The organism is Ruegeria sp. CE9 (assembly GCF_056537425.1).
Window position 1 is genome coordinate 1 of record NZ_JBQFRO010000015.1, and the last position, 57671, is coordinate 57671.

Annotated in this window: 46 protein-coding genes (1 of these 46 running past the window's edge); 33 read left to right on the plus strand and 13 right to left on the minus strand. The window is 55.0% G+C overall.

Annotated features, from left to right (window positions below; genetic code table 11):
- From glyA to ACR0B3_RS21375, 5 genes are all read right to left on the minus strand, one after another.
- The coding region (glyA, locus tag ACR0B3_RS21355; protein ID WP_480810815.1) for a serine hydroxymethyltransferase at positions 1 to 958 on the minus strand (958 nt) is incomplete at its 3' end.
- 81 nt (positions 959 to 1039) lie between these two features.
- The gene (locus ACR0B3_RS21360) at positions 1040 to 2011 is read right to left on the minus strand and encodes a 2-hydroxyacid dehydrogenase (RefSeq protein ID WP_480810925.1); all 972 of its coding nucleotides are present in this window, start codon (positions 2009 to 2011) and stop codon (positions 1040 to 1042) included.
- Complete coding sequence (gene sucD, locus ACR0B3_RS21365) at positions 2011 to 2901, minus strand: succinate--CoA ligase subunit alpha (RefSeq protein WP_480810816.1); 891 nt, start codon at positions 2899 to 2901, stop codon at positions 2011 to 2013. The genes ACR0B3_RS21360 and sucD overlap by 1 nt, the downstream gene beginning before the upstream one ends.
- Positions 2898 to 4097, minus strand: coding sequence for a malate--CoA ligase subunit beta (locus ACR0B3_RS21370; protein WP_480810817.1), 1200 nt, complete (start codon positions 4095 to 4097; stop codon positions 2898 to 2900). Before ACR0B3_RS21370 ends, sucD begins: the two co-directional genes overlap by 4 nt.
- A gap of 28 nt (positions 4098 to 4125) precedes the next feature.
- Positions 4126 to 5367, minus strand: a complete 1242-nt coding sequence (locus tag ACR0B3_RS21375) for a pyridoxal-phosphate-dependent aminotransferase family protein (RefSeq protein WP_480810818.1) — start codon at positions 5365 to 5367, stop codon at positions 4126 to 4128.
- 217 nt (positions 5368 to 5584) lie between these two features.
- Between ACR0B3_RS21375 and ACR0B3_RS21380 the strand changes: the two genes are divergently transcribed.
- On the plus strand, positions 5585 to 6214 hold the full coding sequence (locus ACR0B3_RS21380; protein ID WP_480810819.1) for a LuxR C-terminal-related transcriptional regulator: 630 nt from the start codon (positions 5585 to 5587) through the stop codon (positions 6212 to 6214).
- Between the two features lie 227 nt (positions 6215 to 6441).
- Here the strand turns inward: ACR0B3_RS21380 and ACR0B3_RS21385 are convergent, their stop codons facing one another.
- A complete protein-coding gene (locus tag ACR0B3_RS21385) occupies positions 6442 to 6729 on the minus strand; it encodes an HlyU family transcriptional regulator (protein WP_480810820.1) in 288 nt (95 codons plus the stop codon).
- Positions 6730 to 6852: 123 nt separating this feature from the next.
- A complete protein-coding gene (locus ACR0B3_RS21390; RefSeq protein WP_480810821.1) occupies positions 6853 to 7767 on the minus strand; it encodes a LysR family transcriptional regulator in 915 nt (304 codons plus the stop codon).
- 145 nt (positions 7768 to 7912) lie between these two features.
- Between ACR0B3_RS21390 and ACR0B3_RS21395 the strand changes: the two genes are divergently transcribed.
- From ACR0B3_RS21395 to ACR0B3_RS21475, 17 genes are all read left to right on the plus strand, one after another.
- Positions 7913 to 8407 (plus strand): TRAP transporter small permease, encoded by a 495-nt coding sequence (locus tag ACR0B3_RS21395; RefSeq protein ID WP_480810822.1) that lies wholly within the window; start codon positions 7913 to 7915, stop codon positions 8405 to 8407.
- A complete protein-coding gene (locus ACR0B3_RS21400) occupies positions 8404 to 9702 on the plus strand; it encodes a TRAP transporter large permease (protein ID WP_480810823.1) in 1299 nt (432 codons plus the stop codon). The genes ACR0B3_RS21395 and ACR0B3_RS21400 overlap by 4 nt, the downstream gene beginning before the upstream one ends.
- Before the next feature lie 36 nt (positions 9703 to 9738).
- Positions 9739 to 10731 (plus strand): TRAP transporter substrate-binding protein DctP, encoded by a 993-nt coding sequence (dctP, locus tag ACR0B3_RS21405; RefSeq protein ID WP_480810824.1) that lies wholly within the window; start codon positions 9739 to 9741, stop codon positions 10729 to 10731.
- Positions 10732 to 10800: 69 nt separating this feature from the next.
- Positions 10801 to 11115, plus strand: coding sequence for a (2Fe-2S)-binding protein (locus ACR0B3_RS21410; RefSeq protein WP_480810825.1), 315 nt, complete (start codon positions 10801 to 10803; stop codon positions 11113 to 11115).
- Positions 11102 to 12499, plus strand: a complete 1398-nt coding sequence (locus ACR0B3_RS21415; RefSeq protein WP_480810826.1) for an FAD-dependent oxidoreductase — start codon at positions 11102 to 11104, stop codon at positions 12497 to 12499. Before ACR0B3_RS21410 ends, ACR0B3_RS21415 begins: the two co-directional genes overlap by 14 nt.
- Positions 12496 to 13611, plus strand: a complete 1116-nt coding sequence (locus ACR0B3_RS21420; RefSeq protein ID WP_480810827.1) for an NAD(P)/FAD-dependent oxidoreductase — start codon at positions 12496 to 12498, stop codon at positions 13609 to 13611. The genes ACR0B3_RS21415 and ACR0B3_RS21420 overlap by 4 nt, the downstream gene beginning before the upstream one ends.
- A 14-nt stretch (positions 13612 to 13625) precedes the next feature.
- Positions 13626 to 13970: a RidA family protein gene (locus tag ACR0B3_RS21425; RefSeq protein ID WP_480810828.1), complete on the plus strand. Its 345-nt coding sequence runs from the start codon at positions 13626 to 13628 to the stop codon at positions 13968 to 13970.
- A 447-nt stretch (positions 13971 to 14417) separates the two neighbouring features.
- The gene (gene bhcA / locus ACR0B3_RS21430; RefSeq protein ID WP_480810829.1) at positions 14418 to 15608 is read left to right on the plus strand and encodes an L-aspartate--glyoxylate aminotransferase BhcA; all 1191 of its coding nucleotides are present in this window, start codon (positions 14418 to 14420) and stop codon (positions 15606 to 15608) included.
- 10 nt (positions 15609 to 15618) lie between these two features.
- Positions 15619 to 16593 carry a beta-hydroxyaspartate dehydratase BhcB gene (gene bhcB, locus ACR0B3_RS21435; RefSeq protein WP_480810830.1) on the plus strand — a complete coding sequence of 325 codons (975 nt, stop codon included), beginning with the start codon at positions 15619 to 15621 and terminating at the stop codon, positions 16591 to 16593.
- Between the two features lie 12 nt (positions 16594 to 16605).
- On the plus strand, positions 16606 to 17769 hold the full coding sequence (bhcC, locus tag ACR0B3_RS21440) for a 3-hydroxy-D-aspartate aldolase BhcC (RefSeq protein ID WP_480810831.1): 1164 nt from the start codon (positions 16606 to 16608) through the stop codon (positions 17767 to 17769).
- 103 nt (positions 17770 to 17872) lie between these two features.
- Complete coding sequence (gene bhcD / locus ACR0B3_RS21445; RefSeq protein ID WP_480810926.1) at positions 17873 to 18838, plus strand: iminosuccinate reductase BhcD; 966 nt, start codon at positions 17873 to 17875, stop codon at positions 18836 to 18838.
- Between the two features lie 30 nt (positions 18839 to 18868).
- On the plus strand, positions 18869 to 20308 hold the full coding sequence (locus ACR0B3_RS21450; protein WP_480810927.1) for an FAD-linked oxidase C-terminal domain-containing protein: 1440 nt from the start codon (positions 18869 to 18871) through the stop codon (positions 20306 to 20308).
- Positions 20309 to 20354: 46 nt separating this feature from the next.
- Positions 20355 to 21506 (plus strand): glycolate oxidase subunit GlcE, encoded by a 1152-nt coding sequence (glcE, locus tag ACR0B3_RS21455; RefSeq protein WP_480810832.1) that lies wholly within the window; start codon positions 20355 to 20357, stop codon positions 21504 to 21506.
- 13 nt (positions 21507 to 21519) lie between these two features.
- The gene (gene glcF, locus ACR0B3_RS21460) at positions 21520 to 22884 is read left to right on the plus strand and encodes a glycolate oxidase subunit GlcF (protein ID WP_480810833.1); all 1365 of its coding nucleotides are present in this window, start codon (positions 21520 to 21522) and stop codon (positions 22882 to 22884) included.
- Between the two features lie 52 nt (positions 22885 to 22936).
- Complete coding sequence (locus tag ACR0B3_RS21465; RefSeq protein ID WP_480810834.1) at positions 22937 to 23983, plus strand: TRAP transporter substrate-binding protein; 1047 nt, start codon at positions 22937 to 22939, stop codon at positions 23981 to 23983.
- Positions 23984 to 24067: 84 nt separating this feature from the next.
- On the plus strand, positions 24068 to 26134 hold the full coding sequence (locus ACR0B3_RS21470; RefSeq protein WP_480810835.1) for a TRAP transporter large permease subunit: 2067 nt from the start codon (positions 24068 to 24070) through the stop codon (positions 26132 to 26134).
- A 52-nt stretch (positions 26135 to 26186) separates the two neighbouring features.
- Positions 26187 to 28451, plus strand: coding sequence for an NADP-dependent malic enzyme (locus ACR0B3_RS21475; protein WP_480810836.1), 2265 nt, complete (start codon positions 26187 to 26189; stop codon positions 28449 to 28451).
- A 470-nt stretch (positions 28452 to 28921) separates the two neighbouring features.
- Here ACR0B3_RS21475 and ACR0B3_RS21480 read toward each other — a convergent pair whose 3' ends face one another.
- Entirely contained in the window at positions 28922 to 29728 is an 807-nt protein-coding gene (locus ACR0B3_RS21480) for an MBL fold metallo-hydrolase (protein WP_480810837.1), read from the minus strand.
- A gap of 170 nt (positions 29729 to 29898) precedes the next feature.
- Between ACR0B3_RS21480 and ACR0B3_RS21485 the strand changes: the two genes are divergently transcribed.
- Positions 29899 to 30720: a GlxA family transcriptional regulator gene (locus ACR0B3_RS21485; RefSeq protein WP_480810838.1), complete on the plus strand. Its 822-nt coding sequence runs from the start codon at positions 29899 to 29901 to the stop codon at positions 30718 to 30720.
- A gap of 415 nt (positions 30721 to 31135) precedes the next feature.
- Here the strand turns inward: ACR0B3_RS21485 and ACR0B3_RS21490 are convergent, their stop codons facing one another.
- Entirely contained in the window at positions 31136 to 33322 is a 2187-nt protein-coding gene (locus ACR0B3_RS21490; protein ID WP_480810839.1) for a M10 family metallopeptidase C-terminal domain-containing protein, read from the minus strand.
- A gap of 468 nt (positions 33323 to 33790) precedes the next feature.
- On the opposite strand from ACR0B3_RS21490, the gene wecB reads away from it, so the two are divergent.
- From wecB to ACR0B3_RS21520, 6 genes are all read left to right on the plus strand, one after another.
- On the plus strand, positions 33791 to 34963 hold the full coding sequence (wecB, locus tag ACR0B3_RS21495; protein WP_480810840.1) for a non-hydrolyzing UDP-N-acetylglucosamine 2-epimerase: 1173 nt from the start codon (positions 33791 to 33793) through the stop codon (positions 34961 to 34963).
- A gap of 27 nt (positions 34964 to 34990) precedes the next feature.
- Positions 34991 to 35785: a YaiO family outer membrane beta-barrel protein gene (locus tag ACR0B3_RS21500; protein ID WP_480810841.1), complete on the plus strand. Its 795-nt coding sequence runs from the start codon at positions 34991 to 34993 to the stop codon at positions 35783 to 35785.
- 16 nt (positions 35786 to 35801) lie between these two features.
- On the plus strand, positions 35802 to 37058 hold the full coding sequence (locus ACR0B3_RS21505) for a glycosyltransferase family 2 protein (RefSeq protein ID WP_480810842.1): 1257 nt from the start codon (positions 35802 to 35804) through the stop codon (positions 37056 to 37058).
- On the plus strand, positions 37055 to 37852 hold the full coding sequence (locus tag ACR0B3_RS21510) for a hypothetical protein (protein WP_480810843.1): 798 nt from the start codon (positions 37055 to 37057) through the stop codon (positions 37850 to 37852). The genes ACR0B3_RS21505 and ACR0B3_RS21510 overlap by 4 nt, the downstream gene beginning before the upstream one ends.
- Positions 37853 to 38190: 338 nt before the next feature.
- Positions 38191 to 41061 (plus strand): calcium-binding protein, encoded by a 2871-nt coding sequence (locus tag ACR0B3_RS21515; RefSeq protein WP_480810844.1) that lies wholly within the window; start codon positions 38191 to 38193, stop codon positions 41059 to 41061.
- 749 nt (positions 41062 to 41810) lie between these two features.
- Positions 41811 to 44657 (plus strand): autotransporter outer membrane beta-barrel domain-containing protein, encoded by a 2847-nt coding sequence (locus tag ACR0B3_RS21520; RefSeq protein ID WP_480810845.1) that lies wholly within the window; start codon positions 41811 to 41813, stop codon positions 44655 to 44657.
- A 9-nt stretch (positions 44658 to 44666) separates the two neighbouring features.
- Here the strand turns inward: ACR0B3_RS21520 and ACR0B3_RS21525 are convergent, their stop codons facing one another.
- From ACR0B3_RS21525 to ACR0B3_RS21535, 3 genes are read right to left on the minus strand one after another with little or no spacing between them, the layout of a single operon-like run.
- Positions 44667 to 45884, minus strand: a complete 1218-nt coding sequence (locus ACR0B3_RS21525) for an FGGY family carbohydrate kinase (protein WP_480810846.1) — start codon at positions 45882 to 45884, stop codon at positions 44667 to 44669.
- Between the two features lie 10 nt (positions 45885 to 45894).
- On the minus strand, positions 45895 to 46209 hold the full coding sequence (gene rhaM, locus ACR0B3_RS21530) for an L-rhamnose mutarotase (RefSeq protein WP_480810847.1): 315 nt from the start codon (positions 46207 to 46209) through the stop codon (positions 45895 to 45897).
- A 14-nt stretch (positions 46210 to 46223) separates the two neighbouring features.
- Positions 46224 to 47006 (minus strand): DeoR/GlpR family DNA-binding transcription regulator, encoded by a 783-nt coding sequence (locus tag ACR0B3_RS21535; protein WP_480810848.1) that lies wholly within the window; start codon positions 47004 to 47006, stop codon positions 46224 to 46226.
- A 193-nt stretch (positions 47007 to 47199) separates the two neighbouring features.
- Between ACR0B3_RS21535 and ACR0B3_RS21540 the strand changes: the two genes are divergently transcribed.
- Together ACR0B3_RS21540 and rhaI are read left to right on the plus strand one after the other, a co-directional pair.
- Positions 47200 to 49293, plus strand: a complete 2094-nt coding sequence (locus tag ACR0B3_RS21540) for a bifunctional rhamnulose-1-phosphate aldolase/short-chain dehydrogenase (RefSeq protein ID WP_480810849.1) — start codon at positions 47200 to 47202, stop codon at positions 49291 to 49293.
- A gap of 4 nt (positions 49294 to 49297) precedes the next feature.
- Positions 49298 to 50572 (plus strand): L-rhamnose catabolism isomerase, encoded by a 1275-nt coding sequence (gene rhaI / locus ACR0B3_RS21545; RefSeq protein WP_480810850.1) that lies wholly within the window; start codon positions 49298 to 49300, stop codon positions 50570 to 50572.
- On the opposite strand, the gene ACR0B3_RS21550 is transcribed toward rhaI, so the two are convergent.
- Positions 50569 to 51456, minus strand: a complete 888-nt coding sequence (locus ACR0B3_RS21550; RefSeq protein ID WP_480810851.1) for an AraC family transcriptional regulator — start codon at positions 51454 to 51456, stop codon at positions 50569 to 50571. The genes rhaI and ACR0B3_RS21550 overlap by 4 nt on opposite strands.
- 204 nt (positions 51457 to 51660) lie before the next feature.
- On the opposite strand from ACR0B3_RS21550, the gene ACR0B3_RS21555 reads away from it, so the two are divergent.
- From ACR0B3_RS21555 to ACR0B3_RS21580, 6 genes are all read left to right on the plus strand, one after another.
- Positions 51661 to 53265 (plus strand): peptide ABC transporter substrate-binding protein, encoded by a 1605-nt coding sequence (locus ACR0B3_RS21555; RefSeq protein WP_480810852.1) that lies wholly within the window; start codon positions 51661 to 51663, stop codon positions 53263 to 53265.
- A 65-nt stretch (positions 53266 to 53330) separates the two neighbouring features.
- A complete protein-coding gene (locus ACR0B3_RS21560) occupies positions 53331 to 54296 on the plus strand; it encodes an ABC transporter ATP-binding protein (protein ID WP_480810853.1) in 966 nt (321 codons plus the stop codon).
- Complete coding sequence (locus ACR0B3_RS21565; RefSeq protein ID WP_480810854.1) at positions 54275 to 55225, plus strand: ATP-binding cassette domain-containing protein; 951 nt, start codon at positions 54275 to 54277, stop codon at positions 55223 to 55225. The genes ACR0B3_RS21560 and ACR0B3_RS21565 overlap by 22 nt, the downstream gene beginning before the upstream one ends.
- A gap of 1 nt (position 55226) precedes the next feature.
- Entirely contained in the window at positions 55227 to 56159 is a 933-nt protein-coding gene (locus tag ACR0B3_RS21570; RefSeq protein WP_480810855.1) for an ABC transporter permease, read from the plus strand.
- Positions 56156 to 57058 (plus strand): ABC transporter permease, encoded by a 903-nt coding sequence (locus tag ACR0B3_RS21575; RefSeq protein ID WP_480810856.1) that lies wholly within the window; start codon positions 56156 to 56158, stop codon positions 57056 to 57058. The genes ACR0B3_RS21570 and ACR0B3_RS21575 overlap by 4 nt, the downstream gene beginning before the upstream one ends.
- 1 nt (position 57059) lies before the next feature.
- Positions 57060 to 57671, plus strand: partial view of an aminotransferase class V-fold PLP-dependent enzyme gene (locus ACR0B3_RS21580; RefSeq protein WP_480810857.1) — the 5' portion only. It continues 573 nt past the right edge of the window; the window shows 612 of its 1185 coding nt (coding positions 1-612); it begins with the start codon at positions 57060 to 57062; the stop codon falls past the right edge of the window.

Here is a 57671-nt window from a genome sequence, read left to right on the forward strand (position 1 = left end):
TGCCGTGGGTCACCGTGTCGAGCCCGCCCTTGATCAACTGATCCGACAGCGCCTGCGCGTTGGCCACGACCTGCTGGATGTAGCTTTTGAACTCGGGACGCAGCGCCTCGCCGAAGGCCACGGCCTTGCCTGCGATCACATGCATCAGCGGACCGCCCTGAATGCCGGGGAAGATCGCCGAGTTCACTTTTTTAGCGATATCTTCATCATTGGTCAGGATCATGCCGCCACGTGGGCCGCGCAAGGTTTTGTGCGTCGTGGTCGTCGCTACTTGCGCATGCGGGAAGGGCGAGGGGTGCTCGCCTGCCGCGACTAGACCTGCGAAATGCGCCATATCCACGTGCAGATAAGCGCCGACCATATCTGCGATCTCGCGCATGCGGGCAAAATCGATCTGACGCGGGATGGCCGAGCCACCGGCGATGATCAGCTTGGGCTGATGCTCTTTCGCCAGCGCTTCGACCTGATCATAGTCCAGCATATTGTCTTCCTTGCGGACACCGTACTGAACCGCGTTGAACCACTTGCCCGACTGGTTTGGTCGCGCACCGTGGGTCAGGTGCCCACCGGCGTCCAGCGACATGCCCAGAATGGTGTCACCCGGTTTGATCAGCGCCTGAAACACGCCCTGGTTCGCCTGCGACCCCGAGTTCGGCTGAACGTTGGCAAAGCCGCAGCCAAACAGCTCTTTCGCGCGGTCGATGGCAAGGTTTTCAGCGATGTCGACGAACTGGCAACCACCGTAATAGCGCCGTCCGGGATAGCCTTCGGCGTATTTGTTGGTCATCACCGAGCCCTGCGCCTCCATCACGGCGGCCGAGACGATGTTTTCTGACGCGATCAACTCGATCTCATCGCGTTGGCGACCCAGTTCGGGCGTGATCGAGCCGAACAGCTCGGGGTCACGATCAGCAAGCGATTGGGTGAAGAAACCGGTATCACGAAGCGGGGCATTCACGGTTGATATCTCCTTTTCAAGGCAGACTGGCGCGCTTGCTCTGGCGCATTGGAAATCAATGTTTGGCGGTGCAGGTTGCGCTCAGATCACCCGATCGCGGGGTTCACGGCCCTCGAAAAAATCGCTCAGATTCTCGAGTACGCGAAATCCCATGGCCTCGCGTGCCTCGCGCGTTGCGCTGCCAAGATGTGGAAGCATGACAAGGTTATCGCATTGAAGCAGATCTGGGCTGATCCTTGGTTCGCCATCAAACACATCCAGAGCAACGCCACCAATCACGTCGAACATCAATGCCTGTATCAATGCGAACTCGTCTATCACCTCACCACGGGCGGTGTTGATCAAAAAAGCACCGGGTTTCATCAGATCGAGGCGACGCGAATTGATTAGATGCCGATTAGCGGTTCCACCTGGGCAATGCAACGAAACGAAATCACATTGCGGCAGCAGGTCGTCAATCGTTTCAACCTGGCGGGCGTTACATTGCTTCAGCACGTCGGGGGCAACGGCGCTGCGGTTTTGCACGAGGATATCCATACCAAAACCATAATGCGCGCGTCGGGCCATCTCTTGCCCGATCCTTCCGAAACCAATGATGCCAAGCGTTTTCCCTGAAACCTTGGTACCGACCAGATGAGTGGGCCGCCAGCCGGTCCAACCCCCTGCTCGAAGTTCGCGCTCGCCTTCTCCAGCGCGGCGCGCCACCATCAGAAGTAACGTCATCGCAAGATCGGCAGTACATTCCGACAATACATCCGGGGTGTTGGTGACGGTCATGCCTAGATCTCGCGCGACGGGTTCGCAGATATGGTTGTAGCCGACCCCGTAATTGGCGAGGATTTTGGTCTGGGCTGAGGGCACATCCAATGCCTCGGCATTCAGCGTGTCGGTCACTGTTGGCAGCACAGCATCATAGTGCTTGAGCGCATCACGGATTTCTGCCGGTGACAGAGGCTTGTCGCCGGTGTTCAGCACCGCATCATAGGACTCGGCCAACTGGGCCTCGACAGCAGCAGGCCAACGGCGCGTGACAAGGACCGAAGGTTTAACCATCACGCAGCCTTTCCCATGACACGCGCAATCGTCTCACCGATCACCGCTGGGTTTTCGGCAACGGTCACGCCAGCGGCTGACAGGATTTCAACTTTCTCGGACGCGCTTTCCCCAAAAGCGGAGATAATTGCACCTGCATGGCCCATTGTCCTGCCCTTGGGCGCGGTCAGACCGGCGACATAGGCGATTACCGGCTTGGTGAGGTGATCGCGAATATACTCCGCAGCCTCGGCCTCCTGCGGGCCGCCGATCTCACCGATCATGGCGATGACTTCGGTGTCTTCATCCGATTCAAAACGTTCAAGGATGTCACGGAAGGATGATCCATTGATTGGGTCGCCACCAATGCCGACGCTGGTCGAAACACCGATGCCGCGCTCTTTGAGCTGAGCGGCCGCCTCATAACCCAATGTGCCAGAGCGTCCGATGATTCCGACATTCCCAGGCAGATAGATATGGCCAGGCATAATGCCCAATAAGGCCTTGCCGGGTGAGATCGTTCCCGCACAGTTCGGGCCCGTCAATACCATGCGTTTGTCTTTGGGATAGCGATACATGTAGCGCTTGACCCGGATCATGTCTTGCGCGGGGATGCCATCGGTGATGCAGACGCAATAACGTATACCAGCATCTGCGGCCTCCATGATCGAGTCAGCAGCAAACGGCGGTGGAACAAAAACCAGACTGGCATCAGCGCCGGTGGCATCGACCGCCTGCTTTACCGTGTCAAAGACCGGTACGCCCTCGACAGTTTCACCGCCTTTGCCGGGGACAACACCGCCTACGACATTAGTGCCATACGTCAACATGTCCTTGGTGTGAAAACGCGCCATCCGTCCGGTGATGCCTTGAACGATCACACGGCTGTCGCGGTCTAGAAGAATGCTCATTGCACGGCCCTCATCTTGGTGTTTTGGGACAGGTCATTGCGCCATGCGCCAACTGCGCGCTCGGCAGCTTCGATCAAGGTTGTTGCGCGGATGATTGGAAGGCCGGATTTGGCAAGTATCTTTTGGCCTTCTTCGACATTGGTGCCAGCAAGCCGCACGATAACCGGCAAATCGACCTCTAGCTCTCGTAACGCTTGGACAACACCCTCGGCTACCCAGTCGCACCGGTTGATCCCAGCAAAGATATTGACCAGAACGGCCTGCACATTCTTGTCTGACAGCACAAGGCGAAACGCCTTAGCGACACGTTCGGGTGAAGCGCCACCGCCAATATCCAGAAAGTTCGCGGGCTCGCCTCCGGCCAGTTTGATCGTGTCCATGGTTGCCATCGCCAATCCGGCGCCATTTACGATGCAGCCGATATTGCCCTCAAGCCCGACATAAGAAAGACCCCGGTCAGCTGCACGGCTTTCGCGCGGATCCTCCTGGCTTTTGTCACGCAATTCCGCAATCTGGGGATGCCGGAACAACGCATTGTCGTCAAAACTCATCTTGGCATCGAGTGCCAGCACCCGATCATCGCTTGCAATCACAAGAGGGTTGATCTCAACCATGGTGGCATCAAGCTCTTTGAAGGCGGCATAGCAGCCCTGCAAGGTGCGTACCATATGCTGCACCAAACGGGGCTCTATCCCGAGGCTGAAGGCAATCTCGCGCGCTTGGAATTCCTGCAGACCAACAGCGGGTTCGACGATAGAGCGGACGATGCTGTCCGGTCGCTCGGCCGAGATCTCCTCAATCTCCATGCCACCCTCAGAAGACGCTACGATCATCACACGCTGGCTCGAACGATCCAAGACGAGACCCAGGTAAATTTCGCGATCGATCTGAACTGCAGATTCAACATATACTCGGTAGATGCCCTTGCCCTCAGGGCCGGTTTGATGTGTGATCAGTTTGCGACCGAACATGGCATCGCAGGCATCGTAAATTTCGCTCTCTGAATTGCACAGTTTGACGCCGCCCACTTTGCCACGACCGCCGGAATGGACTTGTGCCTTGACGATCCACTTGTCGCCCCCGAGCTCGCGAGCACGATAGGCTGCCTGCTCGGGGCTATAGGCCAACCCCCCCAAAGGCGTTTCAACACCAAAATTCGAAAGAAGTTCTTTCGCTTGATACTCATGAATATCCATCTGCAATCCTCCCGTTCATGCAGTGCGTTCAGGCCGCAATTGATGTGCCGTACCGGCTTTCCAGCAGCGCCTCGATCACATCCGCATCCACGATGCCCCCTATCTCTCGGATCGCTTCGCCAAACAGACGCACAATGTGGCTCACCGCATCACGGTTTAGCTGATTTAGAATGCCGATACGTACTTGGACCGGAGCGCTGAGTGTTGGCCAGATGCCAAAACCGCGGGCCCGGCAATTCTGCACCAGCTCAAGCTCGCGACCTGCCAGCTCGGGCGGCAGGTTCAGCACCACGAGGCTTGGCATGTCTGATGTGACCTCACAGCCCATAGCGGTAACCGCATCGCGCAGAACGGCCTCATGCGTTCGGTAGGAATGCGCCCGCTTGGCCAGCCCGTCCCGCAATGTAAGGCGCAAGGATTCGTGAAAGGCCGCCACTGCATAGCCCGAATGCGTTCGGTGATAGGTTCCTCTGTCCACATCCTGCCCATCGACAATGCCCCAGTGGCGGGCTTCGAAGATAGGGTTGTGGACATAGCTGTAAGCTCCTGTAGATTTCAGGCTTTCGATATAAGCGTTGGCAAAGCTGACCGGCGCATAGGTCAGCGGCAGAGAGCACAAGCCTTTCTGAGGGCAGGACGCCCAGCCGACTATGCCGGGGAAATCGTCGATCCTGAATTCGGCCACGCCCAGCGATGAGACCGCATCGATCAGACCCATAGCGCCGTTGCGGACACACGCGTCTGAGAAGCCGCGCAGATCGTTGATCCGGCCTGAACCGGTTTCCCAATGCGCCATGAAAGCCCATTTCGGCTGATACTGCGCCAAGGCGTCTTCAACCATCTGGGCAGTAACGGATAGGCCGTGTGGAACGTCGATTACTGTTACACTTGCTGCTTGCGGGTCCAGAGGGTTTGCTGCGTGCTCCTCAGGCGTGGCCGCTTTGATACGCAGCGTCAGCGCGTCAATCCCCGAAAAAGTGCCGTTGTTGAAGGCAACAACTTTATCGCCGGGCATCACCGCAGAGAACATGGCGTCCAGACCGCTCCAGCCAGTGCCTGCAATCGCAAATGTATAGGTGTTGGTCGTCCCCCAGATCTCGCGCAGCATGTGTTTACACTCGATCATGCCGCGCAGAACGTCGCCTTGCATGTGATCGGCTGTCCCGGCGTTCGCAAACGCTTGAAGAACTCGAGCGTCGGTGTTTCCCGGCCCGGGCCCTGCCGCCAGAGTCGCTGGAATCTCAAGCGTCGGGTAGATTTGAACAGTCATTGCGATCCTCCTCGGCGACGGGAGCGCAGAGCGCACCAATTGTCGCATTCTTGTGAAGAGAAACCGATCCTTGCGCCAAGACGCAACGTAACTTACTACTGCTTTAGCATATCTATTTAGGCGGGAAATTACCTACCTAAACAGGTAAATATACGGATGTATACCGAGTTAGCACCTACCCATTTGGGTTGTTTTTGGAAATTAAGGTGAAAAATCAATGTCTGAGGCAACGCGTCCACCGATCGACATAATGCTCGCGAACAACAACCCCCTAGTTCTGTCCGCAATGTCTGAGATTTTTGAACGTGATTCGCGATTTTCACTTGTCGCGACATCCGCAACTGCCGAAGGGTTTCTGGGCGCAGTCATGCGAGTCCCCGTTAAGGTCTGCGTAGTATCCTGGGAATTGCCTGCGCTGGGCGCCGCGAAGCTAATTGAAGTATTGCGCGAACAAGAAAGCGCGCCGCGGTTTGTGGTCTACGGCGATGAGGCTGGTGATGTTGCCCGATTGGCTATGCAAGCCGGTGCGGCAGGATTTGCGCCTCGTTCCGGCGAGATAGATAGCTTGTTGGATACCTGCATTGATGTCGCCGAAGGTAAGATGGTGTTTCCATATATTGATGTCCGTACTGTGCAACACAGTCCGCTTCAAACGCTTTCGCGCAAGGAGCTCGCCATTTTGGAGGCATTGGCAAAAGGACTTTCCAATCGGGAACTTTCAAAAGAACTGCAGATATCAACTAACACTGTGAAGTTTCATCTTTCAAATATTTACGAGAAGCTAGCTGTCCGCAACCGGGCCCAAGCGATTGCTTTCTTCTATTCATCAGGAGCTGCGTCAGAGTAGTTGTCTTGATTTGTAGGAAGCGATCTGGGCTGAGTGCTAATAGGATGTTTAGGAGCTTCGTTAATGGGCCTCATATCAACTCTTTGCTGCCCAGCCCCCTCAGGGACCTTGAGACTACCAGTGTCGCAAGGCCTCTCAGAGCTTGCTAGTTAATTTGCATGCTAGAGCCTGATCTTAGGCGTCTCGCGTACGCCGATTATTTGGCATTCACCGATCCCAGCACGGACTTAGGATGGCTGGGTTTTTGCATCGAAAATATTGTCGCCCTGTTCGTCAATCACTTGCTTTGCCTTGGCGATGCTGAAGCTTTCCGCTTGATCACGGTTTTCAAAGACATCCGCTCGGATCACCACATGGTGCTTGCGATCTCCGTCGATGGTCTTTTCGATACGGGCTGACAGGCGATACTTGCCACCCTCGGCTATCAGGTCTGGGAAGATTTCGAATCCTTTGTATGCGACCGGCTCTGGCTCTGACATTTCAGCGCCACCGAATAGTTTTGAGAACAGGGACATGGCGCGGCTCCTTTCAGGGTTGCTTGGATGGCAGATTACAGGCGCAGCCAGCCGGGGTGAAGTGCGTTTTGTGGTCAAGCAATGGCTTCTTTGCTCCGATTACGCTCTTCGTTTGAGCGCTATTCAATACTGTTCATTGATCTCTTTCAAAGCCGACTCCAATTGTTGAACAAAGTCCCTCGCCAATGCGGATGGTGGCCGATGTGCTGGGCGCATTATCGAAACGTTCAAGACAACATGGGGTCGGAAGGCTTTGAACATGACTAGACTCGGGGCGCGTCTCATATTGATGTAGCCAGCTGCAGTGATCGGATCACAGATACAGTAGCAAAGGCCACGCTCCACCAAAGTCAATGCCGGTTGAAAGGTTCTAAGTTCGAACCGGTGTTCGAACCTGGCCTTTTGGCTTTTGAAGGCTCGTTGCGTTGCGATCAGGTTTGGATGACCTTCTTGCAGTCCTGCCATTGGTTGGCCTGACAGGTGCTGCGACTCAATGACGTCCAGTTCTGTCAACGGATCGTCTGCCGGGACGGCGCAGACACATCGCATTTGAAAGTCAATTGTCTCGATGGCCGCTGTCGGTTTTGGCGTTTCACCCAGCCCGATGTCATATTGCTGCGAGGCGACCCATTCTTCGATTACGGGCGAGGCGCGCATCATTAGTGAGGCGCTGACATCCGGTTTATCTTTTAGAAAATCCCCCAGCAGTTGTGGCATCAGCATACTGGCTGCCGCAGGCATGCAGGCGATGTTCAGGCGGCCTTTGGTCAATGCGCCGATCTCGCGCATTGTTCGGGTGGAAAGCGCCAGCCGGTCGAGGATCGCCTCGGCCTCGGTCACGAAGTATTGCGCCTCGGGTGTTGGAACCATCTTGCCGCGTTGACGACGGAACAATGCGATTTCCAGTTCGGCTTCCAGATTTGCGATCAAAGCACTCACAGCTGGCTGGGTCCGCCCAAGGATTCGCGCCGCGTCCGAGACCGATCCGGTGCGCATGACCTCACGAAAGGCCTGTAATTGTCGAATGCTAAGGTTCATGAGGTGTTGTTAACTTTACTGTTTTCACCACCATATAAAGTAACTTTATTTGATGATCAATTTTATCGCTTTGACTTAATGATGGTCACTCGCAAGGTTTCCCTTCACGAATATGCGACCTGTATTCGCAAAGACGGAGGGGGAAATGACACGCTTCGCAAGCGTCCTGCTGACAGTGCTGATCTGCCTTGTAGCCCTGGGCCAATTTGTTCAGGTGATCACGCGCTATGTGCTGGAAATCCCGGTCATGGGTCTGGAAGAAAGCCTGCTGTACCCGACCCTCTGGCTGTACATGCTGGGTGCGGTCAACGCATCGCGCGAGAACACGCATATTCGGGCAAATGTGCTCGAGATCTTTCTGTCGACCGAGCGCCAGCATCAAGTGCTGGCGGTCATTGGTGAAGTTATCAGTTTGGTTGTTGGTATCTGGCTGACCACGTGGGCGTGGGACTTCACCAAATACTCGATCCGCGTCTGGCGTGAGAGTCCGACGCTGTACCTGCCAACCTTCTATGTCGATGTCGCACTGTTTGCCGGAATGGTTCTGATGATGGTCTTTACCGCCATGCATCTGCTGATGCACCTGCGCGCATTGTTTTTCCCCACAAGCGGCCCGGTTGCCGAAGGAGACGCGAAATGATCGAGATTGCGCTATTTGCCGTACTGGTTCTGGTCATTCTGCTGACCCTGGGAGTCCCGCTGCCCTACTGTTTTGGCGCGGGTCTGATGGTGATGTATTTCGCCGGGGACGTTGTGATGAAAGGCAACATGCTGTGGGGTTTCCAGCAACTGGGCAATCCTGTGTTGCTGGCCATTCCGCTGTTTGTTCTGGCCGGCACGATCATGTCGGTCTCGGGAATTGCGGCCAGCCTTCTGAACTTTGTCAACATCTTCATCGGGCATCTGCGTGGTGGCCTGGGCGTCGTGGCCACCGTATCCTGTGCGCTGATCGGTGCGATCTCGGGCTCGGGACTGACGGGTGTGGCTGCGATTGGTCCGCTGTTGATCCCAGAGATGGAAAAGCAAGGCTATCCTCGCGAATACGCCACGGCACTGATCGCAAATGCGTCCTTGTTGGGGCTGTTGATCCCGCCATCTGTCACGATGATCGTTTATGGCTGGGTGACGGACACCTCAATCCTGGCTTGTTTCCTCGCGACACTCGGCCCTGGCTTGTTGATCATGGCTAGCTTCTCGGTCGTCAACATCCGCATGGCGCGCAAGTTCCCGCTTAAACTGGACGAGCCGTTGAAAGGTGGGGCCTTTGTCTCTGAGGCAACGTCGCGCGGGTTAAAAGCAACGCCTGCCTTGCTGATGCCAGTGATTATTCTGGGTGGCATCTATGGGGGCATCATGACCCCGACCGAGGCCGCTGCCGTTGCGGTGATCTACGCGATCCCTGTTGGCTTTCTAATCTACAAGGGTTTGGACATGCGCACCTTCTTTGGTGCAGGCAAAGAGGCCGCCACATCCGTGGGTGCGATCATGCTGATGATCCTATTCTCGATGATCCTGAGCCAGATGTTCGTTTTGGAAAGTATTCCACAAGCGATTGTCGAGGCGATCTTTTCAGTGACCGAAAACAAGGTTCTGCTGCTGATCCTGATCAATATCCTGCTGTTTCTGGTTGGCATGGTTGTGAATGATGTCACCGCCATCATTCTGATCGCGCCGCTGCTTCTGCCGCTGATGCAGGCGATCGGTGTCAGCCCGATCCAGTTTGCCGCAATCATGGGTGTGAATACCGCGATGGGCGGGGTGACACCACCTTATGCCTCAATCCTGTATCTCGGCGCGCGCATCGGTCAGGTGCCGGTTACCAAAGTAATCCGCCCGGCCATGACCCTCATCCTGCTGGGCTATCTGCCAGTTGTGTTTCTGACCAGTTTCTGGCCGGACCTGTCGATGTGGCTGCCCCGCTTCTTTGGCTACTAAGCCACCCACTTCATCACTTACGGAGGAGACTTATCCATGATGAACTTTCTGAAATCCACCTGCCTTGCCGCCACTCTTGCGACAACCGCCGGTGTTGCCACAGCGGACAGCCTGAAGGTCAGCCACATCCGCCCGCAGGGTGCGACCATTGATAACGAACTGCGCGTCTTTGCCGAAGGATTGTCTGCGGCAACTGACGGCTCGCTGGAGTTGAACCTGTTTCCCGCATCGGCACTTGGTGATTACACCTCAGTGCAAGAGCGCATCTCGGTCGGTGCGATCGACATGGCCGTTCAGCCCGCAGCCACGGCCGTAGATCGCCGTATGCAGATCTCGGCCTTTCCATATGTTGCGGCAAACTGGGACGAAGCGAAAAAGATCTATGGCACAGGCGGTGCGATCCACGGTGCGATGAAGGACCTTTATGCCAAGCAGGACATCACCATGCTGGCCGCTTATCCGGTTTATTTCGGTGGTGTTGCGCTAAACACGGATGCTGTGAACCCGGGCGATCCGACCTCGGCCAAAGGCATCAAGGTGCGGGTGCCCGGCATCAAGAGCTTTCAGCTGACTGCCGACGCTCTGGGTTACATCTCGTCCCCGATCCCGTTCTCGGAAGCATTCACTGCTGTGCAAACCGGCGTGGTTGACGGCGTCGTTGGATCGGGTGCGGAAGGCTACTATGCCTCTTTCCGTGATGTGACCACATCTTACGTCCCGGTGAATACACATTTCGAAGTTTGGTACATGATCATAAACTCGGGCACCTTGGCCGAGCTGAGCAACGATGACCGCGCTGCACTGGAAGAAGCGGCGCTGGAGTTCGAAGCACAGCGCTGGGAAACAGCCGAAGCAGATCAGGGCGCGTTCGAGCAGAAGCTGGTCGAGAACGGTGCCACCATCGTTTCACTGACAGATGAAGAACTGGCCGCGACCGCTGCGCATGTGCGGCAACAGGTCTGGCCGCAGGTTCTGGAAGATGTTGGTCAAGATTGGGGGCAATCAATCCTCGATCAGATCGGCAACTGATCATGAACCAAGGGCAGGGCGCCTTACTCCCTCGGCGCCTCGCCCTGAACCTATTATGGAGGCTGCCAAGTGTTCAGATCCTTGCAAGACACCTCGGACCAAGATCAAGTGACGCTCATCATCAACGGACAGGCTGTCAACGCCTGCCGGGGACAATCTGTCTGGTCCGCCATGGTCGTCGCCGGCCAATCCGAAACGCGGAAGGCGGCTTTGTCGGGTGAAGCGCGCAGCGCTTATTGCGCCATGGGTGTCTGCTTTGAATGTCTGATGGAAATTGATGGTCTTCCAAACCAGCAGGCCTGTTTGCGCCGCGTGGCGGACGGAATGACGGTTGCCACCCAAAGCATTACCGAACGGTCCGAGGCTGATAATGCAGGCGTTTGACTGCGCAATTGTAGGCGCGGGCCCTGCGGGCATGTCTGCTGCCATCACCCTGTCGAAGGGTGGCGCACGCGTCGCCGTTCTGGACCGCGCCGAGCGTGCCGGGGGGCAAATCTATCGATCCGCTTCCGAAAGCCCGCTGCCGGATGCATCGGTGCTTGGACCTGACTATACCATAGGTGCTGCCCTCATCGCTGAATTCGAAGACGCTGAACTCACTTACTATCGTGGGGCAGATGTCTGGCATCTGGGCGATGATGGTCGAGTATTGTTCTCACATGATGGCGAAACACGTGAGCTTCAGTGCCGCGAGATGCTGCTATGCCCCGGGGCGATGGAACGTCCGATGCCAATTCCAGGCTGGACGCTGCCTGGGGTCATGACTGCGGGCGCTGCGCAGGTGATGCTGAAATCCGATGCTGTTGTGGCAGAGGGTGCGGTGTTTGCAGGGTCTGGCCCGCTGCTCTATCTGATTGTCGCCCAATATTTGCGGCTTGGCATTCCAATCGCTGCTCTTGTCGATACCACACTCCGGCAACATTATGCTGCCTCGGCTCCGTTTTTGCCCGGAGCTTTGAGGCAATCGTTGCAGCTGAGCAAAGGCTTGTCTCTGCTTCGCGAAATCCGTTCCGCTGGCGTTACGACCTATCGTTTTGCCGAGGGGCTTGAGGTTCTGGGTCAGGAGAAAGCGAAAGGTTTGCGATTTTCAGTTGGAGAAAAAACCCATGAAATCCCCGCAGACACCGTGTTTCTGCATCATGGGGTACAACCTAACTTGAACATGACCCGCGCGATGGAACTGGATCATCATTGGAACGCGCAGCAAATGTGCTGGCAGGTCTCGGTAGATGATTTCGGCCAGAGTTCTGTCTCGCACGTTTCGGTTGTGGGTGACGGTGCGGGGATTATCGGGGCTGATGCGGCAAAAGCGGCTGGTCACCTTGCAGCTACAAATATCTTGTACCGCCTGGGCCACTTGACGCGTTTGCAGCGGGATCAGGAAGCAAAACATGATCTGGCATTGCTTGCCGCGCAGAAATCTTTCCGCAGATTCATCGACACGCTTTACCAACCAACTGACCCGCTGCGACTGCCGAACAATCCTGGCACGGTGGTCTGCCGATGTGAAGAACAGACTCTGCGGGACCTGCGCGAGGGGTTCAAACAGGGTGCGCGCGATCCAAATGCGCTCAAATCCCTGACCCGCTGTGGCATGGGGCCCTGTCAGGGTCGTCAATGCGGTCATGTGGTGGCCGGATTGCTTGCACAATGGCGTCAGGAAACCCCTGAAACGGTTGGATACTACCGCTTGCGCAGCCCCCTGCGCCTGCTGACTTTGGATGAGTTAAGCCGATATGAGACGGTTACCGCGGAGGCTGCTGAATGAAATCGGATGTACTGATTATCGGCGGCGGCATCCAGGGCTGCGCGACGGCATATCACCTCGCGCGTAAGGGCGTTTCGGCTATTGTGGTCGAAAAAGATTACTCGGGCCGCCATGCCTCGGGCGTAAACGCAGGCGGTGTTCGCTTGCTGGGACGGGATATGGCCGAGGTGCCGCTGTCCAAAGCATCAATGGAAATGTGGCAAACACTGGATCAGGACCTGGGTTTTGAGACAGGATTTCGGCGTCAGACTCTGATTAACATTGCGGCAGATGATGCAGACATCTCAACACTTCGGTCTCGTGAAGATGCCATGCAGGCCGAAGGATACACGCATGAGCGCATTATTGATCAAGCCGAGCTGCGGGATCGGTTGCCTCATGTGCACCCGGATTGCGTTGGCGGCGTAGTCTCGGAACTCGATGGCTACGCGATCCCCTACAAAGCGACAGCTGCATTTCGGCGCGCAGCCCAAGGGCTGGGCGCGACCATCATTGAAGGCGAAGAGATTCAGCAATTGCGCCGGGTCGGAAACAGCTGGTTGGGACAGGGGGCAAATCAGTCCTTTGAGGCCGAAATTGTCGTAAATTGCGCTGGCGCTTGGGCAGACAAGATAGCGATGATGATCGGCGATAACGTGCCCCTCAGCCACGCGGCGCCTATGCTGATGATCACTGCGCGGATGCCGCATTTTGCCAAACCTGTTGTGGGGGCGGTCAGCCGGCAGCTGAGTTTCAAACAGTTCGATAATGGCACCGTGCTGATCGGTGGTGGAGCCAAAGGCTTCGCCGATCGCGACAACAACCGAACCCGGCTCGACTATGCCAAACTTGCCGCTGCTTGCCGCGTTTCTGCCGATTTCTTTCCCATCATGCGAACGGCAAGTATCAATCGGATGTGGGCCGGTCTTGAGGCTTACATGCCAGACAACCTACCTGTCATAGGGCCTGCCATGAACGCTAGCCGTGCGTTTCACGCCTTTGGCTTTTCGGCCCACGGTTTCCAGATGGGTCCGGTTGTTGGACATGTCATGGCCGATCTTGTCACTGGTGGCCAAAGCCGGTTTAACCTGTCGCGATTTCGCATTGATCGCTTCGACCGCAAGGTCCTGTAACTGGAGACAAAAAAATGACCATTACTCGTATCGAGACCGGCACACGCATGAGCCGGATCGTCAAGCACAACGGTACCGCCTACTTTTGCGGCCAAACCTCGGATGCAGAAACTGCGGCAGAGCAAACGCGTGAAATCCTTGCCAAGGTTGATGATCTACTAGCTAAGGCAGGCAGCGATAGAACCCGTATCCTACAATGTGTAATCTGGCTATCTGATATGTCTTTCTTCGCCGAGATGAACGAAGTCTGGGACGCTTGGGTCCCTGAGGGCCACGCCCCGGCCCGCGCCTGCGGAGAAGCAAAGCTGGCGCGTGAGGTTCTGAAAGTTGAAATGATTGTCACTGCAGCCTGCGATTAAACCAGGCATCGCATATTTGAAGATGTAGGCGCCCCAGCGAGGTTTGCTGAACCAGTTTGCCTTGCAAATCTATCTGAATTGAGGCGTCTACACCTATTGCAGAATTTCCTGATAAAAACTGGATCACTCTGAGCGAGCGGTTAAAGCTGCTCGTTTGTTGAACTATTATGTCAAGCACACTTCGGGTGCGACTTGGCGCCTTTGCTTTGTGTCGTAGTCGCGTTTCTGATTCTCATGTGCAGATTTTTCGCCACCTTGACAGGAAATTTCTTATCGCAGGGGCAGGATTTTTCATTAATGCTCCAATTAACCTGAAAAATGAAAAATCATCATGGCCATCGTTTTCAGGGGTTTGCGTTCATTTTTCACAAACCAAAAAATATTTTCGAAAAAATTGCAAAACCTCAAAACTGGTAAGATAATTTTACCAAATTGGAGGAAAAGGCAATGTCAAACCAAAACCCGGTCTTTATCCCAGGCCCCACCAACATTCCTGACCGACTGCGTCTGGCGATGCAGGTTCAAACCCAGGATCACCGAGCACCGGATTTTGTGGAAACATTCGCCCCGGTGCTGGAAGACACAAAAAAGGTGTTCTCGACCGCCTCAGGTCAAATCATCACTTTCCCGGCCAGCGGAACCGGAGGGTGGGAGGCTTCGATCACGAATACTCTTAGCCCCGGTGACGCGGTTCTGGTCGCGCGGTATGGGATGTTCAGCCATCGCTGGATAGATCTGTGCCAGCGTCATGGTCTGGACGTTCGGATTATCGAATGCCCCTGGGGCAGCGGCGCGCCGAGCGAAAAATTCGCAGAGGCTCTGGCTACGGACACCGGGCATGAGATCAAGGCCGTTCTGGTTACGCATAATGAGACTGCGACGGGCGTACGCTCGGATATTGCAGGGGTGCGCAAGGCAATGGATGCCAGCAATCACCCGGCGATGTTGTTCGTGGACTGTGTCAGTTCGCTGGCTTCGATGCCTTTCGAATTCGATGACTGGGGCGTTGATATTGCGGTGTCAGGCTCGCAGAAAGGTTTCATGCTGGCGACCGGCATGGCAATCCTGTGCGTCAGCCCCAAGGCGCTGGCAGCGATGGAGACAGCCAAACTGCCTCGCACCTTCTTTGACTTCCGCGATATGATGAACGCAAACGCATCCGGTGGCTTTCCGTATACACCGCCGTTGCAGCTGATCTATGGCATGGGCGAAAGCCTCAAGATGCTGTTCGAAGAAGGGCTCGACAACGTCTATGCCCGCCACTCCCGCCTGGCCGAAGGCGTGCGCAAAGCCACCGCGGCCTGGGGGCTCGAGCTGGTGGCGCAGTCGCCCGAGCTCTATTCGGACACTGTCAGCGCAATCTACGTGCCCGAAGGCTATGACAGTAACGCCCTGACCGACCATGCCTTCAATGCCTACGGCGTCAGCTTTGGCATCGGGTTGGGCGAGATGAACGGCAAAGCCTTCCGCATAGGCCATCTGGGCAGTCTTACGGATGTGATGGTTCTGTCGGGCCTTGCGACAATCGAAATGGCCATGGCTGATCTGAACTATCCGATCAAGCTGGGCAGCGGTGTGGCAGCGGCACAGGAATACTTCCGCTCTGGCGATGCCGCCCCATTGAAATCCGCAGCGTAAGGAGGACCAGATGTTGGACTCGTTGACCACAGCAGACAGCCTGACAATCGCGGATATGCGCGCTGCGCATGATCGTATTCGGCCCCATATCAATCGTACACCCGTGCTGCGATCGCAGTATCTCAATGACCTGACGGGCGCCGACCTGTACTTTAAGTGCGAAAACTTTCAAGAGGCTGGCGCCTTCAAGGTTCGCGGTGCGTGCAATGCCGTGTTTGGCTTGAACGATGCAGCGGCCAAGCACGGGGTCTGCACCCATTCCAGCGGCAACCACGCGCTCAGCCTGTCTTATGCCGCCGGTCGCCGGGGCATTCCGTGCAATGTTGTGATGCCGCGCACTGCGCCGCAGGCCAAGAAGGATGCCGTGCGCCGCTATGGCGGGATCATCACCGAATGCGAGCCTTCGACCACCTCGCGCGAGGCAGTGTTTGCCGAAGTGCAGGCCCGGACGGGTGGTGAATTTGTGCATCCCTATAACGATCCTCGTGTGATTGCAGGGCAAGCGACCTGCTCGGCCGAGCTGCTGGAACAGGCCGACGGATTGGATGCGGTAGTCGCGCCGATTGGTGGCGGCGGCATGATCTCGGGCACCTGCCTGACCCTGTCGAATCTGGCACCCGAGGTGAAGATCTATGCGGCTGAGCCCGAACAGGCTGACGATGCCTATCGCAGCTTCAAAGCGGGGCACATCATTGCTGATGACGCGCCGGTTACCATCGCCGACGGGTTGAAAGTGCCGCTTAAGGAAAACACCTGGCACTTCGTATCGAACTTCGTGCGCGACATTCACACCGCCAGCGAGCAAGAGATCATCGATGCCATGAAGATCACCTGGAAATACCTGCGCATCGTGATGGAGCCCAGCTGCGCTGTGCCGCTTGCCACCATCCTGAAGCATCCCGAGGTGTTCAAGGGAAAGCGCGTCGGCGTGATCGTCACCGGCGGCAATGTGGATCTGGACAAATTGCCCTGGTTCAAGGGCTGAGGAGGAAGAGAGATGAATATGCCTGTAAACATCGATCAGCTTGAGGTCGGTTACGACATCCCCGCCGCTGTCGGCATGGACGCGTCCGAGATACAAACGCCAGCGCTGGTGCTGGACCTGGACGCACTGGAACGCAACGTCAAGAAAATGGGCGATTACGCAAAAGCCCACGGTATGCGCCATCGGGTGCATGGCAAGATGCACAAATCCGTCGACGTGGCCAAGTTGCAGGTCGAACTGGGCGGAGCTTGCGGCGTGTGCTGCCAAAAGGTTTCCGAGGCAGAGGTCTTTGCCCGCGGCGGCATCAAGGATGTCCTGGTTTCGAACCAGGTGCGCGATCCTGCTAAGATCGACCGTCTGGCGCGTATGCCCAAACTGGGTGCGCGCACGATTTGCTGTGTTGATGACATCGACAACGTTGCCGATCTGTCAGAGGCCGCGCAGCGCCACGGTACTCAGATCGAATGTCTGGTCGAGATCGACTGCGGCGCGGGCCGTTGCGGTGTGACCACGACACCCGATGTCATCACCATCGCTAAGGCCATCGACGCGGCCCCGGGGCTGAAATTCTCTGGCATCCAGGCCTATCAGGGTGCGATGCAGCACATGGATATCTATGAGGACCGCAAGGCCAAAATCGACATTGCCGTGGCGCAGGTGAAAGACGCCGTGGATGGACTCCAGGCAGCAGGGCTGGAGTGTGATATCGTCGGTGGTGGCGGTACCGGGTCCTATTACTTCGAGAGCACCTCGGGCGTGTATAACGAACTGCAATGCGGATCCTACGCATTCATGGACGCGGATTATGGCCGCATCCTCGACAAGGAGGGCAACCGCATCGACCGGGGTGAGTGGGAGAATGCCTTCTTCATCCTCACCAGCGTCATGAGCCATGCCAAAGCGGACAAGGCGATCGTGGACGCGGGTCTCAAAGCGCAGTCGGTCGACAGTGGCCTGCCGGTGATTTTCGGTCGCACGGATGTGGAATACGTCAAATGCTCGGACGAGCACGGCGTTGTTGCTGATCCGGATGGCGTTCTGAAAGTGAATGACAAGCTGCATCTGGTGCCGGGCCACTGTGACCCGACCGCCAATGTGCATGATTGGTATGTGGGTGTGCGGAATGGCAAGGTTGAAAGCCTTTGGCCAGTCTCCGCGCGCGGCAAAGCTTTCTAAGCTGCCGCACATGATCCGGGCGGCAGTCTCTCCTTCACGTGCCGCCCGGACAAATCCCTGCAATCACAAGGATAAGGTTATGAAAGATATGTCGGAAAAGGGTATGCTGATTGTAGGTGAAGACCTGTGCCAGCAACTTGTTGGCCGCCGCGATGCATTTGACGCGGTACAGGATGTCTTTGCCGCCATGGCACGTGGTGACGCCTATAACTTTCCGGTCATCCGCGAGGCTATCGGCTATGCTGACGCGCTTTATGGGTTCAAATCCGGCTTCGACCGCGCAGGTCAGGTTCTGGGCGTGAAATCCGGCGGGTACTGGCCAGGCAATATGGACCGTGGCCTTACCAATCACCAATCCACCGTCTTTCTGTTCGACCCTGAAACAGGTCAGCTGTCGGCGCTGGTGGGCGGCAACTACCTGACCGCTGTGCGCACCGCTGCGTCGTCGGCTGTATCGATCGCTCATCTGGCGCGCAAAGATTCCAAAGTGCTTGGCATGGTTGGCGCAGGCCACCAATCGGCCTTCCAACTGCGGGCCGCAGCCGAACAGCGCAAGTTCGAGAAAGTTGTCGCCTGGAATCCGCATCCCGAGATGCTGCCTCGACTGGGCGAAGTGGCGCGTGAAATCGGTCTGGAGTTCGAGGCTGTCACTCAGGAAGAGCTCGGTGCGCAGGCGGATGTCATCATTACCATCACCTCGGCGTTCGAGCCATTGCTGATGAAAGACTGGATCAAGCCTGGCACGCATCTGGCCTGCATGGGGACGGATACAAAAGGCAAGCAAGAGGTCGATGCCGCGTTGGTTGCTTCCGCCACCGTCTTTACCGACGAAGTTGCCCAGTCGATCTCGATTGGCGAGGCGCAGCACGCGGTGTCCGACGGATCTCTGCTCGAGACTGCGATTACGCCGATTGGCGCAGTCATCAACTCTGATCATTCAGGTCGCACTAGCGACGATGAGATCACCTTGTTCGATGGCACCGGCGTTGGTCTGCAGGATCTTGCCGTGGCCTCGGTCGCCGCACGTTTGGCGGAACAATCCGGGCTGGCAACGCGCGCGGCACTCTGATCGCGCGCAAGGGAGGATACCATGTCAAGCATCGCAATGCCCCAACCGGACCAGGACGTCCTGAACCGCAAGTCGGCCATTGTCGCCGCACTGACTGACGTATTGCCGTCGGACAGCGTGATCAGCGATGAGCATGAGACCCGTGCATATGAGTGCGATGCTCTGACCGCCTATCGCTGCCCGCCACTAGCCGTTGTCTTGCCGCGCACCACCGAAGAATGCGCAGCAGCAATGAAGGTCTGTCATGATCTTGGCGTTGCGGTCGTCCCGCGCGGAGCAGGCACATCGCTGGCCGGTGGGTCCTTGCCAACAGCCGACAGCGTGATCCTTGGCACAGCGCGCCTCAAGGATGTGCTGGAGATCGACTATGATAATCGTTTCATCCGGGTTCAGACCGGCGTTACGAACCTGTCAGTGACAGGCCAGGTTGAAGAAGATGGGTTCTTTTATGCGCCCGACCCATCGTCTCAGTTGGCCTGTGCGATTGCAGGCAACATTGCGATGAATTCCGGCGGGGCGCATTGTCTGAAATACGGCGTGACCACCAACAACCTTCTTGGTGTCAAGATGGTCATGACCGATGGCGAGATTGTCGAGATCGGTGGTCCAGCGATGGACGCGCAGGGTTTGGACCTTCTGGGCCTGATCTGCGGCTCGGAAGGTCAGTTGGGCATCGTAACCGAGGCCACATTGCGTATCCTGCCCAAACCCGAAGGGGCGCGCCCTATTCTGATCGGATTTGACGATGCCGAGACGGCAGGGGAATGCGTCGGCAATATCATCAAGGCGGGTGTTCTGCCGGTAGCCATAGAATACATGGATCGCCCGTGTATTCGCGTGGTCGAAAATTTTGCCAAGGCCGGCTACCCGATGTGCGAGGCCTTGTTGATCGTCGAGGTCGAGGGTTCGGAAACTGAAATCGACGAACAGCTGTCCAAGATCAGCGACATCGCACAAAAGCTGAAGCCGGTCGAACTGCGCCGCAGCCAAAGCACCGAGGAAAGCGCGCTGATCTGGAAAGGTCGCAAGTCCGCCTTTGGTGCGATGGGGCAGATCAACGACTATATGTGCCTGGATGGAACGGTGCCTGTATCGGCATTGCCCCAAACTCTGAAGCGCATCAGTGAGTTAAGCAAGCAGCACGGCCTGGACGTTGCCAATGTCTTTCACGCCGGTGATGGCAACATGCATCCGCTGATCCTGTTTGATGCCAACAAGCCAGGGGATCTGGAAAAGGCCGAAGCGTTCGGCTTCGATATCCTGCGCGCCTGTGTCGATGTGGGCGGATGCCTGACCGGCGAACACGGCGTGGGCATCGAGAAACGCGATCTAATGACCTACCAATTCAGCGAGGCCGATCTGGAAGCACAGATGCAGGTGAAGGACGTATTCGATCCTGAATGGCTGCTGAACCCGACCAAAGTTTTTCCGTTGGACCTGAGCGCGGATCGGAGGAGCTGCACCGCCTGACGGGCTGAAATGACGCTCTGACCACAGAGCAGGAGGAGGAAAGACCATGACCGGTTTTGCAACGCCGACCACCGAGTCGGCGATCCGGGAAGCTGTGCTTGAAGCACGGGAAAAAGGTACCCGCCTGCGGATCATCGCAGGTGGAACCCGCAGCCAGATCGGCAGCCCGGGCGAGGTCGCGCAAGCCCTGGACATCTCGGGCCTGTCTGGCATCACCCGGTACGAGCCCGGCTCACTGACGCTTGAGGCACGGGCCGGCACACCTCTGTCCGAAATTGAGGCCGCACTGGATGCCGAAGGTCAGATGCTGGCCTTTGAGCCGATGGATCATCGCGCTTTGCTAGGCACGACCGGCAGCTCGACCATTGGCGGAGTGGTGGCCTGCAACATCTCGGGGCCCCGTCGCTTTGTCAGCGGCGCGTGCCGCGACTTTCTGCTGGGCGTGCGTTTTGTTGACGGTCAGGGCCGGGTTATCGCCAATGGCGGCCGGGTCATGAAGAATGTCACCGGGCTGGATCTGACCAAGCTTGCCTGCGGAGCCTTTGGCACGCTGGGCATCCTGACCGAGGTCGCGCTAAAGGTCTTGCCGCGTCCGGAACGGGCCACAACTCTGCAATTCGAAAGCGTGACCGAGGCCGAGGCGGTCCAACTTTTCTGTCGGGCTTTGAAGACCCCTTACGAAGTATCGGGCGCTGCGTGGCAGAACGGAACCGCGATGCTGCGGGTCGAAGGGCTGTCAACGCAGGTCGACTACCGCTTGGCCGGGCTACAGTCCTTGCTGGGCGGCGGCTCGGTTCTGGAGGGGGCGGTGCACGCGTCGCTATGGACAGCGATCCGTGATGTTCACCTGTTTTCCAGCACACAAGACACAGTTTGGAAACTGTCTGTGAAACCAACCGATGCGCCACTGGTCATAGCGGCGGCGCGCGACGCGCTTGGCGCGCAGGCAATGATGGATCAGGGCGGTGCACTGGTTTGGCTGGCAGTGCCATCTGACGCGCCAACGCAGGCTGAAACGCTCCGCAACCTGATCCCTGATGGCAATGGTTACGCGACGTTGATCCGTGGCAGCACCGATCTGCGTCGCAGCATTCCGGTCTTTCAGCCGCAACATCCGCGTCTGCGTCAGATCTCGGACCAGTTGCGCCACCAGTTCGATCCCGACGGCCTGTTGAACCCTGGCCTGATGGCGGCGTGAACGGGAGGAAACCATGCAAACCAATTTCACCCCCGAACAGCTGACGGACCGTGACACACAGCGGTCAAACGATATCCTTCGGTCCTGCGTACATTGCGGGTTTTGCACTGCCACCTGCCCGACTTTTCAGGTGCTGGGGGATGAGCTCGACAGCCCGCGTGGACGTATTTACCTGATCAAGGACATGCTTGAGAACGAGCGTGTGCCGGACGAAAAAACCGTCGCGCATATCGACCGTTGCCTGTCTTGCCTTGCATGTATGACGACGTGCCCTTCGGGTGTGCACTATATGCACCTTGTCGACCATGCGCGCGCGTATATCGAACAAAACTGCAAACGCAGCTGGGATGACCGCCTGTTGCGCTGGGTTCTGGCGCGTATCCTGCCTTACCCAACGCGGTTCCGCTTGGCCTTGCTGGGTGCCAAGATCGCGTATCCCTTTCGCAAGCTTGTACCTGATGCCCGCTTGCGGGCCATGCTGGAGATGGCCCCAAAGGTCATTCCGCCGGTCAGCCGAAATGACGATCCGCAGACCTTTGCCGCTGGCGGGCCGCGCCGCAAACGCGTCGCATTGATGACAGGCTGTGCGCAGAAAGCGCTGAATACCGACATCAACGACGCCACAATTCGCCTTTTGACCCGGCATGGCTGTGACGTGGTGGTGGCCGAGGGCGCGGGCTGCTGCGGGGCCCTGACGCATCACATGGGTAAGTCCAGGGAAAGCCACGCGACGGCGGCGAAAAACATTCGCGCCTGGGCAGCTGAGATGGATGCAGGCGGGCTCGACGCGATTGTCATCAACACCAGCGGCTGTGGCACCACTGTCAAAGACTATGGCCACATGTTCGCCGGAACTGATTTGGCCGAAGACGCAACGCGTGTCGCTGCCATTGCTCGCGATATCTCTGAGGTGATGACCGAGCTGGACCTGATTGACCCGGTTCAGGCCGAGCCGATGCACGTGGCGTATCATGCGGCGTGCTCTCTGCAGCATGGCCAGCAGATCAAGACCCACCCCAAGACCTTGCTGAAACAGGCCGGTTTCGAAGTGTCTGAGCCGCAAGACAGCCATCTCTGCTGTGGCTCGGCAGGCACTTACAATCTGATGCAGCCCGAGATTTCAGCCGAATTGAGAGCGCGCAAGGTCCAGACGCTTGAGGCCAAAAACCCCGAAGTCATCGTCGCCGGAAACATCGGCTGCATGATGCAGATCGGGTCCGCCACAGACATCCCGATTGTCCACACGGTCGAGATGCTGGACTGGGCGACAGGCGGCCCCAAACCGCGCGCCCTGACCGAACCCACGCAACGCGTAGCCCCCAAAGGTTTCAAGTTGCCCGAGGAACCACCCCGAAGAGCGGCGCGTACCTGCGCCTGATCCAACTGCTCGATCCGAGCAAACGCAACATGTCCAACAGGAGGAAACAGACATGAAAACCCTAGCAACCCTGACCGCAGCAGCAGCGCTGGCTGCCGCACCGGCGCTGGCCGCTGACAAGATTTTGCTGAAAACACCGGTTGCCTTTTCGACCGAACTGCCCGGTCTTGGCACCCCTATCGTGCGCGTGGCCGAGGATCTGGACAGCGTGTCCGGCGGCTCGATCAAGATGAAGGTCTATGAGCCCGGCAAACTTGTTCCGCCATTTGAAATTCTCGACGCCGTGTCATCGGGCAAAATCAACTCGGGCTTTGCCACCGCTGGTTACTGGGCGGGCAAGATCCCCGCTGCACCGCTGTTCTCGGCCGTGCCCTTTGGCCCCGAAGCGGGTGAGTACATGGCATGGATGTACTATGGCGACGGGCTGGAGCTGTATCAGGAAATGTATGACCAGGCCGGATACAACGTCAAAGTCTTCCCCTGCACGATCATCGCCCCTGAAACCTCGGGCTGGTTCGCGGAAGAGATCACCTCGGTCGAGCAGCTTGACGGCCTGAAGATGCGCTTCTTTGGCCTTGGTGGCAAAGTGATGCAGAAACTGGGCGTTGCCACATCGCTGCTGCCGGGTGGTGAGATTTTCCCGGCGCTGGAAAAGGGCGCGATCGATGCGACCGAATTCTCGATGCCTGCCATCGATCAGCGTCTGGGTTTCGACAAGCTGGTGAAATACAACTATTTCCCTGGCTGGCACCAGCAGGCGACCATCTTTGAGCTTCTGATCAACAAGGATGAGTGGAACGAGCTGAACCCGCAATTGCAGGCGCAGATCGAGCTGACATGCCGCGCTCAAATGACTGAAAGCTTTGCCGAAGGTGAGGCGATCCAGTTCACCGCCATGCAGCGCAATGTCGAGGAAAACGGCGTGACCATCGTCGATTGGACCCCCGAGATGCTGGATATCTTCCGCACGACCTGGGAGGAGGTCGCCGAGGAAGAAGCCGCCAACAATGAGTTCTTTGCCAAGGTCTACGGCAATCTGAGCGAATTCAGCGACGGCTACGCACTGTGGAAATCACACGCGTTTCTACCACGCCAATAAAGCAAGCGTTGGGTCCGGTGACGAAGGTTCCGGACCCTTCAATCGCCCCAAAGGGAGGGGCCCCGGATCAGGGGAAAAGAGATGATGAGCGATAGTTTTGAAACCAAGCTGAACAAGCATGTCGACCCGCATTGGGATGAGGTTGAGGGTGATGACCGCAGACAACCCGGACTCTCGGCCCGGCTGGATGACGTTGTCTCGGGCGTTGGGCATGTGGTTATGTGGGCCAATGTCGCGCTGGTTCTGGCCATCGTTACACAGGTCGGGATGCGGTATGCCTTTGACCTGAATTTCCCGAAACTGGATGAGTTGCAGTGGCATCTTTATGCCCTGACCACCATGATCGGCATGTCCTATGCCCTGACCCATGATGCGCATGTGCGCGTCGATATTCTGCGTCTTGGGTTTTCGCACCGCGCCAAGCGTGTGGTCGAGATGCTGGGTATCTTTATTTTGCTGCTGCCTTTCTGCTGGCTAATGATCGATCAGGGTTACGACTATTTTCACGACAGCTACCGGGTCAATGAACGCTCGGACAGCCCGACCGGTTTGCCCGCTCGCTGGGCCCTGAAATCTGTTATCATGATCAGCTTTGTACTGGTCGCAATGGCAGCCATCGCTCGCCTGATCCACGACGGATACATGCTGATAACGAACGCGGACGAGCGCGCCGGAAGCTCGGGTCTGATCAAGCTGATGGTGATGTGGGCCATCTTTGCGACCGTTACCTTTGGCCTGATCCAATTGGTAGAAACGCCCGAAGACACGCTTGTCATCATCATGTTCATGACCTTCGTGGCCCTTCTGTTCTCGGGGTACCCTGTGGCCTGGGTGCTTGCGGGTGTCGGCGTTCTGTTCACCGGTGTGGCCTATATGGGCGACAATGACCTGCTGCTCTGGACAGGGATGGAAAGCACATTTACCGGCCTCGACTATCTGACGCTGGGTGCGGTGGTGAACCGGGTCTATGCGACCATGTCGAATGCCGTTCTGGTGGCCCTGCCGATGTTTATCTTCATGGGGCTGATGCTGGACGAATCCGGTGTGGCGCAACGCCTGATGACCTCGATGCAACGCCTGTTTGGCACCATGCGCGGCGGGCTTGCGATCACTGTCACCGCAATCGGTATAATCCTGGCTGCGTCAACCGGCATCGTGGGTGCCTCGGTGGTACTGTTGGGTCTGTTGTCGATGCCGGCGATGATGAAGCAGAACTATTCCAAGACACTGGCGGCTGGCGTTATCGCGTCGTCGGGGACGCTTGGCATTCTGATCCCGCCCTCGATCATGCTGGTGATCATGGCGGACCAGATGGCCCTGTCTGTAGGTGATCTGTTCATGGCCGCCCTGTTTCCGGGGCTGATCATCGGCGGGCTTTATATCCTCTACATCGTCATCATTTCGACGATCAACAAAGAGGTCGCTCCGCTGCCCGAAGGCGCCAAGCGTGTCGACTGGGCCGCGATCCTGGATATGTTCAAGGCAGTTCTGCCGCCGGTCGCCCTGATCTTTGCTGTGCTGGGCTCAATCTTTGCGGGCATCGCCACTCCGACCGAGGCCTCCGGCGTGGGTGCGGCTGGCGCGACGCTGATGGCACTGGCCTATGGCAAGCTGAATTGGCGCAACCTTTTCGAGGTCACGCGAAACACGTTCAAGACCACAGCCTATATCTTTGCCATCTTCCTGGGTGCGACCTGCTTTGCCCTTGTTCTGCGCGAGTTGGGCGGAGACGAGTTGATTACGAAAACCATTGAAGGCATGGGCCTCAGTGAGATGGGCACCATTCTGTTCATTCTGCTGATCGTGTTCCTGCTGGGCTTTGTTCTGGACTGGATCGAGATCACGCTGATCATCCTGCCACTGGTTGCCCCGATTATCATGGCAATGCAGATGACCGTACCCGGTTATGGCCTGGATAATCCCGAGCTGATCTGGTTCGTCATCCTTGTTGCTGTAACGCTGCAAACCAGCTTCCTGTCACCGCCGGTGGGCTTCTCACTGTTCTACCTCAAGGGTGTATGCCCGCCCGAGATTCGGCTGCAGGACATTTATAAGGGCGTTATCCCCTTCATCCTGTTGCAGCTGACCGGGTTGGCCTTGGTGATCCTGTTCCCGCAGATCGCGACGTGGCTGCCATCAGTGGCCTACTAATAATAAGCTGCGGCACTCGTCCAGAGTGCCGCACTGATCGGAGATTTCAGACATGCTGACCAAGACCCACACCAAACCTTCGGATGCCCTTGCCTATCATGGTCAGGGGCGACCCGGAAAACTGGCCATTCGGGCAACCAAACCACTCAGCTCACAGCGTGATCTGGCTTTGGCCTACAGCCCTGGTGTGGCCGAAGCGAGCATGGCTATCGTGGAAGACGACGCCAATGCCTCGCGGTATACGGCGCGCGGCAATCTTGTTGGCGTTGTCTCGAACGGATCGGCTGTTCTGGGCTTGGGAAATATCGGCGCCCTGGCCTCAAAACCCGTTATGGAGGGCAAGGCTGTTCTGTTCAAAACATTTGCGGATATCGATTGTTTTGACATCGAAATCGATGAAAGCGACCCTGACATCCTGTCAGACACGATCCGCAGATTGGGTCCGACCTTTGGGGCCATCAATCTGGAAGACATCAAGGCCCCAGAATGCTTTGTCGTCGAAGAGCGGCTGAGGAAAGAGTTGAACATTCCGGTTTTTCACGACGATCAGCACGGAACCGCGATCGTCGTGGGGGCGGCTGTTTACAACGCGATGCGACTGGTGGGCAAAGAATTGTCCAACTGCAAAATCGTATCAACTGGTGGCGGAGCGGCTGGAATTGCCTGTCTGAACCTACTGCTGGACATGGGGGCACAGCGCGAGAACATTTGGTTGCTGGATAAAGAAGGTTTAGTGTGCAACGAGCGCGAGACAGAAAAACACAAAGCGGCCTTCGCGCAGTATTCCCCGCCACTGGTACTTGATCAGGTTATCGATGGCGCGGACATTTTTCTGGGTCTTTCTGGCCCACGCGTTCTAAGCCCCGATCAGGTCGCACGTATGGCGAATGCACCCTTGATTATGGCTTTGGCGAATCCTGAGCCCGAAATCCGTCCCGAAAAGGTTCATGCCATACGTCAGGATGCGATCATTGCTACCGGACGGACGGATTATCCCAATCAAGTCAACAACGTGCTGTGTTTCCCATTCATTTTCCGTGGCGCTCTGGATGTAGGAGCAACGGAAATCAATGAGGACATGAAAGTTGCTTGTGTTAAAGCCATCGCCGATCTGGCGCATCGCGGCGCGTCTGATGAAGTCGCGCAAGCCTACGGCGGGCAAACGCTTAGTTTTGGAACGGACTATATTCTTCCGAAGCCGTTTGATTCCAGACTACTTGTGTCCATTGCGCCTGCAGTCGCCAAAGCAGCGATGGAAACCGGCGTTGCAACGAGACCGATCGCCGATCTGGATGATTATCGCGCTGAGCTGACCAGGTTTGTTACCCGAAGCGCACCTCTGATGCGCCCGGTTCTTTCGCGTGCGCGTCAATCGCAAAAACGCGTCGTGTTTGCCGAAGGAGAGGACCCCCGGGTGCTGCGCGCGGTTGATGAAATTCTGCGCGAAAACTTGGCCCGCCCGATATTGACAGGCAGGCCGGATGAGATTGCAAAACAAATTCTCGAATTGGGTCTTGAGTTCGAGCTTGGTTTGGATGTCGAGGTTCTTGATCCTTCAGATCCAAATGTCGTCGATCCGTATTCCCGCCGGTTCCATTCGTTGCAGGCCCGTGATGGCGTTACTCCTGAGCTTGCGCAGCGGCTGATCAGGTCAAGCGATACTTTGACCAGTGCCATGCATGTGCATCAGGGCAATGGCGACGCAGTGATTTGCGGAACTTCGGGGGCTTATCTAGCGCACCTTGAGCGTCTCAAGCAGGTTTTCCAAGATGCGGATTCCCCTTCGCAGTTCGCGACACTCGTGCCGATCTTGCTGGAACAACGCACCATCTTTGTCGCCGACGGTTACATCAACATTGACCCCACCGCCGTTGAGCTTGCCGAGATTTGTCGTATGGCCACGCAGGAAGTTCGACAATTCGGACTGACCCCGCGTGTCGCCTTGATCGGGCACGCAAACTTTGGATCACATGCGACGGATACAACAACAAAGCTGCGAGAAGCCGCTGCGATCCTGACACGGCAGGATGTGGATTTTGAATTCGAAGGTGAGATGCGGCTGAACCTTGCGTTCGACAAGTCGGAACGCGATCGAGTCTTACCATGCGGTCGGCTTAGCGATGACGCCAACGTTCTGGTGTTTCCGAATGTGGATGCGGCCAACGCCGCGATCAATGCGCTCAAATCACTCGGGAACGCCGAAGCTGTTGGCCCGCTTTTGATGGGCATGAACAAAGTTGCGCATGTTGTAACGCCCTCCATCACCGCACGTGGCCTTGTCAATATTACGGCTGTGGCGAGCGCAGGTTATCGTTGAACACTCATGCCTGACTATTGCACTGAAAGCGGTAGTGACTCTGTCGACACTCTGCTATCAGGCCACCGATGCAGACGCCCAGAAAGAGTCAGCGGTGTTGAGAGGGATGTTTCTAACTGTGGGCCACGCTCGTCCTAAGTCTCTGCCGATCTGGCCGCGTATTTCGACGTTAAAGATAGGGTTGCTGAGCGCCACATCCTCTGCAATCCCATGGCCAGATCAACCGAATGAACCTGCCCAGCTGAACCGCTCCACCATTATGTTCAGGAAACAGAGGACTGAGCTTTGTGAAACCTTTCGACCGTCGCCACCGTCTGATGCAATGGTTTTGATTCTGAGAACGGAACTCAGAGGAAAACTCATTGCAAAGACCCTAGATAGCGATCTGGTCGCTATCTAGGGTCTATTTCAAAATCCATGACGAGGGGTCAAGTGGCGGTCTGCTAGCCGTTCGCCCAAATAGCCCAGTGTTATGCCGGAACGAAGCGAAACCTCTGATCGTCCTTGGTAACGGTCCCGACACCGGGAAAGCCGAAATGTGTAGCGGCGATAGTAATCTCTTTCTCGGCGCAATCTTTCAAAAGGGCGGTTCGGGTTGCTACGGCTTGTGAGGCGTCGCCGTCCAGGGCGTATGAGATGTCTGGGTCTGCGAACTGCAGGGTTTCGGAAATAATTGCATCACCGATGATCAGTAGCGTATCGCCACCAGAATTCAGGCAAAGCCCCATGTGACCGGGGGTGTGCCCCGCAAGCGGTTGTAGAGTAACACCTGAGGCAAGCTCGGTGTTGTCGTCGTGTAGAACCACCCTGTCTGCGAAGCCCGAGGCGACCTGTTGGATCATCATGATCATTGGACGCTGGTCTTCGGGAACTGCCTGGGCCAGTTCCGGATGCGTCCAAAATTCCCATTCCGTGCGCGATACATGAACCTTTGCGTTTGGAAATACTGAACCATCGGCAAATCCTCCGATGTGATCTGCGTGCATATGTGTCAGCACAATATCGGTTGGATCTTCACCCAAGAGATCATCCCAGGCCTGACCCGTTTCGGGAAACATCTGTTTCAGAGCCTCGGCCGATCCTGTGTCCACTAGAATGCGCCGATCACCCGTACGAACGAACCAAATGTTTGCGCCAATGCTCAGTGTCTCGGGTAGCTCGGCGGCAATGTCCTCCGGTACATTCATAAAGTACTCTCGCGGTAGCGTGAAACTGCCGTCGTCCAATACGGTTACTTCGATGTCGCCCACATCAAGTTTGAGTGTTTGCGCAGTCATGATGACCTCCATTTTCTATCGACTAAGATATGGCAGCCTCAGCGTGGTTCGACTATTGTCGCGAATGACAACAACTTTGCAGATTGCGCCAAACTTTGCCTGAGACACCTTCGCCTGTAATCCTTTCCTATCCTGGGGTTCTACAATCGGCCGTTCTCGGCCTGTCGGATATGTTAACCTTTGCGGGACTGGAGCCTCGTATCGTCACTGATGAAGGCGACAAGCCACAATCGGCCCGTGTCATGATCTTGCCGCCAGCGGCGCAAATGCCTGATCCAAATAGTTCGCGGTGGATTGTGGATTGGCTTCAAATCAACGCTCAAAGCGGGACGCTGATCTGTTCGACTTGTGTTGGAGTGGTTTGGGTAGCCGCAGCAGGAATTGATCTGGGCCGACCAGTTACGACGCATTGGGGCGTAGGCACGGAGTTGGGCAGAACCTGGCCAGAGCTGAACATCGATAGCGACCGATTAGTGATCGAGTACTCGGATCTTGTTACGGTCGGCGGTTTGATGGCCTGGATCGATCTGGCACTGATCGTGATCGAGCGCCTCGTCGGGCATCCGGCAATGATCGCAACTGCTCAGCACTTTGTTGTAGACCCGGGGCGGCGCGACCAGCGGCGGTTCCAGCGTTTTCGTCCTAATGTGAACCATGGCGATGCGAAAATCCTCATCGCGCAACAAATTCTTGAGAGAGGGGCGTGCAACCAACACCGCGTTGCCGACCTTGCCGCACAAGTCGGTTTGGCGCCCCGCACTTTCCAGCGGAAATTTATCAATGCTACGGGTCTCAGCGTTACCGACTACATGCAGAGGCTACGTATTGAACAGTCCAAGACTCTGCTCGCCGACACTTCCAAAGGCGTCGCGGAAATCGCAAGCTATGTTGGATACAGTGATGTGCCTGCGTTCCACCGTGTGTTCCTAAAGATTGCTGGGATGCCGCCATCGGCATTCCGCAATTCTGTACAGGCGAAAAGTGACGTATAGGCCAGCCTAGGTACACTGCGATCCGGCTTTATCTGCAGGGCGAGTTACGCAAAGTATCACGGGTCACAAAGTTTGGCCCGATCGCCAATTGTTCAGAGGGCTTTTCCATTTGCTCGAGAAATTTCCTGATGCACTTCTATTTCTGCTCCCATTGAAGATTCTGAGCAGCTTCATCCAGAATAAGACTTCGTTGATGATGTCGCCACGATCTATATCAGACGTCTCGTGCTGCTCAGCTCATACATTTGGCGGACCGGTTTAAGGATAAATTGTTCTGTTTCGGTTGCCTCGAATTTACAGTCGACCTCGAACCGCGTAGGTCGAGAATGGAATGTATTCCTGTTCTAGGTGCTCTGCGGACTGGGTTCCTCTGTCCGTGAGGATCGTGCGCATATCGAGGATTGCCCCCCGGGACTTAAACAAAAACCATGTCGTGGATGCTTAGGTCGCCGGTTTCGAGCCCGAAAATTTTGCTGAACTGACCTGAGTTGTCGGCATCCGGATAAAAATACCAAAGACCTTTGCCTACAGTCTCATAGTATAGCGCAGGGGCACCGGCGATTGCATCTGGCGCCGGAAGCCCAGTATCTAGGAAAACGGAAAGATCTGGATCTCCGCCAAACCCGCCGATGCTGATGACTATTTGATCTTCGCCAGAAACAAAGTCGCGGATTACATCTTCTTCGTGATCCTTGTCAGTGAACAAGAACTGGTCGGCACCTGAGCCTCCAAAGAGGACATCAATGCCGGCGCCACCACTCAGCGTATCATTGCCGCTGCCGCCGTCCAGGCTGTCACCGTCGGCACCACCGTTCAGGCTGTCGTTGCCCGTGCCTCCAAACAAGACATCTCCGCCTGATCCACCAAAAAGCTGGTCGTCGTCGCCTTGGCCGAACAGCCAGTCAACACCGTCCTGACCATGCAGAATGTCGTTGCCGCTGCCGCCATCCAAACTGTCGCCACCGCCACCGCCATAAAGCGTGTCGTCGCCTTCCTGACCAAACAAGGCGTCGGTATCGGCACTGTCTTCGATCTCGCTCGCACCATAGAGCGTGTCATTGCCGAACCCGCCATACAGCCAGTCGACACCTTCTTGGCCACGCAGAATGTCGGCTCCGTAGCCACCGTCAAGGCCGTCATCTCCGGCACCGCCATTCAAGACGTCATTGTCGTCGCCGCCAAATAGGGCGTCACCATCAGCGCCCCCATTTAGGGTATCGTTGCCGCCTTCGCCATACAGCCAGTCGACGCCACTGCCGCCATTCAATGTGTCATCGCCACTTTCGCCGTTCAGTCCATCGTCACCATGACCCCCATTCAGGATGTCGTTGCCAGTACCGCCAAACAGAGCATCAGTTGCGTCTAGGCCGTTCAGCGTATCGTCGCCGTGACCACCATAAAGAAAATCGCTATCGGCTCCGCCGGTGATTTCGTTATTCAGCGTGTTGCCTTCGCCTGTAAATCCGCCAAAGGTGCCGGTAAACGTCAGGTTCTCGACGTTGTCGAGGCCGACCAGGCTGAAATCTTGGAAACTGGTTTCAACGGTATCACTGCCTTCACCAGTAGCCTCTTGGATCGTGTCACTGTGATCAGTGATCACATAGGTATCGTCTCCAATGCCACCAATCAGAGTATCGGTCCCGGCCCCGCCATCAAGGCGATCAGCCCCCGCACCACCACGAAGAATATCGTTTCCGTCCCGCCCTTGCAGGTGGTTGTCAGCTTCGTTGCCGGTCACGTCGTCATTGCCGCTGCCAGCCACATAGTTTTCGATGATCGTGTCCCGCATGATCGACATGTTGCCGCGCAGACCCAGAACGTCTGAGTGGGTTTCGTCGTTCAAATCCACTCGCTGGTCGCGGTGGTCGGTCGAGAAATCAATCGTGTCAATACCGCCATCGTCCAGGATGGTGAAAGTGACGCTTCGATCGAAACCCAGCAACTCGTCATATATACCGCCCGCGGTTGAATTCACGCCGTAAATCGTATCATTCAGGCGCACGTTCTGTGGATTGCCGTAAAGTTCCCACATGGCCAGAATATCGGCGATCATCGGCGTCACAACCAGCGCAAACGAGGCGTTGACTGCAGTGTTTTCGGATTGCGAAAAATATGACATGACCGTAGCTTGCCAGCTGTCATTGTCATAGTGGTTGTGGACACCATAGGTCGCGGCGCCATTATAATTGCCTCCGTGCCCAAGGCCCAAGGCATGACCTATTTCATGCAAGTATGTTTGATAGGAATAGCTATCGTAATCTGTGCCATAGTTGTTTATCCAATCCTTGCTGATATTCACATTTGCAAATGCAATTTTCCGCGGCGCTCCAGTATTGTTAAAATAGTAATTGTAGCTGGCATAAGCCCCGGCCTGCTCGTCATCAAAAGTGATGTCGACATCGCCCGTCGCGTGCTGGAAAACCAATCCTGTAATCTCTGACCAAACATCCAGCGCAGCAGTCACAAGATGCTGCACGGCAGCCGGAATACCGTCATAGTTGATTGTGACCGTGTTGTCGCTGCCAGGGTACCATTTCCGTCCAGGACCGCTGTCTTGGTAAACGAGAAAATCAGCGATTTGATCGTGAGTATATGTGACCACAATGAATTCCGTTCTTGTGAAATCTAGTTTGCAGAAGCGGGAAACTGGTACCTTCACCCCGTTAGATGCTTCCAAGACGGACGCATGGGCGTTGTGACAGAAAACGCGTCACCTGGGCATATCAGCACTGCAAAATGGGTGAAAAGTGGGGCAAAATGCGGCCAAATAGTGGCTGATCAACTATTCGTGAATATTTCGTGTGATCAGTGTTGTCTTTGAGCAACAAGAGTCAAACAACGTTATTTATCAAATAATTGTATATTGAGTTAACAAAGTATTAACGACTAACGATCGCCCCATCAGTCATCGACTGTCTTGTTCAGACCGTAAACTGGGTCACTTGGCCCTGTTGGTTTGAAAGTCAGCCGAATCGCCTGATTTTTGTGTCGATACATCCGAGTTCTGGCCATTGGTTCGGCAGTTTTCGCATCGCGAAAAGCTTTTGGTTAGGATAACGGGAAAGAAGAAATGCGCTCAAAGACTAAAGTTCTGACGATTGTTGGAACCAGACCCGAAGCCATTAAAATGGCACCTGTCATTTCAGCCTTGAACGCATCAGAATCAGTCGAAAACTTCACGTGTCTTTCGGGACAGCACCCTCAGTTAGCCAAAGAGGCGTTAAGTATGTTCAATCTTAGCGAGAATACAGCTCTACCTGCGGTTCAGAGTGGAGGTGATCTTTCGCTTGGGATGTCGAGTCTTCTGGCCAATCTGAAAGATACGTTTGAAGAGGTAAAACCTGACTGGGTTTTTGTCCACGGGGACACAATGACCACGGCAGCCGGCGCGCTATCTGCGTTTCAGCGTCAGATTAAGATTGCGCATGTGGAAGCGGGCCTGCGTACTGGAAATCTAAATAGCCCATGGCCCGAAGAGGGCTATCGTCGCATCGTTGCTCCGCTAGCCGATCTGCATTTCGCCCCTACCGAAGCGGCAGCACGAAATCTGAGCAGAGAAGGCATCGCTGCAGACAAGATTATTGTGACAGGTAATACCGTTGTCGACGCTCTCTTGCAAACCAGCCAAAGCATGCGTGCTGATTCAAGAGTATTTATGGAATTCCAAAATTGGTTTGCAGCTTTGATCAAGAATCGCAAACCTGTACTTGTTACAGCGCACCGTCGTGAAAACCACGGCAGCGGGATCGCGCAGATTGCGGATTCAGTAGGCGTTCTTGCAGAACGTTTTCGATCTCACTGCTTCATCCTGCCCGTGCACCCCAACCCAGCAGTTGGGGATGAAGTTCGTGCACGGCTGAGTGGTATCGAAAACGTCGAACTGACGGATCCTCTGGACTATCGCAAGTTCGTGTTTGCAATGGAACGTGCTGAACTGATCATGACTGATTCTGGCGGGGTTCAGGAAGAAGCACCCAGCTTCGGTACTCCTGTTCTGGTAATGCGCGACCACACCGAGCGCCGTGAGGCGATTGAAGCTGGTGTGGCACAGCTGGTTGGTTCGCAAACGGAAGATATCGTGAAGAATGCAAGCCACATTATTCACAACCAGAATACAAAAATTGGGCGCGACCGACCCATGAATCCGTTTGGTGACGGAACTGCATCGTTCAAAATTCTGAATGAGCTGGAAAGACTTACAGCGTCAATCGAGCCAAAGCTGAACCTAGCTTCGCTCGCCTAATACTCCAAATAAAAACGAGGACAATAGATGAAAAACGCGATCTCCGCGCTGGTTTTGGCATCGCTTGGTTGTGCGGCAAGCGCACAGAACACTGGTTTTGTCGAAGGCAACACTGTCTTTTTCTTAGGTAAGTCAGATCTAGATCAGGGCCAATCGGACCGTGACTATGTTGGCGCTCAGGGCAACTATTTCCGCAACGACGGATTGGGCCTGCACTTTGACCTGACAGGTCTATCCAGCGATGAAGAGGACACTGTCTTTGGTGCTGTGGGTTTATCCCGTGAAATTGCGCCTAATCTGCGCGGGAAAATCATGCTTGGTGGCTCCGACAGTGAAGCGGGTTTTTTCCCCGAGTACACGATTGACGGAGAGCTGGAGAAAGATTTCGGTTCTGAGCTGGGTTTGGTCCTTCGTGGCGGTTTGACATACTCCAAGTATGACAACGACGCAGAAGAGGCGCGTCTGCGCGGTCAAGCAGTTCGTTACACCAAGCCAATGTCTAACGGAGGTTACTTCGTCCAGCAGGCGGATGTCTCAGTTTCAAGTTCTTTGGACAGCGGTACCACCGGTTGGGAGGTCGCTGTAGGCGCGACTTATGTTGATAGATCTGGCTTCAATGCCGGTCTTGGTCTGGGCGTCGGGCGTATCGCGTACGATCAGCAGGTCGGTGCCGCAGTTGAGAATGATTTTTGGGCGGTTCGTCCGAGTATCGGATACAAGCTAAGCGATCGGTCAGAGTTGTTCATGCGCGGTGAATATGTGGATACAGAACTTTACGACCTGAATGGGGTAAACTTTGGATTGGCGATTACCCTGAATTGATTTGGTGCCGGTCAGCATGGAAATTCTGGTATCGTCAATCGTCTATTGTTCGGCGTTTTTAACCCTGTTGATTTCAGCACGGCAGGTGTTGTTTTCGGTTGCTTTCCGGTTTTTCGGCGAGCAGCCGAACAAATACGAAACGCCAGCAATATGGCCGAAGATCAGCATCATTATTCCTGCTCATAATGAGGAAGTGGTAATTGATGGCAGCATTAGCACGATGCGACGGTTGTCATATCCAAATGACCGGATGGAGATCCTGGTCATTAATGATCGATCATCAGACGCGACTGGTCAGATTGCTGACCGGCATGCAGCCGAAGATCCGCGCATTCGGGTTATCCATCGCCCCGACGACGCAATTCCAGGCAAGCCCGCTGCGCTTACAGAGATCATGAAAACCTTGGATTCCGAGGTCGCCGTTTTCTTTGATGCAGACTACTTGCCGCCGCCCAATCTGGTACAAAAACTGGTTCTTCCGTTTGAAGATCCCAACATAGGCGCGACCATGGGTCGGGTTGTTCCGTATAATACCGACAGCAACCTGATGACAAAACTAATCGATCTTGAACGTCGTTCGGGATATGTAGTTGACCAAGGGATGAGGGGATCACTGAACCTGCTGCCGCAATTTGGCGGGACCTGCGGAGCCGTTCGGATATCAGCATTGGAAAAAGTTGGAGGCTGGCGTCCAGATCTTTTGGCCGAGGACACTGATCTATCTTATCGGCTTTTTTTGGATGGCATGACCGTCGCATATTTACCCAATGCGAAGTGTTATGAAGAAAGCCCCGAAGACTGGCGCGTTCGCTTCAAGCAGGTGCGTCGTTGGGCTTATGGCCACAATGATTGCATGTTGCGCTATCTGTTGCCCGTCCTTATTGCAAAAGACAAACCGCTGTTGAACCGTTTGGATGCAGCGATTGTATTGTTGTTCTACTTCGCTCCAGTTCTTGCGCTGTTTACACTAGTGCTGGTCGCTCTGTTTCCTTCCTATATACTTGGTTTGGGCGGGTATTTACTTGGGATCAGTTATCTGGCGCTGTTCTCAGGCTTTGGTAATTTTGCGCCTTATTTTCAGGTGGGAATTGCCTGTCATATCGACAACCAGGTTGGTGCTCTGCGAAGCCTGCCTTTGATGTTTCTGTCAAGTTTTCTCAGCATGTTGGCTGCTTCGAGCGGGTTCATCAACTTGCTCAATGATCGCGCAGCCGGTCATATGCCAAAATGGGATAAAACCGTCCGCTTCCGTCAAGAAAGCTCTAGCACATGAACTTCGCCGCAGCTTTGGGATTCTATCTATCTATTTCAGTTCTGATCCTTGGATATGGGGCAATTGTTCGATCAGCCAAAAAACGCAGTTCTCGACTAAACTTAAATCATCCGGAATTGGAGGAAATTGTCACCGTCGCCACCCTCGAAGGATTCTCCGGGCATAATGTAACAGCGAGCAAAGGTCGCGAATGGCTTGCTTTTGGTTTCCAATATGGTGCATTGCTCGGTCTATTGACGCTAGTGGCGTGGATCTGGTGGGTCCTTCAGGTTCAGATCATCGCGGCGTTGACCTCGCTGTCCGCAGAGATAATAGCGGAAATAGACCGGCTAAACTTGTCGTCGCCCCCTTTCCCCGCCTTAATTCTGGTTGGATTGCCCCCACTTTGGATAGTGTTAAAAAGATTTATTAAAGACAGTATCACCTACCCATTTTTTGCCATGCACTTCATGCTTATTGCTGCATGCAGTCTGGCAGATCTTTTGAAAATTAATGGCCAGCTGGACACGATCAGCTATGCGCAATCGGCTCTGCAGTGGATCGTTTTTCTGATTATCTTTAGTCAAGGTGTTTGGGCCGTATCTTATCCCAATCCGGCAATGGCAATTCCGGGTATTTGTATTGGAATTATTATTTCATTGTCTGCAGCTTGTATGGCATTTGTTCTGATCAAAATATTGGTGATGGCCGGTAGTCCGACAATAACTGCGTTTTTTACGTATATACTATTCGGGTATTTTGTATTCGGTTCGCACCTTTGGACTCTTTCCAGAATCAGTCGCGCGGTGACCTAGTGCAAACCCAAGTCGGTAATTGAATTAACCTGAATGCACCATCCGATTTATTGAGTTGGTGGTAAAAATATCATGGCGCTTTAGCGCATTATTTCCGCTCGAGAAACGGGTGGGGGGTATTATTTGTCATCTATAAACAATAGTGCTGAATTCTTAAATAAGATAATCCAAACAAATCATATTTTTCTGTTCAGGAAGATTAAAAGTGTTACAAAACAACGCGATGATATGGAATCGCAGTTCCAGTACCTAGTTCCAATGCTGAGCAACGGTCTCTGAATTTTCAGGCCATTTGTCTCTGGTTATCAAATTGAATTCACCTAAACTGGGGGGCCGCCGTGAAGCTGTCGCTAGAAACTAATGTATTGAATCACGATGGGGACGTTATTGTCTCGGTCGATCCGGAAACGGGAAGCTTCCGGTGGCGGGATGTTGCCCCATTCAACCCTGATGATACCCGCCTTTATACTGTAGACTCGATCTATCCAATTGGCGGTCCTCAGGATCGATTTTATTATTTCGAGTATTTGACATCGCCCGTAATTCTGAATGTTATGGATGATGACACGTCAGAATTGGTGCTGAACACTGAAGACACTTATGTCTTTCAAGGTGGTAATAATGACGACCTATTTTTTGTCACGGGCCAATACGAAGTAGAATCTGTCGACGGTGGGGCAGGGCGTGACGCTTTGGCTTTGGATTTGTCGGGCTTGGATGTTTCGGTTAACTGGGACATGAACATCGAAGGTATCGATGAATTCAAAACCCTGCCATCGGCTGGTGCACTGGGTACCGTCAATGTTCGTGGCGTCGAGGTGGTTTGGCTACATCTGGGTGACGGACCTAATGCGTTGGTTCTCTCTGATGGCGATCACTGGCTTCGCGGCGGAGAAGATGTCGATACGATTACCCTTGGAGTCGGGGACGTAAACATCGAAACAAATGGCGGCAACGACATCATCAACGCAGGCTGCATTTCCGGCGGGTTCATCGATGGTGGGGCCGGTGACGATCTGATCGTTATCGACGACTTCACGGTCGCGAAAGCCAACAACGGGCATCCAGAGTCTCGCCAAAATTTTTACTTAATCGGTGGTCAGGGTGATGACACAGTAAGAATTACCCTGGATGACAATGAAGTAAATTACCGTTATGCCTACACGACACCGAAAGTCTTCAACTACCGCCTGAACCATAATGGCGAGAACATTGATGTCACCGCCGACACCGATTTTGACGCTTTGGGAATTGATCTTGATACCTGGCTACAGTCTCAAGATGCAGATTTTACCCTGTACCTTACGCGCGCATATGTCGGTGATTTCTCTTATTACGCTCGTCTCTATTCGATGCGAGCCAATCTGGAAGATGTCGAAATACTTGAGCTCAATGGTGCAAGCCAGAACGACCTGATGTTTGGGATGGTCGGCAACGACATTCTGAACGGTGGCGCGGGTGATGATCGTATTCATGGTCGACTTGGTAACGACACGCTGATTGGCGGAGAAGGGACCGACCGGCTTTTCGGTGGATTGGGCGACGATACCTATATCATTGATGCCAACGATATCGTGGTCGAAGAAGCAGGACAAGGTATCGACACCATCGTGACCACTGCCAGCGTGTTTACTCTGGCCGACAACTTTGAAAACCTGGTCTTGGAATCGGCGGATGGTGCCATCGGGAATGGCAACGAAGATGACAACGAACTGATCGGTGGCGATGGTGCTGATGAGCTTTATGGCTTTGGTGGCGATGACGTTCTGGACGGTGGTGCTGGTGCTGATCTGCTTGTCGGCGGAACCGGACACGATACCTATCGGGTCGATGACGTAAACGACGTCGTTGTCGAGTTGGGGGGTGAAGGGATCGACACGATCGAAACAACCGCACTGGATGTATCGCTCGCGGATTTCGACAATGTCGAAAACTTGACCTTTCTATCAGAAGACGGTGCTACCGGCGAAGGCAACGAAGAAGACAACACCATTAGAGGCAATATCGGCAACGATTTCCTCTATGGCCATGGTGGTCTCGATACACTGACAGGGGGCGATGGCAGCGATGCTCTGTTCGGCGGTGGAGGCAACGACAGCCTTTCCGGTGGCGATGGTGGCGATGGCCTGGACGGCGGTCTGGGTAATGACACGTTGGATGGCGGCGAAGGCGTCGACTGGCTGTTTGGCCGCGAAGGCGATGACAGCCTGACCGGCGGCAACGGCGGCGACGCGCTGTTTGGCGGCATCGGAAATGATACGATCAATGGTGAAGATGGTGATGACGGGATCGACGGCGGTGGAGGCAATGACGCGCTGTATGGCGATGCCGGCGTCGACTGGATCGTTGCGGGTGACGGCGACGATTTCATCGATGGCGGTGCTGATGGTGATGCCATTTTTGGCGGTGAAGGCAACGACACGGCGCATGGCGGCAGCGGCAACGATGGCCTGGATGGTGGCTTCGGCGACGATATTCTTTCGGGTGGCGAAGGCGTCGACTGGCTGTTTGGTGGATTCGGCAACGATACCATTTACGGCTCATCTGCCGACCTGGATTCGGACGACACCGACGCGCTGTTCGGCCAGGAAGGCGACGACAACCTTTATGGTGGAGGCGGCGGTGACAGCCTTGATGGCGGCGAAGGCAACGACAACCTGTTTGGCGGCGACGGCAATGACTTTATGTTTGGCCAAACCGGCAATGACGTGCTTCTCGGCGGAAATGGTTCTGATGTTCTGTTCGGCGGCGAAGACGACGACGAGCTGTTCGGCGGAGAAGATGGCGACACGCTGGATGGAGGTGTAGGCAATGACCGCTTGGTTGGTGGCGGTGGCATCGACGTGTTGTTCGGTGGCGCGGATGCGGATACGTTCGTATTTGAATTCCTCGATGACAGCCCAGACATCATTCGTGATTTTGTCAGCGGTGAAGATATGCTCGAGCTGAGCGCTGCAGGGCTTGGTATCGGAACAGGACCAGGGGTTAACACTGGCCCGGATGGCGCAGTGATTGAAGAAATCAATTTCAAGACGGGTGCTGGTGTACCAATCGACTTCCTCGATCCCGGAACGCCACTGCTCTATTTTGACACCGATACCAAGGCGATCTGGCTCGACCTGAACGGAGGTGATAGCTTTGATGCGATCAATCTCGCCGGGTTGGAGACTGGCTTCCTTACCGAAAGTGATATCAGCATTTTGTGGTAAGCGCTCTGCCGGGCCCGCGCGATATGCACGGGTTCCGGTTGTGGTACCTGTCTAGCCTGCGAAAGCGGCAGCTTCGCTGTGGGCATCCTTTGCGGGCATATTGCAATTGGCTTTCAGGCGGTGGCTTTTCGCGGCCTGAACCATTTTTTCGTCTTATCGGCACTCATTTGGCGCAGCTGTCAAACTTCTAAGGAACCGGGCTTCATCGTGATTTGCGCTCGGGTTCTTGGGGCGGATGGCCGCGCGGATGCGCCCTCGTTTATACCTTGGACCCCACTATGAATAGATCGTTCACAGTTATTGATCGCCGTTGTCTATTTACATTTGCCTTTTGCGTTCTGCCGCATGGAGCCGCCGCCGGGAACTGTACCGAGAATGTTGTAGGATCGCGTGAGTTTACTTGTTCAGGCCCAGCGTCAGATTTGCCAGGTGGATCAATTGACGATTACACCAACATTTCAGGCGGTGGTGATATAACAGTTCGAACCCAGAACGGCTTCGGTCTGAACTCGGATCGAATTGCTCTTCGGATGAACGGAGATAGTGCGCGTTATGTAGACGGGTTCAGTTCGGATATCAGCGGGACCATCGGAATAGAGCTGATTGCCACTACTGGCGCTTTAGAAGTGAACACAAAGGGTAATGTGATTGGCAGGCAGAACGAGGGTATGTCGCTAACTTCTACTGGTACGGATGTTTCGATTACGTCCGAAGGTCAAATTATCGGGCGCGGTTCGGGCCTAAGTCTTGTGAACGATGGGTTCGGCAATGTGATAATTTCAACCCATGACGTAACAGGCGAAACTGGAGATGGCATCTTAATTAACGCCGGTACAGACAGTCGCAATATTTCGACCATTAGCACGGGAACCATTCGAGGTGGCAGATCTGGCATCGATCTCAGCAATATCGGAGCTGGCAATGTCTCAATCTACGCGAACAGTGTTGTGGGAAGCTTGTTTCATGGTATCCAGGCCTCGAGTACTGAGGTGGCGGGCCATATGACCATTCGCGTTGAGAATGCTGTCGAAGGCGTGCATTCTGGACTTGCGGCCAACAGCCTCGGCGATGGTGATCTGCATATAGATGTGGAGGATGTCACTGCCACGATAGGGTGGGGCGTTTTAACCGATACCTCAGAACTGTCGGGCACGACTTCGATTCGGGCGCGCGGCGACATCACTGGTGGTCGAAATGGGGTTGCCTCGGTGCATCGGGGTCGCGGCGATCTGATAGTTGACGTTCAAGACGTCACTGGAACCAACGGTACTGGTTTACACGCAACGGTTTTTTCTGGCGGTCATTTGGTGGTCCGAGGGGAAGATATCACTGGGATTGGGACAAACGCAAACGGCATTGACGTGTCTACATTCGACGGCGGTGATATCGACATCAATGTCACAAGCGCAATAGGCGATGTAAATGGGAGCGGGCTAAGGGCCACCAACTACACCCCCGGTAATATGCGCCTGCAAGTTCAGAACTCAATCGGCGGTGCGCGCGGGCGTGGCATTCTTGTCCAGAGTTTTGCTGAAGCCGCAGATATCTCTATTTCATCAACCGGTACGGTATCGGGCGGACGGGGTGGAATTGTTGCCTCAAAGAATGGTGCAGGAAACCTGGTGATCCGGGCACACAACGCTGAGGGGGGCTCAGGATCAGGTATTTCGGTCAGAACGCGGAGTGATCAGGCAAACATCTCTATAGTTGCCTCGGGGATGGTCACAGGGGGCCGAACCGGCATCGCAACTAATAACGAAGCCGACACTATGGCGCGGATCGAGCTCACAGCTGGTGCTTTGGTCACCGCAAGCTCAGGGTTGGCGATAGAAAACAGTGACGGTAATAGCCAGACTATTTTGCGCGATGGTTCATCTGTGGTCGGCGAAATCGAGCTGAACGCAGGGATCGATACGCTGATCATTGGCCAAATTGACGACTTTTCCACAATATCCGGCTTGGACGGTGGAGGAGATGCCCAAGACACGCTGATATTCACGGGCTTGGAGGGGCAGGTGCGTTCGGAGCAGCTGGCCAACTGGGATCACTTGCAGATTGCGAATGGAAGTCAGGTCAGGTTGGTTGGATCTGACCTCAACACGGTAAACAACCTTTTGGTTTCATCCGGTTCCACACTGCGGATCCGGTCTGATGTTTTTGACTACAACAGTCCCGTGGAGGTTGGCCTTGACAGCACGCTGTCTTTCAGCGGCTCAGGAGCTGGCCGCTACTCGCTCGAAAATCGGGTCCATAACGACGGCATGTTGTCATTGCAGAATGGTAGTGCCGATGATGTTTTGACTTTGGGTCGGGATATAAAGGGCAGCGGAGCGGTTGCGCTGGATGTGGATGGCGCAAACAACACGAGTGATCTGCTTGTTATCCGGGGAGACAGCAATCAAACCCGTCAGGGCGTGTTTCTCAGTGAGATTGGCAGCGATGCAGAGAACGCGCAGGTCTTTACTTTGGTGCGAGTTCTAGGTGCCAATGAGGAAAGTGACTTCTATCTGGCAGAGCCCAACTTTGTCACCAATGATGGTAAGGAGGCGGTGAACGATGGACAGATTGCCTTTGTCTTCGAGCATGATGCCCAATCGGGGACATTCGTCCTGAACCCATTTGACGCTGAAGGTAATGTGTGGATGAACCCGGCAGGCGACATCTACGCAACGGCGGTCCAGGATTATGTCGATCACATGCAATTCAGATCGTCACAGCAGCGATTTCTGGGAGTCAGCAAAGCCAGTACAACGGTACCGGGCACTGTCAGCAGAGCATTAGACAGATTTATTTCTGCGCAGGAGCTGGTTGGTTGGGTGCAAGCAGAATACCAACAGGGCAATTATGTCTACGACAGCAGATTCGTTGACAGGCATAGCACCGAAATTCGTTTCGGTGCTGGCTTACCCTTCGCTGAATCAGCAAACGGTACTTGGCTGGGAGGGCTAGAGTTTGGAGTTGGTCAACTGCAGTCAAAGATGACCTCCGCACTCACCAGTGCGAAAGTGTCGACTGATGCATTGGATGTTACCTTGAATGCGACGTGGGTTGGTACAAACGGTGTATACTGGGATAATCAACTCAAATATGCGATCTTCGAAACAGATTTTTTGCCAAACGGCGGCGAGGTAACCTTGGGTAAAGCCAGTGGCTATGGCCTATCGTTGGAATTTGGCCGTATTTATGAACTGAGCCGGAACGTGTCGGTCATTCCGCAGGCGCAGGTTTCTTATGTAAACGTTGATGCGGACGCGACCAATGTAGTGGGCGCACAGCAATTTGTTTCGGCCACTGATGGAAACAATACGACAACTCGTCTTGGTGTTAGGCTAGAGCGCGGCTTCGCCAATGGGTCGTTGGTGTATAGCCAAGCAGACTATTTCCACGCCATAGATGGAGAGATAGCTGTTGGGTTTGGCCAAAGTATCATTCAATCCAGCACTGGAGATAGCAGTGCAACGCTGACCTTGGGCACACAAGTTAACCTCTCGCAGACAAGCACGTTTTATGGAGAGTATGCAGCGAATATCGGAATAGGCGGCGAGCAGAGCGCGTCAGGTCACAGTTTCAGTTTTGGTGTCGCGATGAATTTTTGAGAGCACAGTTCAGAGGCTGCCAGCTTCTTTGTTCGACAACCAGGGATCGTGACGCAATAGCCCCGTCGGGGGGCACGTCCCAATATCTGTAAACAGCATTGCGGCCCCGACGCTTGTTCCGGTGGCTGAGCCTGCTTTGTAGATGGGTTGTTTTCGCTGCTTGTGCAGTTGGTTCAGGAACTCTTGGTTATTCGCAAATGGTCCTTCGACAATAATGGGGCCTTGGGCCCCTACATCGTTGAGCCGGGATAGCGCACGGGTTGCCAGATCGCGAGATAGCGCGTCAAGAGCGGTCGGGTTGTCGTCTTCCCGAGACGCGTGTTCGAATTCCCTCCCGCCCATAAAACGGGCCGAGGGCACCGGGTAGCCCAATGCGTTGGTATTCAGCAGGCAGTCGGGGCGCATGGAAAGATCGGGTACTGGCGCATTCATCGCCATGGCAATCACCCAGGTTCCGGTTGACAGGATCGATACAGGTTCGGGTCCCATGCCGAGATAGGGAACCAGCGAAGCGTTGCTGTCATGAATGCCTGCGACCACTGGCGTTGAGATCGGAAGGCCAGTCCGAGCCGAGATTTCGGGCATCAGTGGTCCCAGGATCTTACCAGGCAAGCAAGGCTTGGGAATTTTCTCTGAAAGGCCAAGGGCCTGAACCAGCGTTGAATAGGTGCCAGTACGCGGCAGCCAAAGATCCGTGTGACAACCCAGTGAGGTGACATCCGCTGCCGCAACGCCGGTCAGCCAATATCCCCAGAGCTGAGGGTAGGGCAGGACAAACCTGGTTCGGTCTAGCAGGTCGTGGTCCATCTGGCATTGCCAATGAATCTGGGCGCCCAGATTCAAACCAGCGGGCAAGCGCGGCGAACCGGTCAGAGAAAAATCAGGGCGCAATGCGCCATAACTTGTTGCCAGTTCGTTCGGACCGTCGTGTTCGTAATCAAGAACCGGGGCAGCCAATTGGCCATCGGGGACTACAAAGGCCGCAGCTGCGCCATGAGTGGTAACCGCAATCGCATCTACGCCATGCCGCTTGTGCAGATCGGTCAATCCCTCCAGCGCGAAGGCCCACAGGGTGCCCATGTCGTAATGGGGCCAAGGTCCGGTGGTCAGCACCTGGTTTGGGTGTTTCTCAACAGCAATTTCAGTGCCGGTTTCTAGATCGACAAGTGCAACTTTTGCGTTGGTCTTGCCGACGTCGATGACGGCTACATGGCGCGTCGTCGTCATGATTCAACCATCAGGGCAAATGGAACACTTGGGTCAGAGGTATGGCAGTTGGTTCGTTCCGCTCGTTCGCTTGCATGATGTCGGCCATGTAGGCCCACCATCTTTGCATGATCTCTTGTTCAGGCAGCGCATCCATCTTGTGATCACCTGTGCGCCACAAAACGCCGATCAGGTGGTTTGTATCTTCATCCAGAAAGATCGAATAATCAGAGATGCCCGCATCCTTGAGAAGTGTCACAAGCTCGGGCCAGATCTCATCATGTCGTTTCATGTATTCAGCCATCTGACCCGGGTTGAGGATCATCTTGAACGCGATTTTTTCCATGGCAATATGTCGCCTCAAGTCGATGTTGGTACGTGGACTGTGATCAATTCGACGCCATTGCTTTCGATCATTGCGGCGTCTGCGTCCCGAATCCGGTCATCCGTGATGAGTTTTGAAACATTTTGAATGCCGCATAAGATCATACTGTGATGGTTGTCGAACTTCGAACTGTCCGCCAGCACGACAACTTCGCGGGCTTGTTTTACCAGTGCCAATGCTGATTGGATTATCAGAGGATCGGCTTCCATGATGCCCTGATATCCGATGCCGTGCGCACCGATAAAAGCGGTCGATGCAACAAAGTTGTCGGTGACGGAGTCCTTGTAGGGTGACAGGATAATGTTCTGTCCCCGATAAACCGTCCCGCCACACAATGTGACAGTGTTCTGAGAGTGGCCGATCAGGTGCTGCGCCACGGGAAACGAGTTTGTCAGAACCTGCATGCGCCGTTGCGAGATTGAGTGAACCATATGAAAAACAGTGGTTCCACCTGACAGGATCACACTGTCACCGTCTTTACACAGTTCGGCCGCGCGGCGTGCAATGGCATCTTTCTCTGCGGTCTGGATGGTTTCGTTAAAGCTGAAAGGCCGACCGGCGAGTTCGGGTTGTGGTGGCTGCAAGGCCTCGACCCCGCCACGCAGGCGTTTGAGCTTTTTCTGATCATGCAGCATGGTTACATCACGACGGGCCGTTGCCTCGGACGCGTTCGTCAGGTCGCAGATTTCTGCAATCGTCAGGATTGGCCGGGTTTGAATGGCATTCAGAATGATCGCATGACGCTCTTTCTCGTGCATTCGCTCCTCCTTGTCGGTGACTGTAAGAGAGACGCAAAATGCCGTCAATAGCGGTCACGGGTGATCAAAGTAATTTAAGAGGACACAGAATTTCACCCTGGTTGATCGAAAATTATTGATTATGACCGATAATGGTGACTTTATGCGTCAAAGGAAATTGATCGGCAGCAGCCGTTTACGAAGGCATAGTCTAATGACGCAGGAAAATACTCTTTCAAACAAATGGGATGATGCCATCGCAGGCGGTATGAGCGAGACGGAAAAACTGCTTTATCGTTCGAATCTCCTCGGTTCCGACAAGCGCATAACCAATTACGGTGGCGGCAATACCTCGGCCAAGGTTATCGAAAAAGACCCTCTGTCTGGTCAGGATGTTGAGGTTCTCTGGGTCAAGGGCTCGGGCGGTGATGTGGGCTCGATCAAGATGGACGGGTTTGCAACGCTTTACATGGACAAGCTGCACGCGCTGAAGTCCGTCTATCGTGGCCCCGAACATGAGGACGAAATGGTTGGGTATTTGCCGCACTGTACCTTCAATCTGAACCCGCGCGCGGCATCCATCGACACACCACTTCATGCTTATGTGCCAAAAAAACATGTCGATCACATGCATCCCGATGCGATCATCGCGATCGCCGCGTCGGTCAATTCCAAAGCGCTGACCCAAGAGGTTTTCGGCGACGATATCGGATGGCTGCCATGGAAGCGCCCTGGTTGCGAATTGGGCCTGTGGCTGGAAAAGTTCTGCAATGAAAATCCTGGTGCCAAAGGCGTGGTGCTGGAAAGCCATGGCCTGTTTACTTGGGCTGATGACGCCAAGGACTGTTACGAGCTGACCATTGACGTCATCCAGAAGGCCATGACCTGGTTTGCTGTAAAGCTGGAAAACAAGCCGGCATTTGGTGGGGCTGTGCATCAAACCCTGCCCGCATCCCAACGCCGACAGGTAGCTGCGCAGTTGATGCCAGCCATTCGGGGGTATGTCAGTGGCAACCAGCATATGGTCGGGCATTTCAATGATAGCGCTGAGGTTCTGGAATTCGTCAACAGCGCCGATCTTGAGCCGCTCGCAGCGTTGGGGACATCCTGCCCCGACCATTTCCTGCGCACTAAGATCTCTCCTTTGGTGGTTGATTTTGACCCTGCTAAGCCGAATGTCGATGCGGTCATCAAAGGTCTGGACGGCGCTATCGCGGCCTATCGCGATAAGTATGCGGCCTATTACGAGCGCTGCAGACACGACAACTCTCCGGCCATTCGAGATCCTAACGCTGTTATCTATCTGGTGCCGGGCGTTGGCATGCTTTCCTTTGCGAAAGACAAAGCGACCGCACGAATTTCGTCAGAGTTCTATGTCAACGCGATCAACGTGATGCGTCGTGCCTCGGCCGTCAGCACCTATCAGGGGCTGGATGAGCAGGAAGCCTTTGACATCGAATACTGGCTGCTGGAAGAGGCCAAATTGCAGCGGATGCCCAAGCCGAAATCGCTGGCCGGGCGGGTCGCATTGGTGACCGGTGGCGCGGGCGGGATCGGTGCCGCCACAGCAGAACGTCATCTCAGCGAGGGGGCGTGCGTCGTTTTGGCGGATATCGACCCTGATGCCCTGAAGCAGGTGGCAGGCGAACTGGCGGATAAATACAGCGCAGACGTGGTGCGATCCTTGATCATGGATGTGACGGATGAGGCCGCCGTCGCAGACGCGTTTGCCGAAGCAGCGGTCGAGTTTGGCGGCGTCGATATCCTTGTGTCCAATGCAGGCATCGCAAGTTCCGCCCCAATCGAGGACACCTCGCTGGATCTGTGGAACAAGAACTTGTCGATTCTGTCTACAGGTTATTTCCTTGTCTCGCGTGAGGCATTTCGGGTCATGCGGGTTCAGGATATCGGTGGGTCGATCAGCTTTGTGGCGTCAAAAAATGGTCTCGCGGCGTCGCCTAATGCCAGTGCCTATTGCACCGCCAAAGCATCCGAAATTCATCTGGCGCGTTGTTTGGCGCTAGAGGGCGCAGAGGCCGGAATTCGCGTGAACGTGGTGAACCCGGACGCCGTTCTGCGCGGGTCGCGCATTTGGGAAGGCGAGTGGCTGGAACAGCGCGCCGGAACTTATGGGACCGACAAGGAAGGGCTGGAAGACATGTACCGGAAACGGTCGTTGCTAAAGCGCTCGGTTCTGCCAGAGGATATCGCCGAGGCGGTTTATTTCTTTTCTTCTGACGCCTCTGCCAAATCTACGGCCAACATAATCAATGTCGATGCAGGAAACGTTCAGGCGTTTACACGGTGACCACATGATCAACACATCCTTTATCGCGCAAGACAACGAACAGAATGCGGAAAACCTGCGTGCGGATTTTGACCATCTTGGCGAAAAGCTGGCGCGCCGGAATTTGGATATTCATGCGATCATTGCGCAGGCCGCTGCGTTCGAAACTGCTATTCCCAGCTGGGGTGTGGGGACAGGCGGCACGCGGTTTGCGCGGTTTCCTGGCGCGGGCGAGCCGAGTAATGTTTTTGACAAACTGGAAGATTGCGCTGTTATCCATCAGTTAACCGGCGCGGCGCCGCGCGTTTCGCTGCATATCCCTTGGGACAAGGCAGCCCCGTCTGAACTTAGGGCCAAAGCCGAGGCGCTTGGGATCGGCTTTGACGCGATCAACTCGAACACTTTTCAGGATCAACCGGGTCAACCGCATAGCTACAAATTCGGGTCACTCTCCCACACCGACCCAGCAACGCGGCAACAGGCCATCGAGCACAATATCGAGTGTATCGAATTGGGAAATGCCATCGGGTCCAAGGCGTTGACCGTTTGGATCGGTGACGGTTCGAACTTTCCAGGGCAGACACACTTTGCCCGTCAATTTGATCGGTACCTTGAAGCGTTGAAAGCAGTTTACGCAGCGCTGCCCGCTGATTGGCGGCTGTTTACCGAACACAAAATGTATGAGCCGGCTTTTTACTCCACAGTTGTTCAGGATTGGGGCAGTTCCTATCTTGCGGCGCGCGAGTTGGGTGACAAGGCACAGTGCCTTGTGGATCTGGGGCATCATGCACCAAACGCAAATATTGAAATGATCGTCTCGCGCCTGTTCCAGTTTGGAAAACTGGGCGGGTTTCATTTCAATGACAGCAAATACGGCGATGACGATCTGGACAGTGGATCGATTGACCCTTTCCGCTTGTTTCTTGTTTTCAACGAACTTGTGGATCTGACGGGCAAACCGGGCTTTGACCCGGCCTACATGTTGGATCAAAGCCACAATGTCACGGACCCGATCGAAAGCCTGATGTGTTCGGTCATCGAGGTTCAGCGTGCCTATGTTCGTGCCCTGATCGTGGATCGCGTTGCGTTGGACGGGTACCAGCAGGACAATGACGCGATTTATGCATCCAGAACCCTGCGCGACGCGTTCAATACGGATGTCGATTCTATTCTGGCAAAGGCCCGCATCCAAAATGGCGGCGCTGTTGATCCGGTCGGAACCTACCGCGCGGCGGGTTACCGTGCCCAGGTCGCCGCAAGCCGACCCGAAACCACGGGTTCGGGCGGTGGGATCGTCTAGTTTTTGCTCTGCTCAAACGCCAGCGATCTCTCTTCGCGCCACTGCGAAGGGGGCAGGCCATAGGTCTTTTTGAACTGTTTTGAGAAGTGGAATGCGGATGAGAAACCAAGGATGCCCGAGATCTCTTTCATCATTCGATCAGAGTTCAGCAACAGGTCCGAGGCGCGTTGCAGGCGGATGCTGATCTGAAACTCTTTTGGGGACAGACCCAGTTGTGATTTGAATATTCGTCTCAGGTAGGAAGAACTTACGCCAAGCTCACGCGCCAGATCTTCGACCTTGAATTCTTCGGTCGCATTTTCAGTGATGATCATGCGCGCGCGCGACAGGATATCGCGCTGTTTTTCCTTTTTTTCCTGGCGCGATTGGACAAACTCGGTGACGATCCGAACCGACATGGCAGACAGAATCAACTGGTTTCCAACCGCGTTTGACTGCACCAGATCGTGGAGATTTTGCATATGCGTCTCCAGCCCGTCATATGCGTCGTAAACAGGATTGCTGCGATCCAGGTTGCGACTGTGTTCAAAAAATTCCAGCGCAGAACCTTTGCATTCGATCCATTCTTCTTCCCATCCGGTGTCCGGATCAGGCGAATATCTGTGCCACATTCCCGGGAACAGAATCAAAACTTCGCCAGCTTTGACACGGCGTTTCTGACGGCCCCGACCAAACTCGAACCTGCCTTGCCCTGACTTGATATGCACGAATTGGTAGGCCTGCAAAACGCGACCCTTGGACCATGTGAAATGGTGATCATTCGGATGCCGGTTGGGCGGGTAATTTTGTCCCGGCAAGGTCCGGGACCGACCGGATGCAAGGAAAGTACACCCCAAAGGCGCGCATTCCGGGTTTTGGGTCAGGTACTTGAAATAGGTCGCCATGTCCTATCCTGTCTTTAGGTTCCGAAAAGTGTATGACAATGATCTTCAGGCGCAAGCAAAACATGTCAATGGCTCTCAATTTGCAATTAGGCTTGTGGAATGAATTTGCGTCGGATTTGCGGATCGATAGGCGAAGCAGCGCAGTTCTAAAAATACACTGAACCGGCGCAGACATCGGGTCGGAATGCCAAAAGGGAGCAACTAATGAAACACATTCGCAAGCTTGGATTGGCTGGGTTGCTGGCGGTTTCGTCGATCAATTCAGCATTCGCAGATGGTAAGGTCGAAGCGCCGGGGCCGTTTACGTCGGGCACGTACATGGACTGGATGCAGACGGTCTATAACCGTCCGGGTATGACCCAGATTGTCCAACTGGCGCTGACGCTTTATGACAAGGATTACAATCTGTCGCCGGGTGGCGCGCAATCCTGGAGCCAGTCGGATGACGGGCTAAGCTGGACGTTCAACCTGCAGCCTGACCTGAAATGGTCCGATGGCACGCCTCTGACTGCGCATGATTATGTATTCGGTCTGCAGCGCGCGGCCGAGCAGGGCTATGACTTTGGCTGGTATTGGGACTTTGCCGGTAAGGTAAAGAACTGGAAAGCGGCAACCGAAGGTGAGGTTGCACCAAGCGAGATCGGTGTGCGCGCAGCAGACGATCATACGCTGGTCATCGAAACGACCGCACCTGTCGCCTATATGCCTGCGGTGACAACCGCCCTGTATCCCGTTCCTCGCCATGCGGTGGAAGCCCACGGAAACGAATATGCGGCAGATGAAAGCACATTGGTTGCGTCTGGCCCGTATGTGGTTAGCGAATGGGCCAAGGCAAACAACGCCATGACCTTTGTGCCCAACGAAAATTACGTTGGCCCGTGGCCGGCAAGCCTTGCAGAAATCAAAATGGACCCTGAGATTGGGGCGCCCGAGGTCGGTCTTCCCGCCTTCCTGGCGGAAGAAGCCAGCTTTACAGGGCTGAACGCCGGTCAGATCCTTTTTGTGGAGCAGCGTTATCCGGATCAGGTTGCAACAAACACGGTGTTTGCCACCTTCTATCTGTCCTTCGACACAGATATGGCACCGTTTGATAACCCATTGGTACGTCAAGCTCTTTGGCACGCGATTGACCGCGATGAGCTGACGGAAACCGTACTGCGCGGCAGTGCGATCCCCGCCGGATCGATCGTACCAAAAGGGTTCCCGGGGCATCAGGAACAGATTGCCGGTCAGGTCACTTTTGACCCGGAAAAAGCGCGCGCTCTGCTGGCTGAGGCGGGTTATCCGAACGGCGAAGGCTTCCCCGAGGTTGAACTTTGGTCGCGTGACCAGGGCGGTTACACCGGCGCAATCACCGGCCCGACTGTTGAATATCTGCAAGCCGAGTTTGCCGAGCATCTGGGTGTTGAAATTGGCCTTAAAACGATGACCGTACGGGAATGGGTCGATGCGCTCAACAACCGGTCCAACAACTTCTTCTTTGCACCCTACGAATTTGACTATGCCGATCCGTCGAACTGGTATGGCATCTTCTATAGCGGCGGGCGTCATCACCATAACAATGATGATTACAACGCGTTGGTCGACAAAGCAGGGGCGACAACCGATTGGGACACACGTCTGGGGCACTATGCCGATGCCGAGCAGATCCTGATCGACAATGCCACCATCGTGCCTCTGGTGCACCCGGTGACCACTTCGGTCATGGCGGAAAACCTGTCCGGAGATGGAGCAGAGCCAAACGGCGCTGGCTTCACCGTTCTGGACACGTTGCCACACTATTTCTACACACACCTGAGTGCTGAATAGCCCCCTCATCACACTCAAGGAGAGAGCGTGTCATGCGCTCTCTTCAATTTCCAAGGAATGCCTGAATGCCCCAAATCGAAATTCGCAATTTGAAGGTCAGTTTCGATCAGATTGGGGGCGAAGTGCACGCGTTGCAGGGCGTTTCGATCCGGCTGGAAAAAGGTGAAAGCATCGGAATCGTCGGGGAATCCGGTTCCGGGAAATCTGTCACCTGCCTTGCCGCCCTGGGTTTACTGCCCAAAAGCTCTGCCAGAATAAGCGCCGATGCGTTGCAGGTGGCCGATGCCGATATGATGACGGCCACGAATAAGGACCTTACAGGTATTCGGGGCAGGCTTGTTTCGATGATTTTTCAGGATCCAATGAGTTCGCTAGATCCGATGTTCACCATCGGGTTTCAGATCGTGGAAACACTTCGCGCCCATCAGAAAATAACCAAAGCACAGGCGCGGGAAAAAACGATCCAGTTACTGCAACAGGTCGACATTCCTCATGCCGAGGCTGTGTTCAAACTGTACCCACATCAGCTTTCAGGCGGGATGTTGCAACGCGCCATGATCTCGATGGCGCTGTCTTGTGAGCCCGAAATTCTGATCGCGGATGAGCCGACAACGGCGCTGGATGTTACGGTTCAGGCACAGATCCTGCAACTGATTAACCAGCTGCGCAGAGAACGTGGGATGGGTTTAATCATGATCACTCACGATCTGGGCGTTGTGGCCGAAACCGTCGACAACGTGGTCGTGATGTATGGTGGCCGCGTGATGGAGCGGGCAAGCGTGACCACCATTTTCGAAGACGCGCATCACCCCTATACGCAGGCGCTGTTGTCTACGATGGATAGCGAGCGCAAGAACAAAGGCAGGCTGGTCGAAATACCCGGATCGGCCCCGAAGATTACAGCGGACTTCAAGGGCTGCCCCTTTGCCTCGCGCTGCCACAAGGCTGATCACAAGTGTTTTGAAGCCCATCCGGACGTGACAATCTTATCAGATGATCACGAAGCCTCATGCTGGAGGTTGAGCGAATGATCGAAGAAGCGCTGCGACTGGAAAACATCTCGAAGGTTTTCGGATCTCGCGTCAAAGGGCAGAGCGGCTTTCTGGCGGTTGATAATGTGTCCTTATCCTTGAAACGAAATGAAATTCTGGGGCTGGTGGGCGAAAGTGGGTCAGGTAAATCCACCACCGGGTTGATGGCGCTGCGCCTGCTAGAGCCGACATCGGGACGCATCTGGCTTGAAGGTCAAGATATCACCGATCTGTCGATGGAAGAGCTGAAACCGCTGAGAAAGCGGTTTCAGGTCGTGTTTCAGGACAGCTATTCCGCGCTGGACCCGATGTATACGGTGGAACGCCTCATCGCCGAACCTCTGGTTGTGCATGGAATGCGCAACAAATATGCGATGCGGGACAAGACCTATGAAATGATGAAAAAGGTTGGTCTGCGCCCAGATTTCGGCCCGCGATATGCCCATGAATTGTCTGGCGGTCAGCGTCAGCGGGTCGCAATCGCGCGGGCATTGATCCTGAACCCGCAAGTATTGGTCGCGGACGAGCCGACGTCGGCTTTGGATGTGTCGGTCAAGGCGCAGATCATCAACCTACTGCTGGATTTGCAGGAAGATATGGGCCTGTCCATCCTGTTTGTCAGTCACGATCTGGGCGTGATTCATTCACTGACCGACAGGGCCATGGTGATGTTCCGCGGGCGCGTTGTTGAAACTGGCAATACCAAGTCGATCTTTGAAAATCCGCGCCATCCCTATACGCGCAACCTGTTGGATGCGATCCCCAATCCGGACCCACGCCAACGAAGCGAACGCAGTTTCATGACCCGCGATCAGATCGAGGCGAGTATCCAGCGTGTGGATGGTTTGACCGGCGAAGGCCAGCGCCAATTGGTCAGCGTCGGTGACGATCACCAGGTCGAAATGCTGACGAACGGCGAGGACCTTTGACATGCTGAGTTTTGTTCTGCGCAGGCTGGCCTCGGTTGTTGTCACCTTCTTCGTGGTCTCGATCATTATCTTTCTAATGATGCACTCGATCCCGGGTGGTCCTTTTGATGCGGCCGAAATGCCGATACCGCCCGAAATTCTGGAAAAGCTTGAGGAGCGCCTGGGTCTGAACGAACCCATATATGTTCAGTATTTCAATTACATGGTTCGGGCTGCACAGCTGGATTTCGGGGTGCCGTTCCAAAGTCCCGGAGAAACCGTTTTGGGCCTGCTGGCCGAGGCATGGCCACCTAGCCTGATTCTTGGGGGGCTGGGCATCTTGCTTGGCACCGTTTTGGGAATTTCACTGGGGATTGTCGCCGCGTTGCGTCGAAATTCGATCATGGACTACATTGCCTCGGTCATCTCGACTCTTGGTTTGACCGTTCCCGTGTTTGTGTCGGCCATGCTGCTGATCCTTGTTTTTGCGGTCTGGCTGGGATGGTTGCCCGCCAGTGGTTGGGGTAGGCCCGAGCGCTGGATCCTGCCAATCATCGCCTATGCGCTTGTGCCGATGGCGACCTACGCGCGATTTACCAGATCGGCGATGCTGGATACATTGAACCAGCCCTTTGTGACGGTACTGCGCGCCAAAGGTTTGTCCGAGAGGCGGATCATCTTTGTCCATGTTCTGCGAAATTCGGCCCTGCCGATGGTGACCGTGTTCCTGCCAATGTTTGTGGGTACGGTTACGGGGTCGATCTTTGTGGAAAGCATCTTCCGAGTGCCGGGTCTGGGTTCATTCTTTGTCTCCAGCATTCAGAACCGCGATTATCCCATGGAAATGGCCCTGATGCTGTTGATCACCCTGATGTTCTGCATCGCCTTCCTGATCTCAGATTTGCTGTACATGCTGCTGAATCCCCGTATTCGCCATGGAGGAGAGAGCAAATGACAACCAACGCAAATGTACCTGGGCCAGGCGAAGACGGGCTGACCGCAAAAAGCCATAGCCAGTTGTATTTCGCGTTTCAGCGGTTTCTGCGCAACAAGGCCGCCGTTGTCGCCGCATTTGTTCTGATCGTGATTGTTCTGCTGGCGATCTTCGCGCCTTTGGTAGCCAGCGATCATTATGCCGCCCAGGATTATCTTCGCGACTCTTTGGCTTTTCCCAGTGCGGACCACTGGTTCGGTGTGGACAATCTGGGGCGTGATTTGTTTTCGCGCATCGTGTACGGCGCGCGGATTTCCGTCGGGCTGGGGTTTGCGGCGGCCTTTTTCGCGACGTTGATCGGTATCCCCCTGGGCGCTGCCGCGGGCTATCTTGGCGGCCGTGTAGACTGGTTTATCATGCGGGTCATCGAGATATTCTCGGTCGTGCCGCCCCTCTTGGCCGCGCTGTTGCTGGGGGCTTTGATCGGCGGTGGCGTCTTTTCCATCCTGTTTGTGGCAACCTTGTTCGGGTGGGTGCAAATCTGCCTTTTGGTCCGGGCGCAATTCAAAGCCTATAAGGAGCGCGAGTTTGTAACGGCGGCGCGGGCCCTAGGGGCCGGGTCAAGTTACATTGTCCGCAAGCACCTTTTGCCCAATGCGATCTCGCCGATTATTGTGGGTTTTGTGCTTGCGATTCCACAGGCAATGATGCTTGAAGCGGCGCTGAGTTTTCTTGGCGTCGGCATTGCGCCGCCCGTGCCCAGCTGGGGTCAAATGATCAACACCGGAACGGATTACATGTTCTTTTACTGGCACATGACAGTGTTCCCAACATTTGCGCTGGCAATCACGATTCTGGCCGCTACGTTTGTCGGCGACGGTCTCAGGGATGCGCTGGACCCAACGATGAAGGCGAACTGACTTGTCTGACCTGCGCTCTGAATTCTCGCTGGACCCAGACATCGCATTTCTGAACCATGGATCCTTTGGGGCCATTCCTAATACTGTGATGGATGAGGTCAGTGCGCTCTATAAGCGTATCGCCGCCAATCCGGTCTCGTTCTTCGACCCGATCCGGGCGGGCGAGGGCGTTTTCAACCAAAATTCCGAGCTGTCCCATGTCCGGCGCTTGCTGGGCGATCGTTTGCACGCAGACCCGATGGATATTGTAGGCGTCACAAATGCCTCAAATGCCATGAACAGCGCGTTGCGCAGTCTGCCCTTTGAAAAAGGCGACGAAATCGTCACGACCGATCACGAATACGGCGCGGTGATGAAGCTGTTAGAGCTTGTGTGTCGCGACACAGGCGCAGTGGTCAAGGTGGTTGATATCCCGACCGATTTATCCAGCGCGGAAGAGTTCACTGACCGCATCGTCGATGCGTTTTCCGAGCGTACAAAGGCCATGGTGATCAGCGTCATCACGTCACCAACCGCGCTGCATTTTCCCGTCGCCGAAATTGTCCGCGAGGCCCGAGAGCGCAATATCTGGTCTATTCTGGATGGGGCGCATGTGCCGGGGTTGGTGCCCTTT

Coding starts and splice junctions, on each gene's coding strand:
- ACR0B3_RS21360 (WP_480810925.1), bottom strand. CDS start 2,011: ATGGTTAAACCTTCGGTCCTTGTCACGCGCCGTTGGCCTGCTGCTGTC.
- sucD (WP_480810816.1), bottom strand. CDS start 2,901: ATGAGCATTCTTCTAGACCGCGACAGCCGTGTGATCGTTCAAGGCATC.
- ACR0B3_RS21370 (WP_480810817.1), bottom strand. CDS start 4,097: ATGGATATTCATGAGTATCAAGCGAAAGAACTTCTTTCGAATTTTGGT.
- ACR0B3_RS21375 (WP_480810818.1), bottom strand. CDS start 5,367: ATGACTGTTCAAATCTACCCGACGCTTGAGATTCCAGCGACTCTGGCG.
- ACR0B3_RS21380 (WP_480810819.1), top strand. CDS start 5,585: ATGTCTGAGGCAACGCGTCCACCGATCGACATAATGCTCGCGAACAAC.
- ACR0B3_RS21385 (WP_480810820.1), bottom strand. CDS start 6,729: ATGTCCCTGTTCTCAAAACTATTCGGTGGCGCTGAAATGTCAGAGCCA.
- ACR0B3_RS21390 (WP_480810821.1), bottom strand. CDS start 7,767: ATGAACCTTAGCATTCGACAATTACAGGCCTTTCGTGAGGTCATGCGC.
- ACR0B3_RS21395 (WP_480810822.1), top strand. CDS start 7,913: ATGACACGCTTCGCAAGCGTCCTGCTGACAGTGCTGATCTGCCTTGTA.
- ACR0B3_RS21400 (WP_480810823.1), top strand. CDS start 8,404: ATGATCGAGATTGCGCTATTTGCCGTACTGGTTCTGGTCATTCTGCTG.
- dctP (WP_480810824.1), top strand. CDS start 9,739: ATGATGAACTTTCTGAAATCCACCTGCCTTGCCGCCACTCTTGCGACA.
- ACR0B3_RS21415 (WP_480810826.1), top strand. CDS start 11,102: ATGCAGGCGTTTGACTGCGCAATTGTAGGCGCGGGCCCTGCGGGCATG.
- ACR0B3_RS21420 (WP_480810827.1), top strand. CDS start 12,496: ATGAAATCGGATGTACTGATTATCGGCGGCGGCATCCAGGGCTGCGCG.
- ACR0B3_RS21425 (WP_480810828.1), top strand. CDS start 13,626: ATGACCATTACTCGTATCGAGACCGGCACACGCATGAGCCGGATCGTC.
- bhcA (WP_480810829.1), top strand. CDS start 14,418: ATGTCAAACCAAAACCCGGTCTTTATCCCAGGCCCCACCAACATTCCT.
- bhcB (WP_480810830.1), top strand. CDS start 15,619: ATGTTGGACTCGTTGACCACAGCAGACAGCCTGACAATCGCGGATATG.
- bhcC (WP_480810831.1), top strand. CDS start 16,606: ATGAATATGCCTGTAAACATCGATCAGCTTGAGGTCGGTTACGACATC.
- bhcD (WP_480810926.1), top strand. CDS start 17,873: ATGCTGATTGTAGGTGAAGACCTGTGCCAGCAACTTGTTGGCCGCCGC.
- glcE (WP_480810832.1), top strand. CDS start 20,355: ATGACCGGTTTTGCAACGCCGACCACCGAGTCGGCGATCCGGGAAGCT.
- glcF (WP_480810833.1), top strand. CDS start 21,520: ATGCAAACCAATTTCACCCCCGAACAGCTGACGGACCGTGACACACAG.
- ACR0B3_RS21465 (WP_480810834.1), top strand. CDS start 22,937: ATGAAAACCCTAGCAACCCTGACCGCAGCAGCAGCGCTGGCTGCCGCA.
- ACR0B3_RS21470 (WP_480810835.1), top strand. CDS start 24,068: ATGAGCGATAGTTTTGAAACCAAGCTGAACAAGCATGTCGACCCGCAT.
- ACR0B3_RS21475 (WP_480810836.1), top strand. CDS start 26,187: ATGCTGACCAAGACCCACACCAAACCTTCGGATGCCCTTGCCTATCAT.
- ACR0B3_RS21480 (WP_480810837.1), bottom strand. CDS start 29,728: ATGACTGCGCAAACACTCAAACTTGATGTGGGCGACATCGAAGTAACC.
- ACR0B3_RS21485 (WP_480810838.1), top strand. CDS start 29,899: ATGTTAACCTTTGCGGGACTGGAGCCTCGTATCGTCACTGATGAAGGC.
- wecB (WP_480810840.1), top strand. CDS start 33,791: ATGCGCTCAAAGACTAAAGTTCTGACGATTGTTGGAACCAGACCCGAA.
- ACR0B3_RS21500 (WP_480810841.1), top strand. CDS start 34,991: ATGAAAAACGCGATCTCCGCGCTGGTTTTGGCATCGCTTGGTTGTGCG.
- ACR0B3_RS21505 (WP_480810842.1), top strand. CDS start 35,802: ATGGAAATTCTGGTATCGTCAATCGTCTATTGTTCGGCGTTTTTAACC.
- ACR0B3_RS21510 (WP_480810843.1), top strand. CDS start 37,055: ATGAACTTCGCCGCAGCTTTGGGATTCTATCTATCTATTTCAGTTCTG.
- ACR0B3_RS21525 (WP_480810846.1), bottom strand. CDS start 45,884: ATGACGACGACGCGCCATGTAGCCGTCATCGACGTCGGCAAGACCAAC.
- rhaM (WP_480810847.1), bottom strand. CDS start 46,209: ATGGAAAAAATCGCGTTCAAGATGATCCTCAACCCGGGTCAGATGGCT.
- ACR0B3_RS21535 (WP_480810848.1), bottom strand. CDS start 47,006: ATGCACGAGAAAGAGCGTCATGCGATCATTCTGAATGCCATTCAAACC.
- ACR0B3_RS21540 (WP_480810849.1), top strand. CDS start 47,200: ATGACGCAGGAAAATACTCTTTCAAACAAATGGGATGATGCCATCGCA.
- rhaI (WP_480810850.1), top strand. CDS start 49,298: ATGATCAACACATCCTTTATCGCGCAAGACAACGAACAGAATGCGGAA.
- ACR0B3_RS21550 (WP_480810851.1), bottom strand. CDS start 51,456: ATGGCGACCTATTTCAAGTACCTGACCCAAAACCCGGAATGCGCGCCT.
- ACR0B3_RS21555 (WP_480810852.1), top strand. CDS start 51,661: ATGAAACACATTCGCAAGCTTGGATTGGCTGGGTTGCTGGCGGTTTCG.
- ACR0B3_RS21560 (WP_480810853.1), top strand. CDS start 53,331: ATGCCCCAAATCGAAATTCGCAATTTGAAGGTCAGTTTCGATCAGATT.
- ACR0B3_RS21565 (WP_480810854.1), top strand. CDS start 54,275: ATGCTGGAGGTTGAGCGAATGATCGAAGAAGCGCTGCGACTGGAAAAC.
- ACR0B3_RS21570 (WP_480810855.1), top strand. CDS start 55,227: ATGCTGAGTTTTGTTCTGCGCAGGCTGGCCTCGGTTGTTGTCACCTTC.
- ACR0B3_RS21575 (WP_480810856.1), top strand. CDS start 56,156: ATGACAACCAACGCAAATGTACCTGGGCCAGGCGAAGACGGGCTGACC.